We start from the raw sequence: 56,662 nt of genomic DNA on the forward strand, positions 1-56,662 counted from the left end.
AGAAAGCGAAAATCGTCGTCAGCACAATCGCAATTCCGGCTGCGAGGAAGATATAACGCGTCGTATGTTTTGTTGTCTGCTCTACAGCGAGGAGGGATTGAGAAAGAAAGACCATCCCTTTCTTTCCGTTCGCCTCGTAAGGAACACCTACTACAATGCGTTCATCCTTCTGATTGCCTGTATCAGATTCAGCTCGTTTACTGATTTTTTTTCGTTCTGTCAGTGCTCTGTTCAAATCTTTGTCTGCTTCAATTTGTTCTTTTGTGATAGCAGGAAGCTTCCCGCCTTTTTCAGACGAATACCATTCTAGTCCATCCTCTTGAACAATCGCGATACTTGTCAATTTATCAGCTAGTTCTGATGTAATCGACCTTGCAAGCGATTGATCCTCATGGCTTTCTAAAATGACTGCTACTTTGTTGGCCATTTGTGTTAAATCAGACTTTGCTTCTTCCACATGGTAATTCTCAATGAACTCTAAAAGAAGCACAGTTAAAATCGATAAAACAATGAGCACGAGGAAAAGAATGGTTAACCATAGCTTTCCTACGACACTTTTCCACAGCTTCATTCAGCGCCGACCTCAAATTTGTACCCGACACCCCATACTGTCACGATTTTTTTCGCTGCTTCTGGTGACACTTTATTTAGTTTTTCGCGAAGCCTTTTGACGTGGGTATCCACTGTTCTCAGATCCCCAAAGAATTCATACTGCCACACTTCTTTGAGAAGCTTTTCCCTGTCATAGACCTTATCCGGCGTTTTTGCCAAGAAGTACAAAAGTTCGTATTCCTTCGGCGTGAGGCTGACTTCTTTTCCATCTGCTGTGACCCGGTGTGCATCATGATCAATGGATAGATGAGAAAACACAAGAACATCTTTTGTGGTTGTTCCAGTATTGAGATATGACGTTTGAGACGATCTTCTTAACAGTGCTTTCACACGAAGAACCACTTCACGCGGACTGAAAGGTTTGACGATATAATCATCCGTTCCTGCCTCAAAACCTTGCACACGGTTGGCTTCCTCACCTTTTGCTGTCAGCATAATAATTGGTGTGGCTTTTTTATCTCGAATTTGATTACACACTTCGATCCCATCTGTCCCAGGCATCATTAAATCAAGCAAAATGAGGTCATAATCGGTTTGAAGTCCTTTTTGAATGGCCTCATCCCCATTTTCCGCTTCATCAATTTCATAATTTTCCCGTTCTAAATACATTTTTAAAAGGCGGCGAATTCTTGCCTCATCATCGACGACTAATATTTTCGTTTGAGTTGTGTGTTCCATTAGACAATCCTCCTGCTTTCTCCGTTGTTACATACATTTTAACAAAAAGCCGAATCGAATCATAAAAGTTGGCCTTTTTCATGCGATTACGCGTAAGAATGAAGCCCCGCAATCACTAGGTTGACAAAGATGAGGTTAAACATAATGATCGCAAATCCGATCACAGCAAGCCAAGCGGACTTTTCACCATGCCAGCCTCGTGATAACCGAAGGTGGAGATAGGCGGCGTAAAATAAAAATGTAATTAAAGCCCATACTTCCTTCGGGTCCCATCCCCAGAATCTCGTCCATGCAATTTGTGCCCAGATCATCGCAAAAATAAGACCACCTAACGCAAATACAGGGAATCCTATGGAAACAGCCCTGTATCCAATTTCATCGACTAAATCAAGATTCACCTGTCTTACGAGCGGCTGAAGCAGCGCACTTAGTCGTTTGCGAATGATCAATCTTAGCAGTCCATAAATGATCAGCCCAACGCCAAATGACCACAGCACTGTATTCACCTTTCTACCTGAAAAAACAGGCGGCAGATCAACCACAGGCTCTAAACGATCTTTTGTGATAAGTTCTCCTTTATGAGGTCCTACTAAGGCAGGCAGCTCATAGACCATGACGCTCTCTTCTTTATTTTTATCTACCCAATTAAATTCCGCTTCATACCCTGTCATTCTAAAGATGGACGTGACAGCGATAAATGCAAGGGTGACCACAATCATAAACATGACCAGCTCTAAGCCAAAGGTTTTCTTCCCCGGTTTTGTTTGATCGACATGCTTCAAAAGAAAAATCACACCTGCCACAAAACTGATCGCCAAAATGGCTTGACCAAGCGCTGCTGTCGTGACGTGAATATATAGCCAATTACTTTGAAGCGAAGGAATCAGCGGTGAAATATCCGATGGAAACATGCTTGCATAAGCAATGATTAATAAAGCGATTGGAAGTGTGAATAAACCTAGCACAGACACTTGATAGACAAAATATAAAATAATAAATGCGAGCACCAGCATCATGCCAAAGGCTGTGGTGAATTCAAACAGATTACTGACTGGTGCGTGACCAGACGCGATCCACCTTGAAATAAAATAGCCAAATTGACTCAAAAAACCAATGATGGTGAGCGTTATGCCGATAAGTGCCGCCTTATTTTTGCGCGGACCCTCTTCTTTCTTTTTTCCTTTAATGGCCCCTCCAAAAAAAGGAACTGCCGCTAAATAAAATAGAAAAGCTGCAAATAACAGGTTTTCACTGACTGCCGCCATCTAACCCTTCCCCCTTGCTTTTGCTGATACTTGTTGTATCAGGCAGTTCTTTTTGATCCACTGGCTGTTTGATGCCACTGCCGTGCAGCAACACCTTAAGATCAGACTTTAAGCCGAACCAGTTTTTGTTTGTATGTCCTGCCACAAATACTTTTCCATCCTTTGCCGACAGCCAGATTCTTCTATGCTGCCAGTACATCCCTTGTACGACACCAATCATAAAGATGATTCCGCCAATAATAAGTACCCCGAGTGTTAAGTCTTTTCGAACCGTTAAACCTGTCACGTTTTTTGTTTCAACCCGGTCAAATTTCATTTTATAAAGATTGTTATCAGAACCCTCTACTGTCTCTTGAATTGCGACAAAGCTTTTTTCACCTTTTGGTTTTTCAGGAGAGATCATTTCAAATACGAACGCAGGATTATTTGGATTCCTCGTTTTCGTACTAGGTGTGCCATCTTCGTCAAAATAAAAATCAGGCAAATAACTCATCACCTTGACTTTGTAACCGCTACCAAGATCATATTCTGACTTAGGCTCCAGCAGATTAATCTTCACTGTTCCGAAAGATTTCTCAGTATCTTTTCGAATCAGCTGAAAGACCATTTGATCGAGTTCATTTTGTTTAAAATCCACTTGATATAATGAGAAATTGTCAAACTTAAGCGGTTCATTCACTTTAATATCGTGTTCTGTTACCTGCTTTAGCTTTGGCTTTTCACCAAAAACAACTTCCCCTTCACGTTTGTATAAAACGGCATCGGTTTTATAACTTTTGACGACTTGACCATCGCCAGCCTTTTCAATCGCATTTTCAAAGACTTCTTTTTCTTTTTCAGATTCATAGCGGTCAATTGAAAACGCGTTATTCTTTAAGAAGTATTGGCCTCCCGTCCCTGGGATTGGTGCCGTTTCGCCTTCTCTTACCCATAATGTTTCATCCACGTACATTCCCGGAACAAACCGGAGCATGGATCCAATGAGAAATATAATTAATCCAATATGATTGACGTAAGGTCCCCAGCGGGAAAAGCGGCCTTTTTCAGCTAAAATATGTCCATCTTCTTCTCGTACGCGGTAACGCTTTTGTTTCATCTTACTAACGATGCCTTCATATGTATGTTGATCTAATGTTTTGTTTGTTTCGCTGAAAAGACGCTGCCTTCTCATAAAGCCTTCTTTTTTGACAACCCCTTGATTTTTGAGTGCACGATAAAGTGGAATCACTCGATCAAGGCTGCAAATCACAAGGGAAATTCCGATAGATGCGACAAGGGCTAAAAACCACCAAGAATTATAAAGATCATGGAATCCAAGGATGTAATATAACTTGCCAAACGACCCATATTGCTCCTCATAATAAGTGGAAGCTGATGCACCTGGCGGAATAAACCGCTCCTGCGGAAAAATAGTTCCTAGCGAAGAAGCTAACAGTGTGATGACAATGAGCCACACACCCACTTTTACGGAAGAAAAAAAGTTCCATACTTTATCAACAATCGTTTTGTTGTATGTTTGCGAGCGTCTTGCACTGCCGTCATATCTCATATCAAGCAGCTTTGATGAATTTTTCTCTTTTGCTGCAATGGGATTCCCGCATGATTCACATAGAACAGTACCGATTGGATTAATATGTCCACACTCGCACTTTACCTCTTTCATTCTATGACCCCTTTGGTTTAATCAAATTCATATATTCATAGACATTACGTTCTGTCATCGTTCCCTTTATGACTTTGATTACTTTGCCTTCAGGATTAATTAAAAATGTGGTTGGCAGCGGCGTAATATCATATGCCTCTGTCACTTGACGATCTTTGTCCATGGCAACAGGAAAATTCACGCCATAAGCATCCATAAAGTTCTTCACAGCAATATTGGATTCCCCCACATTCACGGCAACAATTTCGACACCGCGATCCTTGAACACTTCATACTGATTTGCCATATAAGGGAATTCCTGCTTACATGGACCGCACCATGTACCCCAAAAATTGAGAAAGACGCCTTTGCCTTTTAAGTCCTTTAATTCAATCCGTTCCCCATCTACCGATTGAAGGACAAAGTTAGGCGCAATAGATCCTTCTTTGACTTGATCCTGTTTGGCAAATACTGAGTTATACATCGTATAACATAGTGCAGCAAGCATCACGAGGAGAATGCCCGTCCGTATGAAAAATCGTCTTTTCTTCATCTGAAGTACCCCTTCCCCATAGACATTCAGGTAAATTATAGCATTCTCCTTCTTTTGATGCTTCTTCATTTTTTGAAGTTTATGTGAAAATTAAAAAGCGCTTTTCCCATGATCCGCAATCGCTCTTAGGCGTTTTACTTCATGCGGCGTCAATTCTCTGCGATCTCCTGGTCTCATGCCTTCAATATGAAGGAAAGCATATTGCTCTCTTTTGAGTTTTAAAACGTCGTGTCCGATTGCTTCAAACATGCGGCGAACCTGTCTGTTTCTGCCTTCATGAATGGTTAATTGCACAATACATGTTTGCTTTCGTTTATCAATCGAAAGCATTTTGGCACGGGCAGGTGCTGTTTTTTTATGGTCTAACATGATTCCTTTTTCTAACTTTCTAAGCAATTCTTTTGAAGGGATGCCTTTTAGTTTCGCTGCATACGTTTTATCAATTTGATATTTCGGATGCATGAGCTTATGGGCAAATTCGCCATCATTTGTAATCAAAATTAAACCGCTCGTATCATAATCCAACCGGCCGATTGGATACAGACGCTGCGGAACATCATCAAAGAAGTCTGTCACGACTTTGCGTCCTTTATCATCCTCGGCAGCTGAAATGACGCCGCGCGGTTTATAAAGCATAAAGTAAACCGGTTCTTCTCTTTCAAGCTTTAAGCCATTGACTTCAATTTTATCTGAAGAGCCCACCTTTACTCCGAGCTCTGTCACTGTTTCACCATTAACGGTAACTCGTCCTTCTTTAATTAATTCTTCAGCCTTTCGTCTAGAAGCGACGCCGGCATGGGCAATTACTTTCTGTAAACGTTCCATTTGTCTTTCACCTCATGTACTATCTTACTTGCTTGGCTTGAAACAAACAAGCATTCGTGGAAAAATAAGCGTTTCATCTGTCTAATTTCAACAAAAAAGCTGTTTTCCATCCACGAAATAAAAAAAGCACCTGATTAGGCGCCGCTAAATAACAAACTGACGATAATAATCGATGCAATGATCCCAATCAGGTCTGCAAGCAGCCCCACTTTCAGTGCATCTCCCATTTTTTTAATACCAACTGCTCCAAAATAGACGGTTAAAATATAAAGGGTCGTATCTGTTGACCCTTGCATAACGGCGGCAAGCTTGCCGATAAAAGAATCTGGACCATAAGTCGCAATTAAGTCTGATGTCATACCAAGCGCCGCTGTTCCTGATATAGGGCGTATCAAAGCTAGCGGCACCACTTCTGTAGGAATACCAATCGCTGTAAACACAGGTTTCAATAATTCCATGACAAAGTCAAGGGCACCTGATGCTCGGAAAATCGTAATGGCGACAAGCATACCGACTAAATACGGAATGATTGAAAAGGCAATTTGAATGCCTTCTTTCCCGCCTTCTACAAATGTTTCGTACGTCGGTACTTTTTTAATCGTCCCTGCAATCAATATTCCTGCGATGATCAGTGGAATCAAAGCAAGTGACAGCCAGTTAATAAATGCCACAAGATCACCCCCGCCTGCTTCTGCGATAGTGGAAATAGCGATCAATCATAATCGCACCGATACCTGAAATAAGTGTCGCCAAAATGGTTGGACCTACAATATCTGTTGGCTGATCTGCGCCATAGGTCATACGAATGGCAATGACAGTCGTTGGCACAAGTGTGATAGAAGATGTATTGACTGCTAAAAAAGTAATCATAGACCGGCTCGCCTCATTTTTTCCGCCATTTAATGCTTTCATCTGCTCCATCGCCTTAATCCCAAGTGGAGTGGCAGCATTGCCAAGGCCAAAGAAATTTGCCATGAGATTGGACAGAATATACCCCATCGCTGGATGATTCGCAGGAATCTCAGGAAATAGTTTTGAGATAAAGGGCCGGCATAATTTACTAAAGAAATGTAACAACCCCGCTTCTTCTGCGATCTTCATCAATCCTAGCCAGAATACAAGAACACTAATCAGCCCTATTGAAATGGTGACCGCTTCTTTTGATCCTTTAAAGACCGCTTCATTCACTTCATGCATCGTTCCGTTAAACATTGCATAGACAAGACCGATGACCGTGAGGAATACCCAGATCAGATTGACCATGAAGATCCGCCTATCGATGTCTGAAAGACAGACTTAAACATTTCTTGAAAGCTTTTTTGAGGCATTCGGTTGCGTTTGTTTTCATAAAAAATGGGGACTTGCTCAATCACCTGACCATCGAGTAAGAACGTCATTTTCCCTACTACATCTGGGATCGCTTCTTTGTTTTTCTCCCATTTCTTTTCAGGCGTCAGCATTTCCGTTTCGATTTCCACTAGTTTTTTCTCATCCTCATTTAGAAAATAGTCCACATCCCGCTTAATAAACGCTTTTTTTTCGTAAAAAGTCCCTTTTAACGAAGCGAGCCTGCCTTTTTCAGCAAGCACATACGTTTTATAGTGATCAAATGCATACTCAAACATTGAGATATGATCCTTCCAATCATCCGGTGCATTAATCGTCACAGCAATGAGCGCAGCATCTCCTTTTGCAGCTGTGGAGACAAGTGTGCGTTTTGCAAGTTTTGTATATCCTGTCTTCCCTCCAGTCGAATATTGATACAAACCAGTGAGCAGCTTGTTTTTGTTTTTCCAATAACCTTCGATTGTTTTTGCTTTATAAAAGGTGGTACCGGCAATTTTTTGATATTGCTGATGCTTCATGGCGTATTTCGTTAAGATTGCCATATCGTAAGCTGATGAATAATGGTTTTTATGATCATCGAGTCCATGCGGATTTTGAAAATTCGTATTCTCCATGCCTAGTTCAGAGGCCTTTTGGTTCATCATAAAAATAAACCCTTCTAAGCTGCCGCCAACATGTTCTGCAATGGCAACAGCTGCATCATTTCCAGAGCGCAGCATGAGCCCGTATGTCAAGTCTTCTAAGCTCACCTTCTGTCCTTCCTTTAAATAAATCGAAGAACCTTCCGCTTGAATCGCACGTTTTGACACTTTGACCATGTCGTTCATTTTTCCTGATTCAATGGCTAATACAGCTGTCATAATTTTTGTGATACTGGCGATTCTTCTTTTTTCGTGCTCGTCCTTTCCAAATAGGACTCTGCCTGACTGTCCATCTATTAAAATGGCGCTTCTCGCACTCACCGATAATGAGACGTCTGCTTGAGCGTGTGAGGAAAAAGGCAGTAAGAGTGTCAATAGAAGAAGGACTGCTGTTCCAATTTTTAAATAGGGCATGTTCATTCACGTCCTTGTCCGTTTTGTACAAGTGTATGCGCGGCTGAAAAAGTTATGATGCCCTCGTCCATAAAAAAAAGCGACTCGATGATTAGAGTCACTTTTCATTCTTCTTTATACCATTTTCATTTGCTGATGAGATGTTGTATATTCCAGCTCTTCTCTCATCGTTAAAAACTCTTTTTCTAATGAAGAAAACAAACGTTTGACTTCAGCCGATACTTCATGATGGAAAACAATGCAGCTTTTTCCTGTGTAGGCTGAACGGCTATCTTCATACCATGTATCCTTTTTTGGTGTAAAAAATTCTTCAATACATTGATGATAAATACGATGAAGCGTCTGCTGTGCGGCTTGCTGCGGGAATGTCTGCTGCTGCCCGATTTTCCTGCAAACCGCCGCGGCATCCTCGCTATAAACTGCAAGCTTCCGCAATGTACTTAATATGTCACAATAATAGGCTTCCGCTTCCGGGTTTAATCGTTTCAAGCTTGATAAGGTAGCTTCGTTCAGAAAATCATTCATTTCAACTGCAACCTTTGATAAAAAAACGCCTGCTTGATCAACTTGAGCCTTTACATTCATATGTGCCATTTGTTTCGTGTTTACCTTCCCCTCATGGCTTTGTCACCATTTTATCTTTCAAACAAAGGTTTTAGACCTAAAATCTTTGTTATATTTTATCATACATTTTTCCTTATTTTGAACTATTTTATCTCTTCAAATGTTTGATTGAAGTTTTCAAAAAAGAGATCAGCCTCTTCTTGCACCCCATCTGCTTCCACATTCTCTGGAAGTGGCGGTAATTCATCTAAGGCTTTTAAACCAAATTGCTCTAAAAAGGTAGGTGTTGTCCCATAAAGGATCGCTCGTCCCGGTCCATCGGCACGTCCTACTTCACAGAGCAGTGCTTTGGCAACTAAACTATGCAACACTCGTTCTGATTTAACGCCTCTGATCTCCTCGACTTCGCTGCGTGTAATCGGTTGTTTATACGAGACAATGGCGAGCACTTCTAGCGCTGCCTGTGACAAACCTTTCGATGGTGTCTCTACTAATTTTTTTAAATATACGCTGTATTCTTTTTTCGTCAGCAGCATATATGAATCTGCATATTCAATAAGCTCAATCCCTCGTTCTTGTTTTTGATATTCTCCCTTTACGGCAGACATAATATCAAGCAACGCTGCCTCATCAACTTCAAGAACAGACATGAGCTGTTTTCTTGTTAAGCCTTCGTCACCTGCTGCATATAGCAGCGCTTCTAAGATGGCTTTCCAATTCACGATATCAAGCGTCATGAATCGTTTCACTCCCTATGATATAAATATCTTCAAAGTTTCCTTCCTGCTCCAGCATGATTTGATGGCTTTTCATCAATTCGAGAACAGCAAGAAACGTCACGACAAGGTGTTCCTTTTGATCATGTTGAAACAAAGTCATGAAATTGGTCCGCTTTTTTGTTTTTCTTAAATGGTTCATAATCTCATTCATTTTGTCTTCAATCGGGATTTCTTGTCTTGTAATCTTTGATGGTGCTGGTTTTGTTATTTTTTTGCGGTTCAATACCTTTTGGAACGCACCTAACATATCATACACCGTGACGTGTAAGTTTGTGTCCTTCGCTTCTGCTTCTTTTGCAAATTCACTTAAATCACTTGGTGGTTTTGTGAAGGCGTTTTGCCGCTCTTCTTCACGTTCCTTCAGTTCTTGCGCTGCATTTTTATACTTGCGGTATTCAATTAATTTGCCAATCAGCTCATCACGAGGGTCCTCTTCTTCTTCCATCAGGTCTTCATCAAACAGCTCTTCCTCTTGTTTTGGGAGAAGCATTCTGCTTTTAATGCTCAGGAGGGTTGCAGCCATCACCAAATACTCACTTGCAACATCAAGTTCAAGCTCCCTCATCGTGTGGACATATAATAAATACTGCTCCGTAATTTTAGCGACGGGAATATCATAAATATCAATTTCCAAACGGTTAATTAAATGTAAAAGCAAGTCCAAAGGACCCTCAAACGAATCTATTTTCACCTGATATTCCAGCATTCTTTTCTCACCATTTCTACTGTCTTCTAAGTACCGTTTTCATCGGCTAACCTTTAGTATAAGACACCATAAAGCTCTCGTCCAATATAATTTCGACCATGAGGCAGCAGGCAAAAAAAGAAAAACAGTGGATTCGCCCATACCAATGAGGGCATTTATACATAGAATACCATTGTAATCAGAACTGATGAAAAAGGAGGCCGTAACATTATGGGAGATGGTTATTACTTCGGCGGAGGATTTGCGCTTATTGTTGTGCTGTTCATCTTGCTGATCATCGTTGGCGCGGCTTGGGTTTATTAAAGAAACAGAGCGTCCTTTCATAAAGGGGCGCTCTTTCTTCTTTTCTTTTCGGTATGTTAGACTGATAGTGGAAAAGGAGATGACTGCTGTGTATCCTAAAGCGTACGTGGCTTTTTTACATGAATTTCATACGACAAGAGATTATTTTGAGTGTCATGAAATTCTTGAAGAATTTTGGAAAGAAGATCCTCCTCATCAGCGTAAAAAGTACTGGGTGGGTCTCATTCAGCTTGCTGTTGCTTTGTATCATCAAAGACGAGGGAATGGAAAAGGAGCAAAACGGCTGATTTCAAACAGCCTTCATATATTAGATTCGGACCGGAACATACTAACAGAATTAGGTCTTGATGAAGAGGCGTTTCTTTTACTGCTGAGAACACTGAAAAAGAAAATCGATGAAGACATGCCCTACGAAAGTGTGATGCTGCCAATCCGAGATGAAACGCTTCTTTCTTTATGCCAAGAGATGGCGGAAAAAGAAGGCTTAACCTTCGGACAGGAGAGCAACTTATCCCATACATTCTTAATTGAAAAACATAGACTGCGTGATCGGACGGACGTATTGCTTGAACGTGAAAAGCAGATGGAACGTAAAAAAAGCAGAGGCATATAACCTCTGCTTCAGCGTGTAGACAAACCCTCGCATTCGGTGTCAGTCCTGCGTGCCGGTGCTCACGAATATCGAATTCGCTCCGCTCCAGTACTCGTCCTTCCTAGACTGCAAAGGTTTTCTATCACGCTGAAAAGAAGACAAATGGCTAAAATCAAGTTCATTTTAGCCATTTGTCAACAATCTAAAGCAGAGGCATATAACCTCTGCTTTTACATGTGTGATATTTAGTTTGTTTCACTGTGACACTTATGAAAGAAGCCTTGCGTTAATTCATTTGGAATGAGTGTTTTCGTTTTGAATACTTCTTCCACGGCTAATACCATTTCCTTGCCGATGCCTTGGTCACGATGGGACGGATTGACACTAATATGTTCGATTTGTACTTGGTCGTCTGTTTTCAGCACACCAATCGCACCGACGATATCCTCGCCATCTTTCCAAAGGAACAGCTGCCGATCTTCATCCATTTCATACGACTTTATCGTCTGCTGAAGCTGTTTGACGTCTTTCTCACCCGGCATAAAAGACAGGAGTCCCATGGCAATTTTTTCAAAAGACCTCTTGTAACGAATTAACATATATACCCCTCAATATTAAAATTATCCTATTTTCCAGCAAATGTCTTATGAATCACTTGCTCATCACACATTATAAACACTTTTAGGTTGTTTTTAAACTCTTTTTCATCAAATTAACGAAACGTTCGATTTAGGTTGGCCATTTCAATAGCAGCTGCAGCCGATTCACTGCCTTTATTTCCAGCCTTTGTACCGGCTCTTTCAATGGCTTGTTCAATAGATTCTGTTGTCAGTACACCAAAGATAATCGGCACCCCTGTTGAGATGGCACTTTGTGCGATTCCTTTAGCCGCTTCATTACAAACATAATCGTAATGGGATGTTGCCCCGCGAATCACGGTTCCAAGTGTAATGACTGCATCATATTTTTTTGTTTCTGCTAGTTTTTTTGCCATATACGGAATTTCAAAAGCCCCTGGCACCCACACGACATCAATATCGTCACCGTTTGCTCCGTGTCTGAGCAATGTATCTTCTGCTCCATCTAGCAATTTACTTGTAATAAAATCATTAAATCTAGCGACGACGATTCCAAACTTTAATCCTTCTGCTACTACATTCCCTTGTATTGTATTCATATGTTCATCATCCTTTTTTGTGATTTTTATTTTGTTTTCATTGTCGTTGTTTGCTTGTTTATATATGCCTGCAATGCTTCAATCGTCAGCATCTTTAAATCGTGTTCTTTTTGAATTTTTTGTAGTTCGGGTACGCGGGCCATGGTTCCATCTGCATTCATAATTTCACATATGACACCCGCTGGCACTGAACCCGCAAGTTTAGCAAGATCAACGGCCGCTTCTGTATGACCTGGTCTTTCTACTACGCCTCCCTCTTTCGCAATAAGAGGGAAAACATGACCTGGGCGGGCAAAATCTTCTGGTTTTGACTCTTTATTTAACATGGCCAAAATGGTCGTTGAGCGCTCAAAAGCACTTATACCAGTTGTCGTTGACGTATGGTCGATGCTCACTGTAAATGCTGTATGATGTGCATCCGTATTTCGCTCGACCATGGGATGCAGATCCAAGTGTTTCGCAATCGAGGCATGAACTGGTGTGCAAATAAGACCTCTTCCATGTAAAGCCATGAAGTTAATGACTTCCGGCGTTGCATGCTCAGCAAGTGCCACAAAGTCTCCTTCATTTTCTCTGTCTTCATCATCTACTACGATAATGATTTCTCCTCGTTTCAGGGCATTTACTGCCTCATCAACTGAATGATACATACAATCGCCTCCTAGAATCCGTGCTCTTTTAAAAATGATGGGGTTAATCGTGATGGCTGCTTTTCGTTTTGCTCTTTTGTTAAAAAGCGATAAATGTATTTACCGATCATGTCACATTCAATATTTACTACATCCCCCATAGATTTAGTCGGAAAAATAGTTCCTTCAAGCGTATGTGGAATGATAGAAACTGTCACATGAGCATCTCGCAAATCGAAAATAGTCAAGCTGACGCCGTCTATTGCGATCGATCCCTTTTTTGTGAGCATATCTGTGAGGGTCTTGTCCATTTTCAAATCATAGTAAATGGCATTACTCTTCTTTTCTACACGGGTAATCACAGCCGTTCCATCAACATGGCCTGAAACAAAATGACCGCCGAATCGTCCATTTGAGGACATCGCTCGCTCTAAATTCACTTGGCTACCTGGTGCAAGCTGATCAAGTGATGTCGCTTTGACCGTCTCAGGCATCACATCTGCCGCAAACTGTTCTTTTGTGAAGCTTGTGACAGTGAGACAAACGCCATTGATGGCGATACTATCGCCTAGGTGAACATCTTCTAGTACACGACTGCACTTGATGATGATTTCCATGGCATCTGCGGATCTTTTGCTCAATGACTGGACTGTACCCACTTCTTCAATAATCCCCGTAAACATGTGATCCTCCCTTTCTCTTTCTTTTGTATTTCTCACTTTATGAAAAAGCGATGTTTGGGACATGTGATCGATTGAACACCTTCGTCGCTTTTTATGGTCCATACAAGGTAAATGAGGGATCACCTAATAAACACTGCATGCGATGACTATATTGACATACAGAAAGCCCCGGAAAAATTCCGGGGCTTTGGTTTTTTTGCATTAGAAATAAAACTATGATCAACACTTATTTTTGTTCATACATAGCTTTCGTTATCCTTCTCCCATCCAGACTTTCACTGTCGGCTTCAGCTTCTCACTGAATCAACCGTTAATAAATTAACGGGTCACGGGCTGTAAAGCATTTGCTTTATTACCGTCGGTCGGGATTTTCACCCTGCCCCGAAGGATACAATCGATATTTAGCTGTCCCTAGGGGCTATTATAGCGATCCTTGTTGTCAAATGCAACAATCAAGATTTATTCACCTGTTCATAAAAAAAGCCTCCTTATGGGAAAGGAGACTTGTTAATTGACGACTTTTACTACTTTTATAAGACCGTCTATTCTTTTTTCATTACTAAAGTATGCTTTAATACGATCGCCTTTTTTCAGATCGGCCACATCATCTTCAAATTTCTTTCCATTAAAAATGATTTTCGTGCCATTTTTGGCTTGACCGTAATACTCATCACCATCAATTTTTGTAATGGTATATTCATAGATTGTGTAATCTTTGTCATTATTTGTTAAGCTTTCGCCAATGGCTGTTGGCACATCTTCAATTTTCATGCCATTCATGTATAAATAACCTGCGCCTAAACAAAGCAGTAAAACAAATAAGATTGCGATTTTTAATTTGATTTTCCCCATATTTAGAACCTCCATCATCTGCACTTCGCCTATTTGTATGTTCTATTCCTTCTTTTGATGAAATAAAACCAAAAAAGCTGATTTTCATTAATGGTTACTTATATAACGATTCAAATGGACTTTTGGTTCCACCTTTTCATCATTACATATGATACGAATATGCGTTCTTTATTAAGGGGGTCTTTTTTCCTCTTTATCTGTTAGCAGGGTAAACAAGAAAGACGAGCTTTTTGATTATATTCTTTTCTCTAATGCGAATAGATCTTCCTCTAACAATTGAGATCTTTGAACAGCGATATTTCGGCTGTCACGAACCCCTTGATTATAATAGTAGCTTCCAAGATGTTTTGTGATAAATTCTAATATATTGATGGCTGCTAATTCACCAATCTCCTCTTCTCGTTCTTCGGCAAAGTAACGTTGAATAGCAATCATCATCTGGTTTTTTTCTTCTTTTGTTAATGGTTTCAAAGTATCTCCTGCTTTCTTTGCATGATCACACGCTTTTTAGATGTGCACTTTCACTTATTTTTAGAGCTACATATGGTGACACTCACGAATACGAATATTTGTTCTCTTATCATATCACAAAAACGTGTCCATCACACCCTAAAAGAAAAAGCGTGTTTTAATCAATTGATCAAAATACGCTTTTTTATATAGACTATTTATTTCAATATGGATAGTATCGTCGCCACAGAATGATCTACAAATGAACGCTCTGGGCGAGATTTCATGAGAACTGTAAGTCCAATAAAAGAAACAACCAACGCCTGTGCTAAGGCTTTGGCATTCAGACTGCTTTCGAGCTCACCCGAGCGAATACCTTGTACAATTTTTTCTTCAAAAATGACCGAAAGATACATTTGATGCTCTCTTGTGAGAATTTCAAATTTCTCTTCGTGGGGGGCAAGCTCGACTATTGTATTGATGCAGAAGCACCCTTTACTCGGCCCATCTCCATATTCCTCTTCTACTAATTCAGCAAATAATGTATGAAATGCTTCCTTTGCAGATAGATTGTTTTGCAGTTTTGATCGAATATGTGCTGCATGCTGAGTTGTATATTTGCGTAATGCTGCTTCAAACAATTCCTCTTTATCACCGAACGCTGAGTATAAGCTTGGCCGCTGTATTCCCATTTTTGCAGTTAAGTCGCTTAATGTAGTGGCTCTGTACCCCTTCTCCCAAAAAAGCAACAAAGCCTCATCTAACGCTTTTTCCTCATCAAATTCCCGTTGTCGAACCATCATCAACCCTCATTTCTATCATAAAAATCTCTTCACTAGATCAATCATCTATTTCTTATAAGGATATTTTTTACTTATCGGTACATTATCATTTTATTTTATTGACGTATCATTGTCAAATTGACTGCCTCTCTCAAGATCTTCACTACATCACCTTGACTTTAAAACGTTTCTATGGTTATCCTTAACAGGAATTATTTTATACCGAACAGTATATTATACTCTTTAGTACAAAAGGAGATGATGACATGCATGAAAAAAGAAAAATGAATGCCGTTGAACATTCTGATCTGGAAACGACTCATTTACAAATAACCACCCGATCAACGATGACTCGCAATATGGCTCTACTGTTTGCGACAGCCTCCGGGATGGCAGTTGCAAACATATACTTTGCACAGCCATTATTAGACTCCCTCGCATCCGAGTTTGGTATCAGCTATTCAGCCATTGGTATGGTCATTACGATTACTCAGCTTTGTTATGCGCTAGGACTGCTACTGATCGTACCACTTGGTGATCTGTTCAACCAACGGCGGCTCATTGTAGCTCAAATGCTAGTATCCGTGTTATCTCTCGTTCTAGTCGGTATCGCCCCTACCGCCACCGTCCTGTTCATAGGACTAGCTGCGGTGGGACTGCTTGCTGTAGTCACTCAGGTACTCGTAGCATTCGCAGCGACATGGGCCGCTCCTGAAGAACGCGGCCGCATAGTAGGCTTGGTTCAAAGTGGAATTGTGATTGGTATTCTTCTCGCACGAACGTTTGCTGGTGTACTAACCGATCTCGCCGGCTGGAGATCAGTCTATCTCGTTTCCGGCGTGATGATGCTGATCATAACTGGGGTGTTGTACCGGTATCTTCCTCGTGCTGACAACAAGAGAATCGCCATATCCTATGTAAACTTGCTCGCTTCAATGTTTACATTGTTCAGACAAGAACGAATTCTACGCATCCGTGGCGTACTGGGTTTTCTGATCTTTGTTGTGTTTGGCACGCTGTGGACTTCACTTGTGCTGCCTCTCAGCACTACGCCATACAATCTGTCACATACGGCGATTGGTGCATTTGGCCTTGCTGGAGTTGCCGGAGCATTAGGTGCCGCTCGAGCTGGAAGCCTTGCTGATCGAGGCTTAGGACAGTTAACAACGTGCATCGCCCTTGTCCTATTACTCTTTTCATGGTGTTTTATTTTTTTCACTGAATATTCCCTCATTTTATTAATCGTTGGTATCGTCATTCTTGACCTATCTGTGCAGGCCGTTCATGTGACCAATCAAAGTATGATTTTCATGGTCCGGCCTGAGGCGAGAAGCCGACTGACTGCTGCTTATATGATTTTTTATTCCCTCGGCAGTGCGCTCGGTTCTATTGTATCAACTAACATATACGCAAACGCTGGCTGGAATGGGGTATGTTTATTTGGAGCCTCTATCAGCGCCTTAGCCCTTTTATATTGGATGATCACCTACCGCTTCACGGCACAGATCACAGGAACATCAGATTTAAAATAAAAAAACACCGCAATTAAGCGGTGTTTTGGATTAAGCATCGATAACTTCGACTTTTTCCATGCCTTGTCCTTGTTCCATATCAAGAACAGCTTCGATACCAGATGTTACTTTGCCAAAAACAGTGTGAACACCGTTTAAGTGCGGCTGTGGGTCATGTACGATAAAGAATTGGCTGCCGCCAGTGTCTTTACCAGCGTGTGCCATTGATAATGAACCTCTCTCGTGCTGATGAGGGTTTCCTTCTGTTTCACATTTAATTGTGTAACCAGGTCCTCCAGTTCCATTACCGTTTGGATCGCCGCCTTGGCTTACGAACCCTGGGATCACGCGGTGGAATTTCAATCCATCGTAGAAGCCTTCATTCGCTAATTTTTCAAAGTTTGCTACTGTACCTGGAGCAGCCTCTGGGTAAAGTTCAAACTCAATTTTCTTTCCATTCGTTAATTGTATGTATCCTTTTTTCGCCATTTTTCACATTCTCCTTTCAGGTTAAACAACGCTCATTATAGCACATTTTCGGTCATGTTAAACATCCCCTGCTTACCTAATGTGATTTACCTCTTTTGCCAACATTGATAAAATAAAAGAGCTTGATCCTTTTCTCCTAAGGAAATGATCACAGACTGAGCAAAACACTTCATCATATTGGAGGTTTCAAACATCTTTAAAAGATAATTGAAACGTCAGACTGATTTGTTACGTCTATATGATGGAGTACGATTCAAATCATGTACTCAAAAGATGAGTTTCTCACCATCGAGAAACGCTTTCGACTTGAAGGAGGTCAACATGTTTAAAAAAACAATGCTTGGTATGATGGCAGCGCTCCTTTTACTGATTGGTGCGCCAAAAGTCAGCTTAGCGGATGCAGCTGTCGGCGATGTCATCGTCACACTCGGGCAAGACTTAACACCGGCTGATCGCCAGAAGGTGCTTGACGAGTTGAATCCACCTGAAAATGCGACAAAAATTGAAGTAACCAATAAAGAAGAGCACGAATATTTAGGAAAGTATATCCCTCGCTCTCAAATCGGGACTCGAGCATTATCATCTTCATCTATCACTATTGAAAAATCAGGTACGGGTCTGACTGTGGATACACATAACATTAAGACCATTACAGATGAGATGTATTTAAATGCTTTAATGACCGCAGGCGTGAAAGATGCAAAGGTTGTCGTGACGGCGCCGTTTGAAGTATCTGGCACAGCAGCACTGACAGGTTTATTAAAAGCCTATGAGGTGTCAAGCGACAAAGCCATTCCCGAAGATGTGAAACAGGTGGCTAACGAAGAGCTTGTAACAACATCTAAATTGGGTGACTCTATTGGAAAAGACAATGCTTCTGCCCTGATTGCAAAAATCAAAGATGACATTGCCAAAAATGGAGTTCCTAAAACAACAAAAGAAGTGGAAGAAAAAGTAGATCAAGCCGCTTCTGATTTGAACTTAAATCTGACGCAGGACCAGAAAGATCAACTTGTCTCTCTCTTCGATAAAATGAAAAATATCAATATCGATTGGAAACAAGTCGGATCTCAAATTGATAAAGCAAAAGACAAGATTACAAAATTCATAGAATCAGATGAAGGGAAAAACCTTCTACAGAAGATTTGGGATTTCTTTGTCTCTATTTGGAACGCGATCGTCTCTGTATTTACTGGTGGAAAATAAATGTCATAGAAAAAGCTGCCTGATGATCAGGCAGCTTTTTTTAAGTCGATGATTTCACTTTTGATTGATAAGGTAAATCCAATTTGACAATGTCCTCATATGTCTCACGCTCAACGACAAGCTGCGCTTCACCATCTTCTACAAATACTACAGCCGGGCGCGGGATGCGGTTATAGTTGTTTGACATGCTGTAGCCATAAGCTCCTGTACAAAAGACAGCTAACAAGTCTCCCTGTGATAACTCTGGCAGATCAATATCCCAAATGAGCATATCTCCACTCTCGCAGCATTTCCCTGCAATGGACACAGTTTGATCATGCGTTTGGCTCATTTTATTGGCGCTCGCTGCTTCATATTTTGCTTGATATAAAGCAGGTCGAATGTTATCACTCATTCCGCCGTCAATGGCTACATAATCGCGAATTCCAGGTACATGTTTGGATGAGCCGATCGTATAAAGAGTGGTTCCCGCATCTCCAACAAGTGAGCGGCCTGGCTCAATCCAAATTTCAGGCATCTCAAATTCATAGCGGGCTACATTTTCTTTCACCGCTTGAATAATTTTCTCCACGTATTCAGTTGCTGGAAGTGGTTCGTCCTCTTCTGTATAACGGATGCCAAAACCTCCGCCTAAGTTCAGCACTGTGGAAATAAAGCCAAATGATTCTCTCCATTCATCTAGCTTCAAGAAAATCTTATCTGCCGCAAGGACAAAACCAGCCGTATCAAAAATTTGTGAGCCGATATGACAATGAACACCTAAGAGCTCGATCACTTCTGATTTAAGCACTTGTTTCACCGCTTCGTCTGCTTGTCCATTATGAAGATCAAAACCGAATTTTGAATCTTCTTGACCTGTTGTAATGTAGTCATGCGTATGTGCTTCGACACCCGGCGTGATGCGGAGTAGTACTTTCACCTGTTTTGACAGCTCTTGACCAAGCTGTTCAATGAGCGTCATTTCATAGAAATTATCAACGACAATACAGCCAATTCCGTGCTCTAGTGCCATCTTTAATTCTTCTCTGCTTTTGTTGTTACCATGGAAATGGATTTTTTCTACTGGAAACCCGGCACAAATGGCTGTGTGCAGCTCCCCACCTGAAACGACATCAAGTGATAAGCCTTCTTCTTTTGCCAGCTGGAACATAGCAATAGAAGAAAACGCCTTACTCGCATATGCCACCTGAGCTTTTAGTTCTTCTTCAATAAATGCTTTCTGAAAGCTTTTTGCACGCTCCCGTATTAAAGCCACATCATATACATAAAGTGGTGTCCCATACGTTTCAGCTAAAGAAACGGCATCAACACCACCAATTTCTAAATGTCCGAGTTCATTTTGTCTGCAAGTGCCGTGTAAATACAATGTCATTCCCTCTTTCTCCGCCTCGGCTGAAAAAAGACAGCTGCACAAGCTGCCTTTTGCCGTTTCTCAAAGTTAAAAATACAATATCACAATCTTCAGCCACTTTCAACGAGCGTTAAGAATTTGGCGGAATTTTTGATCTGTTCTGAGGGTGAACGATGCTCGGCCTTACTTTTGAGCCAGGAACAGACGTCCGAATGAGCACTTGCCACAAAGCCTTTCCATTAAAAGGAATGAACGGCCACATATAAGGTGTCTGTAAGGAACGAATGGATGTTAAATAAATAAGTAACAGCGTAAAACCGATGATCAATCCATTCAGCTTAAAGATCGCTACTAGTGCTAATATGATCAGTCGGATAATTTTATTAGCGACACTCAGTTCATAACTTGGAGTGGTGAATGTGCCGATGGCTGCTAGCGAGACGTATAATATGACCTCTGGTGTAAATAAACCGACATCAATTGCAATTTGTCCAATTAAAACGGCTGCAATCAAACCCATGGCAGTCGACAAGGCGGTCGGCGTATGAATCGCCGCCATTCGTAAAAATTCCACCCCAAAATCAGCAAGGAATACTTGGAGAATGACAGGGATATGGGAGGGTTTGTTAAATCCAATATAGCTTAGGTTGTCTGGCAGAAGATTCGGTTCTAGAATAAAAAGAAACCAGATCGGCAAAAGAAAAGTAGAACATAAAATGCCTAAAAAACGCACCCATCTTAAAAAAGTCCCAACTGCTGGCGCCTGGCGGTATTCTTCAGCATGTTGAACGTGATGAAAAATAGTGGTTGGCGTAATGATGACACTAGGTGATGTATCTGTAATGATGATGACATGCCCTTCTAATATATGGTTAGCGGCTACATCTGGGCGCTCGGTGTATCGTACAAGCGGGAAGGGATTATATCCTTGCTTAATGATAAATTCTTCAATTGTTTTATCAGACATCGTCAGTCCGTCAACTTTGATCCCAGACACTTCTTTTTCGATAATATCAACAAGATCAGGGTCAGCAATGTCTTCAATATAACAAACACAGACGTCTGCTTTAGAACGCTCGCCTACTTTAAGCATTTTGTATCGCAGCTTTTCATCCCGCACTCTTCTGCGAATGAGTGCTGTGTTCACAATGATGTTTTCAACAAAGCCGTCTCTTGCACCTCTGACAACCTTTTCTGTATCCGGTTCCTCCGGCATTCTGCCAGGGTAGCTCCTGACATCAATAATAAATGCGTAATTTTCACCTTCGACAACGACTGCCACAAGTCCAGACAGCACTTGATCCACTGCCTCATCAAGCGTTTCAACTTTTGAGACTTGCTGATTGACAAGACGGTTTTCTACCACACGTGCAAGATCATCTGATTCAGGTTCGTTGTCATTGATTTCAATCAGTTCTTTTAATAAATAGATCACATATTGTGTATCACATAATCCATTTACATAGTAAAGCTGGATTTCCTGATCATGGACATAAATTTTCCGAACGCCAAGGTCAAAGCTGAGACCCATCCCGACATTGTCTTTGAAAAAATCTTCATTTTTCTTTGGATCTCGGTACACATGCACCTTGTCTTTCTTCATGGAAACCGCTCCTTTCTAAAATTAATTCGACTGCCTTCATTGTAATGGGGGACCCTTTGCTTAGATCATCTTTCCGTCCCATCTTGCCAATATCTCCAATGCCGACAACAATCGGAAGCTGTAGTGAATCGAGACAATACACTGTATCTCCACTCATTTTGTGTGGTTCCATTTCTGGAAGTCCATGTTTGTCAACGCCGTATTCTGTCAGTTCACCTTCCCGGTCAATGGAGACATGTACCTTTGTCCATTCCGCTTGATGGGTTTTAGATGCGACTGCAATGGCGCCAATCACTTCAATTTCAGGGTGACGTGCTACGTGCTTCATGGCCGTTTCCCCTGTTCCTTCACCTGTTAGACCAGAATCATCAAACATGACAAACACTGGGTCATATGGCGTTTTCAAAATCATCTGGACCAGTTCTGGTCCTGTTCGTTTGCTCGGATTCCCTTTTGAGCTGGAAATACATCTTCCGCCGACTTTCTTTGCGACAAGCTCAATCGTTTTGGCAGCATATATATCTCCGTCTGTCACTAAAATGACTTTGCGTCTTTGCCCCATATTAGGTTATCCTTTCGGTTTAAAGATAAGTGCAATGATAAATGAAAATAAAATCGCAGCTGATATTCCAGCAGAGGTTAACTCAAAAATCCCAATTCCGATTCCAATAAATCCGTGGACATCAGCCTGATGCATCGCCCCATGAAGCAAGCTATGACCAAAGCTTACGATAGGCACGGTAGCACCCGCTCCTGCAAATTCAATAAATTTATCATAAATACCAAACCCGTCTAAAATCGTCCCCGCCACAACAAAGGTGGTCATGACATGTGCCGGTGTGAGTTTCAGTACATCAAGTAAAAGCTGGCCGATCACGCAAATCAGTCCGCCTGCAACAAAAGCAATCAAATAATCCATTAGCTTTCTCCTCCTGCACGCTCAAATACAACTCCGTGCGCAATGGTTGGAATGGTCTCTTTTTGCTGAACCATCATTGGGCTGAGAAGCGCCCCGGTTGCCACAACCAATACTCTTTGCAAATTCCCTGCTTTCATTTCTTGAAAGATGTGACTGAATGTCACGACAGCTGAGCAGGCACAGCCGCTGCCTCCAGCGAATACATTTTGATCAGGTGTGTATATGATTAATCCGCAATCATCATGCTTCCGTCCAAGCTGAATGCCATCTTCTTTGAGAAGATCCTTTAAAATAGGCGATCCAATTCCAGATAGATCTCCTGTTAAGATGAGATCATAATCATCTACTGTTCTTCCTAAGTCTTCTAAATGTTGTTTGATTGTGTCTGCCGCTGCAGGCGCCATAGCCGAACCCATATCGAATGGATCTGTAATCCCAAGATCCATCACCCGTCCAACGGTGGCACTTGTAATTTGAATTTTGGAAGGTTCTTGGCTGATGACGACAGCACCGCTCCCTGTCACTGTACTTGTTGCTGTATCGGGTTTTTGCCCGCCATATTCTGTTGGATTACGAAATTGCCGCTCTGCTGTCGCATTGTGACTGCTTGTCGCAGCAAGTGCTCTATTGGCAAAGCCACCATCTACTAGCGCTGAGGCAATGGCGACTGATTCCATAGATGTGGAGCAGGCACCAAATAAACAAAGAAACGGGATTTTGAGTTCTCTTGCCACATAGTTGGCTGTCACGTTTTGGTTCAGTAAATCTCCTGCCAGCAAAAGGTCAATATCACTTTTTTGCAAATTCGCTTTTGATAAGGCCATTGATATGGCATCATCCATGAGCTGCCTTTCAGCCATTTCCCAGTTCTTTTGATAACAGTGCATTTCATCATAAGTTTTATCAATGAGATGACCGATTGGGCCTTCTTTTTCTTTCGGTCCTGCAGCTGTTCCTTCCGCATTCACATAAAGCTTGTGTTCAAATACCCAAGATTGCTTACCTGTTAGTTTCACGTTTTATTCCTCCTACGAAAACATTTTTTCCAAGACGTATCGAATAATCCCTACGACATATGCCGAGACGACACCAAACACAATGACGTTCCCAGCCAGTTTAAACATGTTGGTCGCTACACCTAACACAAGCCCTTCACTTTTATGCTCAAGAGCCGCACTTGTCATACTGTTTGCAAATCCTGTCACCGGTACAGCTGATCCCGCTCCAGCAAACTGGCCGATTCTATCGTAAATACCAATACCAGTTAAAATAGAAGAAATTAAAATAAGGGTTGCCACCGTTGGATTCCCTGCTGTCTTTTCATTAAAATCGAAAAAGGTAATATAGAAATTTTGCAATCCCTCGCCTATCGCACAAATCAAACCGCCGACAAGAAAAGCCTTGATGCAGTTTAGTACATAAGGAGGTTTCGGCTGATACGTTTTCACTTTAGATGGATAGTTCTCTTTTAAACTTGACACTTGTTGTTCCCTCCACATTTTTAAATATAAATAAGCCAATGAAATAACGAGCCAAACACCTTCCCTAAGACGATGGCCATGAGCAGCAGCACAATTTTCCCGTCCATTCCAATTCTTTTCGTTAAGATAGGAAGTACATTTAACACTTCAGTGAGTGCGGCTGCAAGCATGCCGACAAAAATGCCAGATAAAAGACCGATCGGAAGCGCTAGCCATTTGGATAAATGCAAATGGACTTGACTTAAAGTAGCCCAGCCGCCAACGACCGCTCCACTTATCACGGCAGCCTCATATCCTTGAATGAAACGCTGCGTTTTCGTTAATTGCATTAATCGAGGGATAATACCAAGCACTGTGAGAAACGCCACAAATCCTGCCCCTACCGTTAAACCGCCGCCGAGCCCAACAAGCACCACAAAAAGCCATTTACCGATCATGAATATCTTTCAATGTTTCTTTGTTTTCATTGAGTGCGACATAATGATCAAGATCGAGCTGATATTTAAACATTTCCACTTCAAGCGGACTTGGCTCTTCGTTTAAACGCTTTTTAAACACATGATTGAAAAATAAAATCATGCCAAAACCGAGTCCAAAGCTATATGGAATTTGTAATAAATAAGGATGCTCAACCGTGTTTCCAGTAATCATCTCGTAAAGGCGGATATGAACAAGCCGCATACTAACATCCTCATGGAAATTCATGATGGCAAGGGCCGCTCCGACAAATAAGAGGAGCCATACAAACACGAATAATACGGGGGACAGCTGGCGTTTGCCTGTGTCTATTTCAACAATGGCTTCTGAGCCTCCGACCGTTTGAATGTCGATGTCAGGCCACGCTTTTTTGATCGTTTTGACCACATGCATGATATCTAACACAACGATGTGACGATCCTTTTTGCTGACATGGTATATCGGCATTTTGCTCAACTTTTGCACAGCACTGTCATCTCCAGTGATTTGGGCAATATCCTCTAAATAAATAAGCTGATCATTACCAGTCTTAATCCGATGGCGCAGCCGAATAAAGATTTGTCCGTCCATCCAAGTCACTTCCTATACGATGGGTTAAAAATAGTATGTGGTGAAAAATGGTTCTCATACTGAAAGAACTTGATTTACCGGTAATTACCACACAAAAAAAGCCAGCCGAATTGGCTAGCTGTCTTTTTGATCCATTTGCATTTGGATTTGTTTTAAAATCTTCTTTTCAAGCCGTGAGACTTGCACTTGGGAAATTCCGAGTCTTTCTGCTACTTCTGATTGTGTTTGGTCTTTATAATACCTTAAATAGACAATCAGTTTCTCGCGCTCTTCTAATTCTTTAATCGCCTCTTTCAGCGCAATTTTATCAAACCATCTTTCTTCTGAATGATCGGCAATTTGATCGAGCAACGTAATCGGATCGCCGTCATTTTCATACACGGTTTCATGAATAGATGATGGTGAGCGGACCGCTTCTTGAGCGAGGACGACATCCTCAGGTGTGATGTCCAGATATTCAGCGATTTCCTGAACAGTCGGCATTCGTCCATGAGATTTAGACAATTCGTCCCTTGCCCGCCTAATTTTATTTCCAAGTTCCTTTAAGGACCTGCTGACTTTGACGGTTCCATCATCACGAATGAAACGCTGAATTTCACCAATGATCATTGGAACGGCATAGGTCGAAAACTTCACATCATAAGACAAATCAAATTTATCAACAGATTTCAGCAGGCCAATACAGCCTATTTGGAACAGATCATCTGGTTCATATCCTCTATTTAAAAAGCGCTGAACAACGGACCAAACAAGACGCATGTTTTTTTCTACGAGGAGGTCTCTTGCTTGTTGATCTCCGTCTTGGCTTTTTTTGATGAGCTGTTTCACTTCATCATTAGACAGCTGTGCTTTTTTTGCTTGCTTTTTTACCTCCACATCCATATGAGCAGCTCCTTAATTACAAAGCGCTTTGCTTTTTGATAGATGCTTTGTTAAGCGGATCGTTGTGCCCATTTCTGGAGATGAGTCCACCATGACATCATCCATAAAGTTCTCCATGATCGTAAAACCCATCCCGGAACGCTCTAAGTCTGGTTTCGTCGTAAAAAGCGGCTGCCTTGCTTCCTCAAGATCTGAAATGCCCATGCCTTCGTCTCGAATCGTCAGATACACAATATGGTCATCCAGTGTGACGCTAATGTGCACCTTGCCGTCTGGATTCCCGTCATACCCGTGAATGATCGAGTTCGTGACCGCCTCTGATACAACGGTTTTGATTTCTGTTAGCTCATCTAATGTTGGATCGAGCTGAGCGATGAATGCTGCCACCGTTACTCTCGCAAAGGATTCGTTTTGACTTAAAGCAGAAAAAGTCAGATTCATTTCATTTGTCATGATGCCACCCCCAATGTTTGCAGCGCAGTTTGCTCTGAAGGCTCCATACGAATAATTTTAAACAAGCCGGACATATCAAATAAACGGTTCACTGCTGGCGAGATCGCACAGACGACCATTTCACCGCCAAGCTGTTTAATTTCTTTGTATCTTCCTAAAATTACTCCGAGCCCAGAGCTGTCCATAAACGATAAATCAGCTAAATTCAGCACGATGTGGCGAATGTCCTCTGTTTCCAAATAATTCGTCACCTTTTTTCTCAATGTCTCTGCGGAGTGATGATCAAGCTCCCCTGTCAACCGAATGCAAAGTACGCTCTCTTTTATTTGAAAATCAATACCAAGGCTCATCTTTTCTTCCTCCTTGCTCTATTTTCGGATAAAGAATGTTTCTCTTTCTTCACATGCAAATCCTTCACCATGACAAAACTAGTGATCATTCGTCACATTTAGATGTTCTTTTCGTTCATAGCAAAAAAGACTGCCAGTTGCAGCAGTCTTTCACCTTTTACTTCCATTTAACAAATTCGGCCATAGCCCGTTTGAAGAACGTCCAAACACCGGCTTTTTCCATATCTTCTTTCGCTTCAACAGGACTTTCATGAAGCACTTTTCCATCTTTTTTCAAGATGATGGTGCCAAGCTTCGTTCCTTTTGAAAATGGGGCTGTGACATCTTGAGATAATTTAATTTCTTTTTTGATCTGATCGACATTTTCACCTTTTTTCGTTAGAAGAGAAATCGGTTCAGACGTGACAAGCTGAATTTTTTTCTTTTTCCCTTTGCTCACTTTGATCTCTGCTACGTCTTGACCACGCTTGTACAGAGGATGCGTTGTATATTGACTAAAAGCGTAATCCAGCATTTTGACGACTTGGGCATTTCTGTCTTTTGGTGTACTTGCGCCGAATACAACAGCAATCACGCGCATGTTCCCTTTTTTAGCGGATGCAGTTAGACAGTATTTCGCCTCGCCTGTAAACCCTGTTTTCACCCCATCCACACCTGGATAAAATTTAATGAGACGGTTTGTATTCACAAGCCAGAATTTTTTATCCGTGTTCTGACGAAGATAGTCTTCGTATACACCTGTGAACTTGGTGATCTCTTCATATTTCAACAGCTCTTTTGCCATTTTTGCCATATCATGAGCCGTGCTGTAATGATCTTTTTCAGGAAGTCCTGTTGGATTTTGAAAGACCGTTGAGGTGAGCCCTAGCTCTTTTGCCTTTTTGTTCATTTGCTCAACAAACTGTTCTTCAGATCCAGCAATATGTTCTGCCATGGCAACTGAAGCATCGTTTCCTGACGCAATCGCAATGCCTTTTAGCATGTCTTTAACCGTCATTTCTTCTCCCGGTTCAAGGAAAATTTGTGAGCCCCCCATAGATGCTGCATGATCGCTCGTTCTTACTTTATCAGTCATTTTTAATTTTCCTTGATCCATCGCTTCCATGATGAGAAGCATCGTCATGATTTTGGTCATACTTGCAGGGGCAAGCTTTTCATCACTGTTTTTGTTGTAAAGCACTTTTCCCGTGTCACGTTCCATTAAAATCGCTGATTTGGCTTCATGCGCCAATTCTGATGTTTGTTTTTCTCCTGGCTTTTCAATCTTTTCTTTTGCCATCGCTGATGGTGAAACCATTGAGATAAGGATCATTAAAGTAAACAATGCACATATATGACGTTTCAAGTGGCAGACCTCCATTATCGTAATCCTTTCTATTTTTTCCTCATAAAGGCTGTTTTATTCAGAGATCGTTTGATTGCCATAAAAAAAAGCCCTCTGTTTCATGAACAGAAGGCTTTTTCACACGATCTATGAGAGTTGTTTGACAACATCTTTCACTAAATCAAGGAAACTTGCTTTCACTTTTTCCGTCACTTCGATCACTTCATCATGAGAAAGCGGCTGATCTAAAATACCTGAAGCCGCATTAGAGATGCATGAAATACCAAGTACTTTTATGCCTGCATGACGTGCTACAATCACTTCTGGCACAGTCGACATACCGACTGCATCAGCGCCAAGCGTTCTGAGGAAACGAACCTCTGCCGGTGTTTCATATGAAGGGCCAGTCATTCCTGCGTAAACCCCTTGCTGCACAGATATGCCTAAATGTTTAGCCGTTTTCTCTGCAAGTGCCAGCAAATCTTTATCATACGGTGCAGACATATCAGGGAAACGAACCCCTTGACTGTCGTTTGGTCCAATTAACGGATTGGTCCCCATCATATTGATATGATCTGTAATCAACATAAGATCGCCAGGATGGAAGGACGTATTCACACCGCCCGCTGCATTTGTCACAATACATGTTTCAATGCCGATTTCTTTCATTACACGGACAGGAAATGTCACCTGCTTCATATCATACCCTTCATAGTAATGGAAACGTCCTTGCATGGCACAAACGACCGTGCCTTTCAGCGTTCCAATGACGAGCTGGCCTGCATGCCCTTCTACTGTTGAAACAGGGAATCCAGGAATATCTTCATATTTCAATTTGATTGGATTTTCAATCTCATCGGCTAAAATGCCAAGACCTGAACCTAAAATCAATCCAACTGTTGGTACATATGTCGATGCTTGTTTAATATATGCCGCCGCTTCTGAAAACTGTGCTCCCACGTGATTTCCCCCTATTTGAGTTTAGATAAAAAGCTTGTTCCGTATTTTGGCAGCGTTGATTTAAAATTATCTGCTACCGTTGCCCCAAGATCAGCAAATGTTTTCGCTGTTGGTAGCTCATTCGCTTCTTGATGCTTTTTGCTGTAAGCAATAAGCGGAACGTATTCTCTTGTATGATCTGTTCCGTGATGAACCGGGTCATTTCCGTGATCTGCTGTGATCACAAGCAGATCATCCTCTTTTAATAGATCAAACACTTCAGGTAGACGTGCGTCAAATTCCTCTAGTGCCTTACCGTAGCCTTCTGGATCTCTTCTATGTCCATAAAGCGCGTCAAAATCGACCAGATTTAAGAAGCTTAGCCCAGTAAAGTCTGTTTTCAGCGTCTCCACTAGCTTGTCCATTCCATCCATATTGGATTTCGTTCTGAGTGAAGAGGTGATTCCTTCACCATCATAAATATCAGAGATTTTTCCGATCGCAATGACATCAAGTCCATCATCTTTCAATTCATTCATGACGGTACGGTCGAATGGTTTTAATGCATAGTCATGACGATTTGGTGTTCTGACAAATGCACCCGGCTCCCCGACAAATGGACGAGCGATGATGCGCCCTACCATATATTTTTCATCTAAAGTCAGTTCACGTGCGATTTCGCAAATGCGGTAAAGTTCGTCTAATGGCACAACTTCTTCGTGTGCAGCAATTTGCAGCACAGAATCTGCTGAAGTATAAACGATTAAATCGCCTGTTTTCATATGCTCTTCGCCAAGCTCATCAAGAATTTCTGTACCAGACGCTGGTTTATTCCCAATGATGCCGCGCCCTGTTTTTTCTTTTAATTCATTTAACAGTTCATCTGGAAAGCCGTCTGGAAAGACTTTAAATGGTGTGTCGATGTAAAGACCCATGATTTCCCAATGCCCTGTCATTGTGTCTTTCCCGTTGGATGCTTCTTGCATTTTCCCATAATACGCAAGCGGTTTTTCGTCCGCTGGAATTCCTTTAATTTCTTTAATATGACTTAGCCCAAGCTTCGCCATATTCGGCATATGAAGCCCGTTCATTTTTTCAGCAATATGTCCAAGTGTATCTGCACCTACATCATTAAAATCAGCAGCATCAGGTGCTTCCCCGATTCCTACTGAATCCATCACAATGAGGAAAATACGTTTATACTGATAATCAGGCATAAAAAAGCGCCTCCTTCAATATTCTTGTCCTTTCACCTTTCACAACTGGAGAGGTCAGACATCTCAAGTATAAACCGTTTTCAAGTCAATTGACAACCATAAACGGTCCAAACATAAAAAAGCATGATACACGTTCACCGTGCCATGCTTTACTTATGCCCTTGGATGGAATTTGTGATACACGTCTTTTAATCTTGTTTTTGTGACATGTGTGTAAATTTGTGTAGTAGAAATATCGGCATGTCCGAGCATTTCCTGTACGGCTCTAAGATCCGCACCGTTTTCAAGCAAATGTGTCGCAAATGAATGTCTGAGCGTATGAGGCGTCAATTCTTTTTGAATACCTGCTTCTATGGCTCGTTTCTTTAAGTTCTTCCAAAAGCCCTGCCGCGACATTTTTTTTCCGTGATGATTCAGAAATAAGGCATCGGCCGGCTGTTTTTTGAGCAGCTTGTTTCTTCCTTTTTCTATATACACTTCAATCGCACTTGCAGCAGCTTCACCAATAGGCACGATCCGCTCTTTTCTTCCTTTTCCAAAACAGCGGATAAACCCCATGGTCAGATGCACATCTGCAAGAGTCAGATCAAGCATTTCACTTACGCGAATACCTGTTGCATATAAAAGTTCGAGCATGGCTTTGTCACGGTAGTCAAATGGTGTTTGCTGCTTAGGTGTATCGAGCAGCTTTTCTACCTCATCTAATGATAGAACTTTCGGTAATTTCCGCTCTGTTTTTTGTGATTCAATGTTCCATGACGGGTCATCTGTTGTCACTTTTTCACGGAGCAAAAATTGATGAAAGGAGCGTATCGATGATAGATGACGGACGGACGTTTTACTCGATTTCCCCTCGTCTTTTAACTGTTTTAAATAATGAATAATATGAAGGCGTGTGACGTCTTTTACATCTGTCAATTGTTCATGCGTCATTAAAAAAGACAAATAGTTCTGTAAATCTCTTTTATAAGAGACAATGGTATTTTCAGAGAGTCCTCTCTCTACTGTCATAAAATGAATAAAGTCGGATAATTGATCCTTCAATGGTTTCTACTCCCCGTTTTGATAAAAATAAATCAATCGATCCTGCCAGCTGTCTTGTTTCGGCTGATCCATTTCCATCACTTTTATCGCTGCACCTTCTGGTTTATCATAACGATGATAGCTTTCATATTCTGAATTTATCCATATCATAGCATAATAGAACAGGACGGTAAAACCAGTGAACAAGATAAATACTTTCATTACTTCACCTGTTGTTTTGAGCCATTTTCGCATGTTCTTCATGTCCTTTCTCGTGTTCTCATTACTTCAGCATATGCCAGGTGGGACAAGGAATATACAGCGAACATGCAAAAAACCTTTTCATTTTGAATGAAAAGGTTCCAATTCGGATTATTTGCCGGATTCATCATCATGACACCGGTGGCAAATACCATGGAATGTCAATCTATGATCCTTAATTTTAAATTTCCAGTCGCGTTCAATAATCTCTTCAACATCTTCTAATAAATCATCTTCTATCTCATCGACTGTTCCGCATTCCATGCAGACAAGATGGTGATGGAAGTGAGCGGCTCCTTCTTTGCGAAGATCATATCGCGAAACGCCGTCTCCAAAGTTAATTTTATCAACAACTTTCAGTTCAGTAAGCAATTCTAACGTCCGATAAACAGTAGCAAGACCAATTTCAGGAGACTTCTCTTTTACGAGGAGGTATACATCTTCTGCACTTAAATGGTCTTCTTCATTCTCAAGCAGTACTCTTACTGTTGCTTCACGCTGTGGCGTGAGCTTATAGCTGGAAGAATGAAGCTGTTTCTTAATTCGATCAATCCGATTTTCCATTGACTTTCCCTCCTACGCCACATTACTTGATCATTATATCAAATGATGTGCAGAGAGCCAACTATAATCATTTTAAATTGATAAATAAATTGATTATTATTTAATAACGATTATAAAATCATCAAAACAGAACACCTGCCAGCTTTTTCATCAGCATGAATGATAAGTATGATTCAAAAAAGGACGAAAGAGCAGCGAGGGTTAAAATCATCAGTAGAACAGAAGCATACCGGCCAAACCAATGGATTGGCGCTTGACTGATGGTTTTTTTCATAAAAAGCTGACCAATTAAACGAATGGAGAACGCAATCGCACAAGTTCCGATCACTAAATACGCTGGAATGAGCAAGATATTTTGAGGAAGCACCGAGACAAAAGATAGAAAAAAACCGCTAAGCCCCATTTGATTGACCAAAAAACCGACAGTAAATCCAACTACAATCCCTTTTAGAAAGATCATAAGAAAAATAAGCGGCAGGCCAATGATGGAAATTCCGAGTATCCACATGAGGCCTAAATATTTCATATGATGTAAAAAGCTTTGCAAAAACATTTCTTTTGATTCTGCTGCTTTCTCATTCGTCAGTTGACCAAAAAATTGATTTAAATAATAGAATAAATCCTCTTTCTGACTCATTGTCATACTATTGACGATAATGGCTCCAAAAATGACGCCCATTAAAAATAGTACAGAAACAAACAAATAAATTGATAAATGATCTTTCACGTGCTGAAGAAGATGTTCTTTCCAAGACTTTTTCCGCATGCGCCTTCCTCCCAAATAGTAAAGGTTACTAGATTCTATGAGAGAGCAGACGAAACATGACAGTTTTATGAAAAGAAAAACGAGAAAGCAGCTGTACACTGCTTTCTCGTTTCCTTTATCGTGCAGCTTTTTGTACGTTCACAAGCCCAGCGCCATAATAAAAAGGTTCGCCAAGTTTTGTTGCCGTTTTTGTCAGCCTTTCACGCACTTCATCATTTGTCAGATTCGGATGTTTTGATAGAATGACTGCCGCAGCACCAGCTACATGAGGTGATGCCATAGACGTTCCACTCTTATATCCATATTCGTTATGAGGAATGGTACTTAATGTTGAAACGCCTGGTGCTGATACTTCCACTTCTTCCCCAACAGAGGAATCAAAGGCTCTTTGCTTTCGTTGATCCACAGATGCGACTGCCATGACAGAGCTGTATTTGGCCGGGTAATCTATCGTATTAAGTGACCCGTAGCTCCCAGCATTTCCTGCAGATGCGACAATGAGAATCCCGTTGTCATATGCTCGATCTACCGCTTCTTTCAGCGCCTCCGATTCACTTGCTCCCCCCATACTAATATTGATGACATCCATCTCATTCTCAATCGCCCATTCAATGCCTTTAATGATCCAGCTATAGTAGCCGTCACCATTTTCATCTGCCACTTTCACCGCATAGATCGAAGCTTTTGGTGCCACACCCACGACGCCTACCTTATTATCTAGTGCTGCGATCGTGCCCGCAACATGGGTTCCGTGTTCATGCGGGTCAACAAGCGGATCGGACTCTGTTGGAACAAAGCTGACACCACCAGTTACATGTAAATCTTCATGCTTGCCGTCGATTCCACTGTCAAGAACAGCTACTTTGACATTCTGTCCGGTATATCCTCGTTTATGTACCTTTTGTGCTTTGATGCTTTTAATGCCATAAGGGACGCTTTGACCGCTTGTTTTCGCTTTTTGGTCTTCCTCAATAAAAGTAACTTCTTTTGCTTGATGTAGTTTTTCTTTTGATGCTTCGTTCAACGAAACTTTCATCATATCTATTTTCTCTATTGATTCTTTCACATGACCGCCAGCTTTTTCAACAAGCTGTTTTTGTGTTTTATCTTGAACGGAAGAAGAAAAACCAATCATATACTCTTTTTTTGCTTGATCCTTTGCAGATACATCTGATGCGCCGAATGTCATCGATGCCAGTAGCATACTTGCCATACAAAGCCCTGCTCCAAATGATTTGACCTTCACGATACCCACTCTCCCTTTCATTTCTTTTTGTCATTTAACTACATTTTTAGACAAAAAGAAACGACCGTTTGTCCTATTTTTTAAAATTTTTCCAATTATTTGATCTACTTGTCACAAAAAAGCAAAATAAAAATGCTTATGATCCTGTTCATAGCGATCATAAGCATTCCTGCCTTTATGTTTTTTCATCATATGCTGCAAGGCTTCTTGTTTTGTTTTTGTCTTTCTTTCGTGTGTACTAAAATGCGGCATATTTCCTCTCGATTGTTCTGGATTTCGGCTGTGCTGCCTTTGAAGGTGTTCTCTCTTTTTCTTTGCTTTGCTTTTTCCCATTTCGCAAAACCCCTTTCGTTGTCGTTATGATACATGAACGCACCTAAAAAAGATAGACGTATTCACGCCTATCTTTCTTTTCTTACCATATCAAGATGCGGAATTCCATCCTCATCATAACAATCTGAGACAGCTACGAAGCCAAACGATTCGTAGAACGATTTCAAATAAGCCTGTGCTTGGATTTTAATCTTTGTTTCGCCTAATTCACTGAGCTTTTTTATCGCCTGATCGAGCAGGATCTTCCCGTAACCTTTTTTCCGGCCGGCCTTCGTCACAAGGACACGACCAATGGACGCCTCTTTGTACATGATCCCGCTTTGGAAAATGCGGCAATAAGCGACAATCGTGCCGTTCTCTTTGGCGATGACATGCAGCGCCTCTTGATCACGATGATCAATTTCAGGATAAGGACATGTTTGTTCTACAACAAACACATTCACTCTTTCCATTAAAATCAGGTAAAGGTCCTCTTTAGACAGTTGTTCAAATGTGTGACATGTCCATTTAAGTTGATTCATGATTGATATCCACCTTACCGTAGACTCCGCCTCCGCCAGCGATCAGTCCAACTTCACCTCTTCTTGCTTTGATGATGTAATCGGCTGTTTTCTCAGGCAGGACCGCTTTTAATTCTTGTTCTGTTGCTTGATGAAGAATATTCATCTCTGTATGAAAGACAGCTTTTAACTTTTCTAACGTTTTGGCTCCAACACCCGGAATAAAATGAAGGGGAAGCTGGTGAACATAAGGAGGCCTTATTCCTTTGTCACTTTCTTGGTCAGCAAGCTCCTTTAACCGCTCACTCACCCCTTTTGTCATTCGGGTATGGCCGCATGCTTGGCACTTTTCTTGATCCTGACTGTCAGGTCTTACCCCGCATTTCTCACAGGTCGTATGATAATACTTTCCGAGCCGCGGAGCGAGCCCATAATTTCCAGTGATATTTCTGCCATCTTTTCCTTGAAGCGCTAGCTCAAATTCAGCAAAGGAGGCATGATCCATTCGGATCTTAGTATATTCCCGCGCAATTTTCCCTAAAGAATGGGCATCTGAATTTGTTAAAAAAGGATAACGGTTTAGCTCCCTTAGCTGGGAGGCCATAGACGTATCACAGCTAAGGCCAAGCTCAACAGCATCAATGAGTTCTGGATCGAATACTTCGGTTAAAGAAGTATTAACCCCTTTGCCGTATAAACTTTTATGCGGCGTAAAAATATGGGCAGGAATAAATAATCCCCCTAGTTCCTTCACCTTATGCTGAAGCGTTCTTCCATCCACATATAAACGCTGTGAACTCAAATGCACATTTTTCATATGAAGAGAAAGCCATGCGGAAAACTCAGACATTTTACGAAGCGTGGGCATAAAGGCAAGCACATGAATCGGACCTTTTGATTGGTCATCATTGATTTCTAGCTCACTGCCTAAAAGCAAAACGGTCTTTCCAAATGATAAACCGCCATCGCTTAGTTCAGTGTACGTTCCTTCCTCTACACCTTCTATCAATTCTTCTAGGACTTCAGGAGATTGCGCATCAATCACACCAATCATCCCCATCCCTTTACTTTGAGACGCTTCAATGAGAATTTGGTCAATGGTCAGTGACCTTGCACCTGTAATTTTGACAGCCCTGCCTGTTCTTGTTCGACCAATATGAATATGGATATCTGCAAAGAATTCCCTCATTTTGTAGACTTAAGTACCTCTTGCAATTGTAAGTATTGAATGGCATAGGCTGTTTTTGCATCATAAATATGTTGTTTTTCGATGAGTTGCAGTGCTTCTTCTAGTGAGACTTCCATCACTTCGACAAATTCATCCTCATCCAGCTCTCGTTTTTCTTTAAGCGGGACGAGTTGATCAGCAAGGTAGATGTGAACAATTTCATCCGCAAACCCTGGTGATGTATAAAAGGCTGTCAGCTTTTGGAGCGCCTGAGTTGTATAACCTGTTTCTTCTTCTAATTCTCTCAGTGCTGTATGTGCCGGCTCTTCTCCTTTTTCTAATTTTCCAGCCGGAATCTCAACGATGGCTCTCTCCAGTGCTTTACGGTATTGCTTGACCAAAATGATTTTATTTTCGTCTGTACGTGCAATGACTGCTACTGCACCTGGATGTTTAATGATTTCGCGTTTGCCTGGTTTTCCGTTCGGCAATTCTACATCTTCAAGAACCAAGTCAATGATTTTTCCGTTATATAATGTTTTTGACGATAATGTTTTTTCTTCAAAGTCCTTCAATTTTGTCAGCTCCTCGTTCTACTTTCACTTTTTACTTCATTCATTTTAACATAGATGTTTTAGGAGAAGCCAAAATGCGGATGCCTGCTTCAATGCGCCTTTTGAAATCACCTAGCTTGAATTCCAGAATTGTTTCACTTAATGTGAAAGGATAGGAGTGTGATTGAATTGAAAAAAAGACGAATTGGCACCTCTGATCTCTTGGTTAGTGAGGCGGCACTAGGATGTATGTCTCTCGGGACTGAAAAAGAAAAAGCGCTCTCTTTATTAGATGAAGCCATTGATCTTGGGATTAACTATTTGGATACAGCTGATTTATATGATTTTGGAACAAATGAGGAAATCGTCGGGGAAGCCATTAAAAACAGACGCCAAGATTTGATTTTGGCCACAAAAGGCGGCAACCGCTTTGAAAAAGGCAAACCTGGCTGGGACTGGGATCCTTCAAAAGCATATATAAAAGAGGCAGTGAAACAAAGTCTGAAACGACTTCAAACAGATTATATTGATTTATATCAATTGCATGGCGGCACAATTGACGATCCAATTGACGAAACCATCGAAGCATTTGAAGAATTGGTTGAAGAAGGTGTCATTCGCTATTACGGCATATCGTCGATTCGCCCAAATGTCATTAAAGAATACGCCAAAAAATCAAACATCGTGAGTGTGATGATGCAATATAGTTTACTCGATCGCCGCCCAGAAGAATGGTTTTCTCTTCTTGAAGAACAAAGCATTAGTGTCGTGGCAAGAGGTCCTTTAGCAAAAGGATTATTAACTGAAAAACCCCTTTCGCAAGCAAGTGCTGCGATTCAAAAGAATGGGTATCTTGACTATTCATTTGAAGAGCTCCAGCAGGTCATTCCTTCGTTAAAGAAAGTCGCTTATGACCTATCACTGACAGAGCTGTCCATTCAATACTTGCTCAAGCATTCTGCAGTCAGCTCTGTTGTTTTTGGCGCAAGCTCGGTGAAACAGTTAAAAGAAAATGTGGCAGCGGCAAATGCACGTTCATTAAGCGATCAAGAAGTAAAAGCTTTGTCATATTTCACAAAACAGTCTGTGTATGAGACGCATCGTTTGAATCAATAGAAAGCAAAAAGAGATCACATGCATGCATGTGATCTTTTTTTAGCGTATGTATATATGGATGTACGTTTTCATGTTCTACATGCAAATGGGAGAACAACTTGCCACTTACGTTTTGTTTCCCGTTCATCCAGCAGCAGCGAGCTAATTAAGATTTCCTCTAAGACTGAGGGGCTAAAAGCCCCCGTTGACTGATTAACTTTTGCTGCTACTTTCATAATATCCATAATTTCCAGCTTTGCCTTTAAAGTAAAATGTAGTACCAAAATTATTGAAACTATTTGCAAAAACACCATTATCTGAGTACATACATAATCTATTCGCTTCTTTTTTAAAAGGAGTTTCGGAACAATCTACAATTTTAGTAGCCTTCGTACGCAGATCTGCATCTGTTGAATGATTTGTAGCAAGAGCTTGTCCAGAAATAGGTAAAAGCAAGCCTAAAGATAAAGCAACTCCAGTCATTGTTCTTCTCAATTTCATGTGAATCATCTCCATTCCCAAATTTTGTAATACATCTTAATTATAAGAGGAATGACTCTTTCCTAAAAGGGTCTTAACTACTATTTTTGGGATAAAAAGGAATTTAAATAAATCAATACTCCTCGTTTTGATTTATCGTTTATAAAATACGTTTTGTTTTGGTTTGAACGTAAAATCCTATTGGTGCGATTCTGAAATGAAGTGATACGAGGGAGTCAGTCGTGTTTTCTCTCAGGCTCATGTAGTATGATTCATCTCAATGATATAACATAAAAAAGGGAGCATCTCAGCTCCCTTTTTTAACTTTTATACTTTCTCCAGTCTAAATGACTTTCATCTAGCAGCTCTGAGAAGCTTTTATTTTTTTCTTTTTCTTTCTGTTGCCGAAGGAGGTCTTGTCGTTTTTGTTCTTCTCTTTTTTCTGTTTCGGCGGCCAGATTCTGCTTCATTTGAAGGAGCTGCTGTTTCACATCATCCTTTATGCCGTCCTTTAGCTTTGCTTGATCTTGATTGGTCTTTTTCACTTTGCCTCTCTCCTTTTGCTTTAGTGTATCATCCGTTTTATTTGCTCAGCAAGAGTCACGCCAAACTCCCAATTTGTGGTATGATCATCATAGAAACCCTTCGGAAAGGAAGAATTAGCTTGAAGAAGAAATGGCTCGCTATACTTGCCTTGGTATTATTTCCACTAGCTGCAATCGGCATTTTTTTTACCAATAAAATGATGTATATACGAAAATTAACGGATGAAGAGCTCATGAAACGAGAATCAGATGAAGGGCACTATCATCACGAGGAGTTTCAACAGCTTCAAAAAGAGAAAGTTTGTATTCCTTCAGCATTTGGTTATGATCTTCATGGCTATTTTGTACCGCTCCCTCATACAACACGCACCATCGTTCTTTGTCACGGGGTTACAGTCAGTTTGATTAATTCCGTGAAGTATATGAAATTATTCCAAAAGCTTGGATGGAATGTGCTGCTTTATGATCATAGAAGACATGGGATGAGCGGCGGAAAAACAACGAGCTATGGATATTATGAAAAAGAAGATTTGGCTCAAGTCGTCAAGTGGCTGAGAAAAAAACTTGGGGAAAAAGCAATCATTGGTATACACGGAGAATCGATGGGCGCAGTCACAACTTTATTATATGCTGCAAAACCGGATGCAAGCGCCAATTTTTACATCGCTGATTGTCCTTTTGCTTCTTTTGAGGATCAGCTTCTGTATCGATTAAAAACGGATTTTCGTCTTTCAGGACAGTGGATTCTTCCACTAAGTGATCAAGTGTTGAAATGGCGGGACGGATACAGCATTCGACAAGTTTCTCCACTTGATGTAATCGACAAGGTGAAAGAACCTATCCTTTTTATTCATAGCCTCCATGATGACTATATCCCTTGTGAGCAAAGCGAGCAGTTATACGCACGCAAAAAGGGTGATAAACGGCTATTTATTGCGCCACATGGTGCGCATGCGATGTCTTATAGTGACAATAAGGAAGTCTATGAACAAGAGGTCGAAGCATTTCTGGAAGCATTTCAATTCAATCAAAATGAAAGAGGAGAATGAACAGCCGTTCGTCTCCTCTTTTTGCTAACTTATACGATAGTCACCACTGTTGTATGGTGTCTGCCCGCCAGCTCCATATGGCTCTCTTCCGATTGCTGCTGACTCATGACCGATAATCCTGCAGTTGCTGCCAATAAAAGAACTATCAAACTCATTTTCATATAAATGACCTCCATTTTGAATTTTTGATATGGCTTGAATTTTCCTTTCGTAATACCGGGTAGAAACTTCAAATAATCCAAGCTCATTATAATAATGTGCCGCATCAAGTGCCAGTTCCTCAATATCTGGGTATAAGCGCTTGTCCTCCAACAAATCTAATGTATCGTCTATGATTTTTATTTCTGCATCAACGTATAATGCTTTTAAAAACTGAAACTTGCAGATGTAAATTTCATCTTCTAAATCACAGGCTTTCATAATACCTTGTTGATAGAGGGTTAACGACTCTTCTATTTGTTTTTGTTTAAACAGGATTTGGGTCAGCATAAATAGTGGGTCTAGAGAGCGATTCAGATGGGTTAAATTCTCCTTTTCAAACACTTCAAGAGAGTCTTTGAGATAGCGACTTGCTGCAGCAAGATCGTTCATTTGGTAATAGCAGTTACCTAAGTTGAAAAGGGCCGAACCTATGACTCGAGGGTTTCCAATTGAGCGTGCTCGCTTTAGAGCATTTTTAAAGTAGGGCAATGCATGTTCATAGCATTTCAAATCATCATAGTTTGCACCGATGACAAATTCACAGTGGATGATTCTCAGCGTGTACGTTCTGTAGGCAGAGTACGTATCTAACGCTTGCAAAGCATAGTGCATCGAAAAGTGGGTTTGTTTCATGTGGTAGTATATTTCTGCTAATTTAAAATAAAATTCTGCTCTTTCTATATCATCTGATATGAGATTGAGCTTTTTTTCTGCGGAACGGTAATAAGCAATGGCACTCAAATAGTTTCTCTGTTCAAATTCAAACATTCCTGTAAAAAAATGAACATAGTATTCAAGCATATCCGTTAATTTGGTCTGCGAATGTTCAATTGTTTCTAGAAGCTTCTTAATCTCCTCATCATTCGAGGCTTTTTTTGCCGGTTCAAAATATTCAAGCATGACCTTATGTCGAAAATCCATTAGCTGGTAAAAAAGCAGCAAGTTCTGATCTTGCTCCATCTCAAGGATTTCCTGCTCGATCTCGGCCTTTAGCTTCTCTGCTTTCATGACATGAAATCCGCAAATCTGCCTATACCATTCGTTTATTTTGATTCCAACCTGAGGCGATGACAGCTTGAGCTTCAATTCACCTTAGCACCTCCCTCCTCATGTACGATACATGTTGTATTCTATCATATTTCCTCGAATGGAAGAAATATGAAATGTCGTTTTTCGTAAAGTTTTCGGTATCCCGCAATAACCGCTTCCATTGCCGATTTTTCGGCATTTACAGCCTCTCCTTTTCTCTTTCTATTTTTCTCATTTTGTCGAAATGTTTGTTAAAAATGACTTTTTATCGTTGAAAAATCTCATTTTTCAAATTAGACAGTTCTCCTGTTTGATGAGATGATGAGGCCACAAAAAAAGCCCTCTTTAGCAAAGGGCTTATAACACGTCTGTTACGTGTTCCATATTCTCTTTTATCCAACTGACTGCTAATTCAAGCGTTGGAAATTCTTCCGTTTCAAATGTGACTTCATCTTGGAGAAGCCAGACGTCCTTTTTTACTGAATCCATTCCACCGATTGACCAGTGCAAAAGGCTATATGGATGATTATTATTTAAAAACGACACCCACGTTTTATTTTGTGCCGTGTTTTGTATCACTTTCAGCTTTTGATCCACTACGTTTCCACCTTACTTTACAAGTATACCCATTCTAGGGCTGAGTATTTGTTGAGGACTTTTCAACATAAGTGTATTGGCTTTTTCATTAAAATCAATCGTCATTTCCTCGTCAAAAAACACCTTTTGTGCTGTGTGTATATATAGTTTTAAATGTTGGCTATTATTAAGTGGTTCCCATTCACCTGTTCTTTCACTTGTTAACCAAAGCATTGGTACGCCACTCACTGCACAGCCACAACCTTCTGAATCGTAGCGAAGCAGTAACTCCTTCGTTTCGTTTCCTGTTTGCTGTTTCTCTATATACGTTTTAGCCAGTTCTGTGATGTGAATATACATGGCGAACATCCTTTTTAAATTGATGCTTACATTGTAACACATAAAACACCATAAAACATGACACACGACTAAATCCGAAAGTCACACTCTTTGAAATACACCCTCTTCTCACTAGGATTATATCTATCTATTGGCTCTTTCTGCATCCTGTTTTTTAGAATTATACTGATGACGCTATCCATTTTAAAATAAGAAACAGGAGGTTTTAGATCGTGAAAAAAAGATTATCTCTCTGCTTCATCGGGGCGCTGATATTGATGTTGAGTTTCACTATGCCAAACATGAAAGCGGCATCTATCCTTGATGAAGTACGAGAAAGCTATGCGACTTATACGGGATCTGGTTACTCAGGGGGCACCGCTTTATTAGATCCTATTCCATCTGACATGAAAATTACGGCTTTAAATCCCCATGACTATAACTATAAAGGGGTAAATGCGGCACTTGCAGGGGCTTACCTTGAAGTAACGGGACCAAAAGGAAAAACCGTTGTGTATGTAACCGATAAATATCCAGAAGGAGCAAAAGGAGCTCTTGATCTTTCACCTAATGCCTTTGCCAAAATCGGAAATATGGCAGATGGGAAAATCCCAATTAGTTGGAAAATTATAAAAGCACCGATTAGCGGAAATGTAGCTTACAGAATAAAAGAAGGTAGCAGTGAGTGGTGGGCTGCGATTCAAGTACGCAATCATAAATATCCGATTATGAAAATGGAATATTACAAAGATGGAAAATGGGTGAACATGGAAAAGACAGACTACAACCATTTCCTTGGCTTTCATATGGGGTCTACATCTCTTCCTGTTCGAATCACAGATATCCGCGGGGTCATAGTAAAGGATCAATTACCCGCTCTTCCGTCTACTGCTGCTTCACAGGCCTATATTGTAAAAGGCAATGTTCAGCTTCCTAATTAACGAGGAGAAGAGGCAGCTTATTTAAGAGCTTCCTCTCTTCCTTCTCTATCCCAGCGATATGCCTCATTTTCTATTTCTTTTATGATTTCATTCTTTCCTGCCATATAGCTTTGTATATCTTCCGGATACTGATTTGCTAATTGTTCCTTGACAGACGCATACGCTACAGCTCGTTCTGGGTGGACTCTTAAGTAATCTCGAAACAATAAATGTCTTTTCACATCAGGATGATTTCTTTCATAAACATGGACATGATGCGTACGATTCAAGCCACCCTTTTGAAAAAAACGTCTCCCTTTTATACCATTTTCACCGAGCGCTTCGTATCCAAGGTGTTCAAATCTCTCTTTTTTTCTATCAATCTCTTCTATATCGCTTACTTCTATTAATATATCTATAATTGGTTTGGCAACAAGTCCTGTAACTGACGTGCTGCCAATATGGTATCCTTCTATCCAGCTCTTTTGAATGATTTGCTTGAGTCGCTGCTTTTCTTGACGGAATTCTTCATGCCATTCTTTTTTGAATTCGACAACCTCAACCTTGCGTCGCGGTGTCCATTTCATTTTTGATAGGGTGAGCTCTTTTGCCACATGAATCACATTTGTTTCAAAAAACCCCAATTTTTCATATAGCCTTTTTGCAGGGGTGTTTTCTTGCCCTGTGGTCAGTTCTATCGGGACATTCTTCTCTATGATTGTGGACATAAGTCTTGTTCCAATACCCTGCTTTAGCGCTTTTGGATGCACAGCCAATCGACTAATGATCAAACAATCTTCCAGCTCTTCATAAGAGGCTACACCTAATAAGATATCATCTTGCTGAAAACCAATAAATTGCTCTTTTGCTCTCATGACATCTTGAACGGTCTCTTTTAATGGCGGAAGATCAGCATAGCCAATTTGTTCAGCTTCTTGTTGGTATGCAGCTAGTTGAATATGTAAGATCTGCTTTGCTACATCACTTATTGTGTGATCTAAATGAACAATCATTTCATCGCCTCCAGCTTCTTCACAAATAACACACGGTCTTCATGAATGCCATCGTAATCTGAAAAGACTGAGATGCCATCTACTGTTTTATCTCCCTTTTCTATCTGAAACCCGAGTTTTGTATGATAAGCAATGGAGACTTTATTGATAGGAGCTGTGACAGCTTTAATTGTTGTTCTTCCTTCCTTTTCAGCCGCTTCATAAAAAGCTTGATAGAGAATTTTACCTATCTTTAATTTACGGTGATCTGGGTGGACGCCAACAAAGTGAATATAGGCTTCATCCGAATGAGATTGTGATAAAAAACCAACCAAAAAGCCGATCAGCTCTCCCTTTTCAACGATAACAAAACTTGTTTGCTGGAAATGTTCAAAAAAGAGCTTTGGCAATTTTGCACGCAAATCTCTGCCTCCCCACCAGCTTTGAATGACGGATGTGACTGCGTAAAAATCTGACGGTTTCACTTGACGTATCATGATGGCCTCGCCCCTTTTTCATTTTGGCTTTCCTTGCTTGAATTAATTTTTTCTCAAAAATACGATTGTTTCAATAGTCTACCTGTCTGATCAAATGATTGTAAAGACAGTATGCCAGTCTTTTTTCATGTTCACTTGTTGGTTCTTCGTCTTTCAGCCGCCATCTCCTTTTAAATCTTCACACTTATTTCAAAAAGTTCACTTTTTGTGCGAAAGTTTCATTCATTTGTTATGTTAAGATGGTTCATATAGGAAATGGTACAAATGTTTATTGGAGATGATGAGATTGGTTTGGGTTGTTATTTCACTTGTTGTGTTTAGTCTTTTAAAGCTGCTTGTCACCTCTTTGCCTTCTGGTGTTGTTGAGCGCCTTTTTAGCCGCTACGCCGTACATGCTAAAGTAACAAGTGAGCAAACAAATATTACTTTTCAAGGTCGTTCGCTTGATAAGCAGCGAGCAGCTGAAGTCATTCAACATTTTAATGATGCGATCTTTATTGAACGCTATTATATTTACCCAGGTGATGAAGAACGTTTTCTTCATCCGAATGAAGGGCCAACGCCGCTTACTATGCAAACAAAGCATGGGAAACATGATGTCACCCTTTATCTGTTCCATTATGATGACCATGTGGATGTGGTTCGGCAGTTTACACATAAGCCAAAGAAAAAGCTGATGGCTTATCGTCTGCGTTCTGAACCGCTCCAAACATTCCACAACATGGCACATGCCTAACAATCGTTGCAGCAGACGAGACGAAGTGTTCACCACTTCGTCTTTTTTGTATGGACAGCTTTTGAATGATTTACCAGTATGAATTTCACCTCATGTTGTTTACAATAGGTATAGAACATATGTTCTAAGAGGTGAAGTACAATGAATGAACGAGCCATTCTGCTTGTGGATATGCAGTCATTTTATGCATCAGTTGAGAAGGTGGAGGCGCCTCATTTGGAGAATGTGCCGCTCATTGTCTCTGGAGATCCAGAACGAAGAAGCGGAGTCGTTCTTGCAGCCTGCCCTCTCGCTAAAAAACGTGGCGTACAAAATGCATCAAGGTTATGGGAAGCACAGGAGAAATGTCCTGAAGCAGTGGTCGTACGTCCACGTATGCAGCGCTATCTCGATGTCTCTGTCATGATTACAGAACTGCTTGAACAATACACAGACCTTGTCGAGCCATATTCCATTGATGAACAGTTTCTTGATATTACAGGCAGTCTTACACTATTCGGCTCTCCACATGAGATCGCTCAACATATACAAACAACGATTATGAACCAGACTGGCATTTACGCACGTGTGGGCATCGGCCCTAATAAAGTGCTCGCTAAAATGGCCTGTGACCATTTTGCCAAAAAAAACAGATCCGGCATCTATGAACTGAGTGCCGACCGGGTTGCTGCTGATTTATGGCCGCTTCCAATTGGAAAATTATTTGGCGTCGGCAAACGAATGGAGCATCATTTGAAACGAATGGGCATCAGTACCATTGGCACACTTGCTGCTTATCCGTTAGACCAATTAAAAAAACGCTGGGGAATCAATGGGGAGCTTCTGCAGCGAACAGCTTTAGGACACGATCCCTCCCCAGTCACTATTCACACACATGATCAGCAAAAAGCCGTTGGGCATCATATGACCCTTCCCCGTGATTATGCATCTTTTGAGGAGATCAAAGTCGCTCTTCTTGAATTGAGTGAGGAAGTCGCTAGGCGGGCACGTTTTAAGCATTATCTCGGTCAAACGGTGTCTGTTGGTGTAAGAGGGGCTGATTTTTCACATCCAACAGGCTTTCATCGACAAATGAAGCTTCATTCACCGACACAATATGGCTCAGATATTGCAGAGGCAGCGATTCAGCTATGCCAGCAGCACTGGGATGGCCAGCCCATTCGCAGTGTAGGCATTACCCTCTCACAGCTGCAGCCTGACAGCCACTATCAGCTGACTTTATTTGATCATCATTTGAAGAAAGATCAACTCAGCAAAGTATTTGATGAAATCCATCTGAAATATGGACCTGCGGCATTATTGCATGCTTCGTCACTGACAAGCGCAGGGCAGGCATATCACCGCGCCGAAAAAATTGGCGGGCATTACAAATAACGGAGGCGAACAAGCATGAATCCCAATAAATTAACACCTGGATACAACATCATGTGGGAATCAAGCCGAATGATGCTACCAGAGCACCGAGAGCAACTACTTGCTCAAAAACGAAAGAAAAAAGAATATACACCTCTTCCGCTCAGCTCCGATCAGCTAGAGGAAATGAATGTTTTGATCACACAATCGATTACCGAGGATCAAGCGATTTGCGTGACATATATCGCATCCGGTATGAAAGCACAATTTTGGGGCTGGGTGAAAGCCATTCATTATGAAACACGCCGAATGAAAATCGTGAATGACGAAGATGTTCTAAACCTTTCCTTACATCAAATTATTGCCATCGATCTCAATTGATTTTCGCAAAACGAAAACATGATCATTGAAAAACCCGCTTCGTTTTTCTGAAAAAATCATGACCCATCAAGGCTTAAAACCTTGAAAACGAGGTATATGCTCTTCGAATGAACGGGACGGTTCAAGCTTCTCTGTCATTTGACGGATGACTCCTCCATCAAATTGTGTATTTAATTTGCACAATTTTTCATGTATGATTGGAACATCTTACAAACTCAGGGGAGACACAGCATGAAAAATAACTTACGCACTTTACATCCACTTAGTTGGACGATCATCATCGGCACGATATTTGGCCGAATGGCGACATCCATGAGCATTCCCTTTTTAGCCGTTTATTTGACACAAGTCAAAGGCGCCTCAGCCTCTTCAGCTGGATTGATCATTGCCGTCAGCTCTCTTATTGGGATTGTTGCGAGTTTTTACGGCGGCTATGTTTCCGACCGAATCGGCAGAAAAAAGGTCATGCTTTTATCCATCTTTGGCTGGACACTTGTTTTTGTTGGCTTCGCGTTTGCAGATGCCATTTGGGTCTTCTTTTTTATGAATGCTTTAAATGGACTGTGCCGGGCGCTGTTTGAACCAACGTCTAAAGCACTCTTATCCGATGTCACCCCATCGAGCATTCGGTTGTTTGTCTTTAACTTACGGTATACGGCCATTAACATTGGTGTCATTTTCGGCCCGCTGCTTGGCTTATATCTCGGGTCATCAAAAACGACTTTTCCATTTCTCGTCGCTGCCCTCATTTACTTGTTGTACGGGTTAACGCTGGCATGGCAATTTCAAAAGCATCCAGTGGCTGCTCCAGAAAGCACCAAACAAATCGGTGTCAAAAAAGCTCTTTCCATTATTCGGAAAGATACGGTCTTTAGCATCATCCTCATTGGCGTTACTTTATGTTCATTTGGCTATTCACACCTAAGCTCAACACTGCCTCAATATTTATCGGCATCCCCTATGATTGAGGATGGCCCTAAACTGTTTGGGTATCTTTTATCCTTAAACGCAGTGGTTGTCATTGTCGTTCAGTACCCGCTGATTATGATCGCTAAGCGCTATTCAACGATTTTGTCGTTAACGACTGGAAATGTGCTTCTAGCAGGCAGTTTGTTTGCCATTGCTTTTTCACAAAGTCTCGGTACGCTTGCTTTTATCATTGTCGTGTTTACGATTGGTGAAGTGCTGCTCTTTGCAATGATGGATCTGTTTGTAGACAATATTGCAAAACCTGAAGTGAAAGGATCATACTTCGGCGCAATGGGGTTTTCTCAGCTCGGCAGCGTCGTCGGACCGTTTGTCGGAGGATTGTGTATTGACTTATTTGGCGCAGCCCATCCCCTTTCTATTTTTTCAGTCTTGGCAATTGTCACCGCTGCAGGCGTTCCGTTTTTACTCATCGGATACTACCGCCTAAAAAAACGAACGGCGGCTGCCGTGGCTGTGAAAGTAAGTGGAGGTCATTAAAAAAACCGCTCTCAATTGAGCGGTTTTCTTTATACCCTGCGGATGGCGATCTCTTCCACCTTATGCTGATCGCCTTTTTTTAAAATCAAATCGGCTCTATATTTTGTCGGCAAAATATTTTCATATAAATTTGGCCGGTTCACTGTATTCCAAATCGTGCTTGCCATCTGATCTGCTTCTTCATCCGTCAAATCTTTGTATTGATGAAAGAAAGATTCAGGGTCTTGGAAGGCTGTTTCCCGCAGCAAACGGAACCGTTCTTTATACCAGCATTGAATTTGCGTCTCAGCGGCATCTACATAAATCGAAAAATCGAAGTAATCTGATACAAACACGCGCGGCTCATCCTTCAGATCATCCAGTGCCGGTGATTGCAACACGTTGATCCCTTCAATGATCACAATATCTGCATCTTCTACTGTCTCATACACCCCTTCAAGCCGGTCATAGGTCAGATGTGAATATACAGGTGCATGCACAGTTTGTTTCCCTGATTTCAATTCATTTAAAAACGAAAGAAGCGCTTTAACATCATAGCTTTCCGGGAAGCCTTTCTTTTCCATCAGCCCTCGATCTTTTAATTCTTTTTGTGGATACAAAAAGCCGTCCGTTGTTACGAGACTCACCTTCAGTCCATCTCCAAGCCTTGATAAAAGTGTTTCAATGATACGTGCTGTCGTGCTTTTTCCGACGGCCACACTTCCTGCAATCCCGATTAAAAAGGGGATTTTCGCATGATGCGGGTAGTTTAAAAAAGCATTTACATGCTGATTTTTTTGTTTTTCTGCAAAGACGTGCAATGTCAGAAAACGAATAAGCGGTATGTAAATATCTCGAACTTCTTCTAGCGATAAGTAGTCGTTTAATCCTTGAAGTGCTCTCACTTCTTCTTCTGAAACAGATACCGGCATATATTCTCCAAGAGCCGCCCATGCCTCTCTCGTATGGCGTGTATATAGTGTATTAAAATCTAGTCGTTCGTCACCCAAAGTCTTTCCCACCAATCTAAACTAAACTCATAACCAAAAAGACGATAATCCGATTGTAGCTTAAAATGAAGGCGCTGTCTTTATTTTTCAACGAAAGTTTGCTTCTTTTGCGAAAAAAAAAAGCATTAAATAAAGGAAAATGAGGGTAAATAAGAGTATTCAGTTTGATAGATAGAAGGGAGCATACCAAATGAAATATGTGATGATTGGCGGAGATGCAGCAGGAATGAGCTGCGCTATGCAAATATATAGAGAGGATCCAGACGCACATATTGTAGCTTTTGAAAAAGGAGAGATTTTCTCATATGGACAGTGCGGACTCCCCTACTTGATCGGCGGTCTCATTGACCATCACAGGAAACTCATCGCACGCAGCGCTGAAACTTTTCGTGACAAATACGGAATTGATGCCAGATGCTTACACGAAGTGACCTCAATCGACCCGGAGCAAAAAACAGTATCGGGTATTCATTCTAAAACAAAAGAGCCCTTTACAGAAACGTATGACCGCCTGTTAATTGCGACAGGAGCAAGCCCCGTCACACTTGATCTAGACAGCCATTCATTAGAAGGTGTCCACGTATTAAAAACAATCCCGCATGCGCTGTCTATTTTAGACAATCTAAAAAAAGACGTCACACATATCACGATCATCGGCGGAGGATATATCGGCTTAGAAATGGCAGAAAATTTAAAAGCGCTAGGAAAAGACGTTCATATCATTCAGCGGGGTACAGCACTTGGCCCAGGCTTTGATCCCGATATAGCAAAATATCTGAAAGAAGAAGCGGACAATCAAGGCATTCAAGTAGTACTTGGTGAAACAGTGCAAAAGTTAAAGGGCAAGACACATGTAACAGCTGTTCAAACAGACAAGCAGACCATTGAAACAGATATGGTCATCATTGCCGTTGGTGTCACTCCGCAAACATCCTTTTTAGACAGCACAGGAATTCAGCGACTTCAAAATGGTGCAGTTGTTGTGAATGAATACATGCAGACCAATGTACAAGATATCTATGCGGCGGGTGACTGCGCAGCAACCTATCACCGTATCAAAAAGGAACTGGACTATATTCCGCTCGGCACGACAGCAAATAAACAAGGAAGAATCGCAGGCTTTCATATGACAGGAACAAACCGCGCGTTTCAAGGCGTAACCGGCACAGCGGTGATGAAATTTATGGACGTGACAGCGGGACGAACGGGTTTATCAGAGAAAGAAGCAAAAGACGCGGGCCTTCCTTTCTCCACCATCACCATCGACAGCACTGACCACGCTGGATATTACCCAGATGCAGAGAAAATGAAAGTGAAACTGATTTACAGAAGCGATGATCACACCTTGCTTGGCGCACAAATCATCGGTAAAGAAGGTGTTGATAAACGAATTGATGTCATGGCAACGGCTCTTTATCAAGGGCTGACTGTGACAGACCTTGAAGATTTAGATATTAGCTATGCCCCTCCTTTTAACAGTGTATGGGACCCACTTCAGCAAGCGGCAAGACGAATATAGAAAAAGGAGTGAAGCCATTGACCATTCAACAAATTGCTACTATTGAAATTCCTGTGACTGATATCCCCCGGGCTGTCTCTTGGTATGAACAGATTTTAGAGATGATCGTTCTACATCAATCAGAAGAAGCCGCCATGCTCACTTTTACTCATGGCGAGGGACCTTCTTTTTATCTCGTCAAAACAAAACACGAGAAACGAATCTACTTTATGAACTCTTTTACAGGAGTTCGGCATAGTATGATTGATTTATTTGTGAAGGATTTAAAAAACTTTCACCATTATTTAAGCGAGCATAACGTCACCGTATCGGATATTCAAATATTAGCTGACCCAGACTTAGGCGGTTTTAGCTTCGAAGATGTTGATGGCAATGTCTTTGGCGTCACCAATATTAAGCCCCATCAAACAAAAAAAGAAACCAGCCTGTGACCGGTTTCTTTTTTTGTTATTTTTTCATCATCGCTTTCCGTGCTGCTTTTTCAAATAAAAACGGGAATAATTGATACAATTTACTGCCAGCATTCATCCATCCTGGTAAATTAATCTCTCTTTTTTTCGTCATCATGGCGGATACGACCTTCCCTGCTACCTTGTCAGCACTGAGCATCATAAAATCAACATTTTTCACATATTCACCACTGCGGTCTGCAATGGTAAAGAAGTCTGTGGCAATCGGTCCTGGATTGACGGTTGTGACATGAATTCCGCTGTCTGCCAGCTCCATTCTGAGGCTGTTTGAAAATCCGAGAACCGCATGCTTTGATGCGGAATAGATGGCGGATTTAGGGGTGGCAATTTTGCCTGCCTGTGACGCAATATTGATAATATGTCCCTTCCCTCTTTGTTTCATCTCAGGAAGGACCTTTTTTGTGCAGGCAATTAAACCAAAGACATTGACCTCAAACATCGACACCATTTCCTCAATGGATGCGTCCTCGACGAGATCGAACACACCAAAACCGGCATTGTTCACCAAAATATCAACAGCACCCACTTGTTGATAGGCTTGATCAATGTCCTCAAGCTGACTGACATCAAGCTGAACGATGTGACATACGCCGCCAGCACTTATAATCTTTTCTTTTACACCTGTGAGCTTTTCAATTCGTCTTGCTGACACAATGATTTCTGCTCCTTCGGCTGCTGCCAAGTACGCCATCTTTTCACCAATACCGCCTGAAGCACCTGTAATCCATATTCTCTTTCCTGTTAGTCGCCCCATTTATTTCACTCCTTCATTTGCTCGATAATAGAGGGTTCCGTCTTTTTGTACTTCTTCAATTTGTCCAGCCGCTAAAAGCACATCAAGCTGCCCGACTGTCTCAGACATTGTCAGAAATAATGCTTCTTCATACAGGCCCGGAAATAAGGTGCGGCAAAGATGAAAGGCGGTCATTTCCTTTCGTTGAAGCAGCTGATACATCGTATTTGCCCGTTTTTCCTGTTTTTTAAATCTTTCTTCGATCAATTCGTGATGAGAGGTAATGAGCTGGCCATGCCCTGGATAAATCGCCTGAATGGGCAAATGCAATAAACGCTTGAGTGATGCTTTATATTGAAGCAGCGATTTTTGACGTTCTGTTCCTTTCACCGGCGCTTCCATTAACGGATTGGAAGAAATGGTCGTAAGCAGCAGATCACCGCCGATGAAATTCCCTGTTGTTTCATCTAAAAAAGAAAGATGAGATTGTGCATGTCCTGGGGTCTCCAGCACTTGGAAATGCTCATGTCCCTTCAAACGATCGCCTTCTTTTATGACGTCATCAACATGTGCCGTACATGAATATGTATAGGACTGCCTCACAATTCTTTCACACTCACCTTGACGAAGCGGCACACCTAACTGCTGAAAAAAATCATTCATAAAATGGATTTGACGCTGTTTAAACGCTGCATCCTGACTAATATAGGGCTCATTCAACTCGTGTCCGATGACACGGACATGGGGTTTCATCAGATCTAAAAGACCGACATGATCTGCATGATGATGTGTCAAAACCACTTGATCAATATCATCTATTGATAAATGATGTTCCTTTAATTGCGTGACAAAGGCATGCTGCGCCTCTTGTGTCATCGGTCCGCAATCGACTAAGGTCACGGCATCGCCTTTTAATACATATGCATGGACATCCCCAACCGCAAACGGTGTGGGAATGGATAATTGAATCATTTCTTCTTTCACTTTTATACGTCATCTCCTGCTTTTTGACTCATAGATCATCTGAACTTCCTCTTCTTTATTCATTGTATCTTGCAAAGGGCAGACTGTCATGCGGTTTAGATGGTCATTTTTTTATCTTTCCCTATTGACACAAACTTGTCCATCGTTGCATAATGAACAACAAATATAAGATGCGCGATGACAAGGATTAGTAAGCAAAATAATGATGCAAGAGAGTGAGGTCCGCCGGCTGTAAGGCTTCACCATCCTCTTATTTGCTGAACCTGCCCTTTGAGCTGTTAGGCAAACCTAAACGTTTCCCGCGTTAAGGGACTAGAGCTGAGTATGCATGATTGCATGCTAATTGAGGGTGGTACCGCGAAAAACCTTTCGTCCTTTGCAGACGAGAGGTTTTTTTATTTTCTACAAGGAGGAGCAGCTTATGAGTAAAATTGGATTTATTGGTGCAGGCTCAATGGCCGAGTCTATGATTAAAGGTCTTTTAAAGAGCGGCATTATGTCAAATGAAGATATAATTGTCACAAATAAAACAAATGAAAAACGATTAGAAGAATTACATGCACGTTATGGAGTCAAAACAGATTTCGCTCGTTCCTTTATTTATGAAGAAGCCGATATGCTGGTGTTTGCTTTAAAACCAAAAGATGCGGAAAGTGGCATTTCTGAAGTAAGGCCCCATTTAAATGGACAGCTGATTATTTCTATTTTAGCGGGCATTTCTATTGAAACCATTCAGCATTATGCTGGCGCAAAAACGGCGGTGGTTCGTGCCATGCCAAATACATCAGCGGCCATACAACAATCAGCTACTGGCATTGCTGTCAGTGATGAAGTCACAGAGGCGCAAAAGGAAAAAGCAGTTCAGCTGTTTGAAACGATCGGTCATGTGACGGTTTTAGATGAATCACAGCTGAATGCGGTCACAGCGATTGCAGGCAGCGGTCCTGCCTTTATTTATCATTTGATTGAAGGAATGGAGCGAGGTGCATCGGAACTTGGGATGAACCAAGAGACAGCGAAATTGCTCATTTGTCAAATGATTGCAGGCGCTGCAAATATGCTTCAGGATAGCGGTAAGGAACCTGCTGAATTGCGCAAAGAAATTACGAGCGAAGGTGGAACGACAGAAGCAGGACTTAATACCCTTGCTTCCTATCAATTTGAAGAAGCGATTGTCGATTGTGTGAAAACAGCGACAAAACGCGCAGCAGAATTAAACGACATGTTTTCAGCGAGTACGTATAAGTAAGTGAGAAAAGCACCTGCCTTGATGACAGGTGCTTTTCATCTATCACTCGATGCTCTCATGGACATGATGGCTTTGATTTGATCGAGGTGATGAATTTCATGTAAAGCAATGGTTTCAGCTAAAATTTGGACTGTCATCATCCCTTCTTCAGGATGGAGGCCTGAAAAATCCCATGTATCCTTTTCTAATAGCTGCAGTGTTTTGTTTCTGCTTTCTTTTAGGCGTTCAATCAATGCACTGACCTCTTGTGCGGTATACATTTCATAAGCTCTTCCCTTCACATATATCTCTGGATCATATGATGCGAAAAGCGTGTGCTCATTTGATATTGCCTGCTCTATCCGCTCTGACCAGACTTCTTCTGTATCATACAAATGTCCAACAATTTGTTTAATCGACCACTTGCCTTCCCCAAAAGATTCATCTAATGTAGCCTCATCACATGTCCATACTAACTCCTCAAGCTTACGCAAACTCTCATGAAGTGATCTCATGATCTCTGTTTTTGTTAGTACTCCTGTTTTCACTCTCACAATCCCCCTTCAAATATATGTAAGTATTATTCTATATCATACTCTATTTCTTTAGACAGAAGGTGATTGATATCAAGAAAAGCCCTATCATGACGATAGAGCTTTCACTTAATTCTTTTCTAATAAAGCATGAATTGTTGATTCTAAGAGCGACGGCAAAACGCCAAAAGAGAATGGGACATGCAGCCGTTCTGTCCATTTGTGCGCATCCTTTCCTAATGGACCAACGTTGATGACAGGAACGTTAAGAGCTTCTTTTTCTCCTTGTGGTAACGAGTAACCTTTTTGGTATAGCGGCATGTTGGCTGTATAATCCTCTATATCTTGATTTTCAAGCTGTAAGTAGCTTAAATCAGATAAACCAGGAAAATATTTGACTTCTTCTACTTCGATTCCATAGATCTCTTTTGCTTCTCTTTGAATCTTCTTTAAGGTCGTTTGAATATGCAGATCATCTGTTGAAGAAACAGATGGGTAAAATGGCGGACTATAAAACAACACAATCAGTGCTCCATCTTCCTTACAAAGGCTCGTCAGTTCTGATACAATTTTGGTTGAAAAATCACGATCCCCTAGCTCACCCCGGTTGGCAAAGGCGTAGTTGACAATTCGCTCGACCTCCTGCTTGCCGGATCGTTCAGCAGCTTTTTCGTACAGCTCATGATACGTTAACACCGTGATGTTTGTATCGATGGGTGTAAAATGTTTAAAGCGTTGAAATGCAGCGGTTTTCTGTTTGAGATTGGCTTCGATTTGGGCTGCTGCTTGTTTCGCAGTTTCATAGAGGAGCCCGTGAAGCTCTTCACTAGAGCGGTTCATCATCAGCACATTAAATAAAGAAACAGCCGTGTGAGGCGTTTGAACAGAGTAAGCTTCTTTCAAATCCTTTTGCATCAAATTGGTCGGAGGTGGTGTCACTTCACCATCTACTTCCTCACAATAATCACTATTCAGTTCTAACAGCCTGTTTAATTCAGATACCATAAAATTTGCATTTAATCCTGAGAAGGGCTCACCTACATGTGTTTCAATTCCTTTGCAGAAAAATCCCGCAAGTACCTTCCCTATACTACCTGTATAGATGTATTGGTGCGCATCCCCGGGATACTTTTCAAACATCGGCTCACTGTTTAAACACGCGGTATAATCAAGGTCATACTTCTGCTTGAGCTCCTTTAGTTTCGGAACAGCCTCCAGCATCCCCTGTGAATTCACTTCTTCATCTGGCACTGTGACGAGCAGAATATTTCCTTCAAACCTCCCCGCCATGGCTCTTTCTAGCATGGAAAGCTGGACAGTCAGGCCTGCTTTCATATCCATGGACCCTCGTCCAAACAGCCAGTCACCTGAAGCTAAATCCTCTCTTGCCCTTTTTGGAAGAAGTGCACTTTTTTGAGAAAAGGACGCCATTAACTCTTCGGGCTTACACGCCATATTTTGAAATTCTCCGTAATCCTCTGTATCCACGACATCAAAATGGCTGAGGAGTAAAACAGTACGTGGCAGCGTACTTCGTTTGACAAGTGCCGTTAAAAAATACCGGCCATCTTTCATTGGATGCAAAGCCAAGTGATCAGGATGCTGTTCAAAATACGGCCGCTCCCTCAGCAAGTAATATAAATATTCCGCTAATGCGACTTCTCCCGTTGTACCAGATATGCTTTCATACTGCATAAGAGCTGTGAGTAGCTCCTTTAGTTCACTTTCCGTTTGCCATTTCATCCGTTTATCCCCCTTTGATGTCCATATCTTTCATTATACAAAATCATGTACAAAAGCTATATGGTTTGAGCACCTTTTATGACGAATGTTTGAATGGCTGTTATAATCGGCTATACCATTCT

69 protein-coding genes, 1 riboswitch and 1 other annotated feature (1 of these 71 only partly in view) are annotated in these 56,662 nt (G+C 41.3%); of the genes, 14 read left to right on the top strand and 55 right to left on the bottom strand.

Annotation, left to right across the window (positions count from 1 at the left end):
* From MHI41_RS10605 to MHI41_RS10660, 12 genes are all read right to left on the bottom strand, one after another.
* Window positions 1-571 carry the beginning of an ATP-binding protein gene (locus tag MHI41_RS10605; RefSeq protein WP_024718919.1) on the bottom strand. The gene continues 1,211 nt to the left of window position 1, outside the view, so the window shows 571 of its 1,782 coding nt (coding positions 1-571); the start codon lies at window positions 569-571; its stop codon lies beyond the left edge, outside the window.
* The gene (locus MHI41_RS10610; RefSeq protein WP_003215596.1) at window positions 568-1,290 is read right to left on the bottom strand and encodes a response regulator transcription factor; all 723 of its coding nucleotides are present in this window, start codon (window positions 1,288-1,290) and stop codon (window positions 568-570) included. The genes MHI41_RS10605 and MHI41_RS10610 overlap by 4 nt, the downstream gene beginning before the upstream one ends.
* Window positions 1,291-1,376: 86 nt before the next feature.
* Entirely contained in the window at window positions 1,377-2,555 is a 1,179-nt protein-coding gene (gene ccsB / locus MHI41_RS10615; protein ID WP_048003377.1) for a c-type cytochrome biogenesis protein CcsB, read from the bottom strand.
* Complete coding sequence (locus MHI41_RS10620) at window positions 2,539-4,218, bottom strand: cytochrome c biogenesis protein ResB (RefSeq protein ID WP_146271176.1); 1,680 nt, start codon at window positions 4,216-4,218, stop codon at window positions 2,539-2,541. The genes ccsB and MHI41_RS10620 overlap by 17 nt, the downstream gene beginning before the upstream one ends.
* Window position 4,219: 1 nt before the next feature.
* Entirely contained in the window at window positions 4,220-4,750 is a 531-nt protein-coding gene (locus MHI41_RS10625) for a thiol-disulfide oxidoreductase ResA (protein ID WP_008344474.1), read from the bottom strand.
* 90 nt (window positions 4,751-4,840) lie between these two features.
* On the bottom strand, window positions 4,841-5,575 hold the full coding sequence (rluB, locus tag MHI41_RS10630) for a 23S rRNA pseudouridine(2605) synthase RluB (RefSeq protein ID WP_008344472.1): 735 nt from the start codon (window positions 5,573-5,575) through the stop codon (window positions 4,841-4,843).
* Window positions 5,576-5,709: 134 nt separating this feature from the next.
* Window positions 5,710-6,246 (bottom strand): spore maturation protein, encoded by a 537-nt coding sequence (locus tag MHI41_RS10635; RefSeq protein ID WP_019743084.1) that lies wholly within the window; start codon window positions 6,244-6,246, stop codon window positions 5,710-5,712.
* A 4-nt stretch (window positions 6,247-6,250) separates the two neighbouring features.
* The gene (locus MHI41_RS10640; RefSeq protein WP_007501015.1) at window positions 6,251-6,838 is read right to left on the bottom strand and encodes a nucleoside recognition domain-containing protein; all 588 of its coding nucleotides are present in this window, start codon (window positions 6,836-6,838) and stop codon (window positions 6,251-6,253) included.
* Window positions 6,826-7,977 (bottom strand): D-alanyl-D-alanine carboxypeptidase family protein, encoded by a 1,152-nt coding sequence (locus MHI41_RS10645; protein WP_035702877.1) that lies wholly within the window; start codon window positions 7,975-7,977, stop codon window positions 6,826-6,828. Before MHI41_RS10645 ends, MHI41_RS10640 begins: the two co-directional genes overlap by 13 nt.
* 114 nt (window positions 7,978-8,091) lie before the next feature.
* Window positions 8,092-8,571 carry a YpuI family protein gene (locus tag MHI41_RS10650; protein ID WP_007501019.1) on the bottom strand — a complete coding sequence of 160 codons (480 nt, stop codon included), beginning with the start codon at window positions 8,569-8,571 and terminating at the stop codon, window positions 8,092-8,094.
* A gap of 113 nt (window positions 8,572-8,684) precedes the next feature.
* Window positions 8,685-9,278: an SMC-Scp complex subunit ScpB gene (gene scpB, locus MHI41_RS10655; RefSeq protein ID WP_007501020.1), complete on the bottom strand. Its 594-nt coding sequence runs from the start codon at window positions 9,276-9,278 to the stop codon at window positions 8,685-8,687.
* Entirely contained in the window at window positions 9,268-10,026 is a 759-nt protein-coding gene (locus MHI41_RS10660) for a segregation/condensation protein A (RefSeq protein ID WP_007501021.1), read from the bottom strand. Before MHI41_RS10660 ends, scpB begins: the two co-directional genes overlap by 11 nt.
* Before the next feature lie 210 nt (window positions 10,027-10,236).
* Between MHI41_RS10660 and MHI41_RS10665 the strand changes: the two genes are divergently transcribed.
* Both MHI41_RS10665 and MHI41_RS10670 read left to right on the top strand, forming a co-directional pair.
* Entirely contained in the window at window positions 10,237-10,329 is a 93-nt protein-coding gene (locus tag MHI41_RS10665; RefSeq protein ID WP_008359694.1) for a YjcZ family sporulation protein, read from the top strand.
* Between the two features lie 88 nt (window positions 10,330-10,417).
* The gene (locus MHI41_RS10670; protein WP_019743088.1) at window positions 10,418-10,942 is read left to right on the top strand and encodes a DUF309 domain-containing protein; all 525 of its coding nucleotides are present in this window, start codon (window positions 10,418-10,420) and stop codon (window positions 10,940-10,942) included.
* A 224-nt stretch (window positions 10,943-11,166) separates the two neighbouring features.
* Here MHI41_RS10670 and MHI41_RS10675 read toward each other — a convergent pair whose 3' ends face one another.
* The 7 genes from MHI41_RS10675 to MHI41_RS10705 form a co-directional block, all read right to left on the bottom strand.
* Entirely contained in the window at window positions 11,167-11,520 is a 354-nt protein-coding gene (locus MHI41_RS10675) for a GNAT family N-acetyltransferase (protein ID WP_008344455.1), read from the bottom strand.
* Between the two features lie 113 nt (window positions 11,521-11,633).
* On the bottom strand, window positions 11,634-12,098 hold the full coding sequence (ribE, locus tag MHI41_RS10680; protein ID WP_007501031.1) for a 6,7-dimethyl-8-ribityllumazine synthase: 465 nt from the start codon (window positions 12,096-12,098) through the stop codon (window positions 11,634-11,636).
* Between the two features lie 26 nt (window positions 12,099-12,124).
* Complete coding sequence (ribB, locus tag MHI41_RS10685; RefSeq protein WP_017359786.1) at window positions 12,125-12,748, bottom strand: 3,4-dihydroxy-2-butanone-4-phosphate synthase; 624 nt, start codon at window positions 12,746-12,748, stop codon at window positions 12,125-12,127.
* Window positions 12,749-12,759: 11 nt separating this feature from the next.
* Entirely contained in the window at window positions 12,760-13,410 is a 651-nt protein-coding gene (gene ribE, locus MHI41_RS10690; RefSeq protein ID WP_026050106.1) for a riboflavin synthase, read from the bottom strand.
* 251 nt (window positions 13,411-13,661) lie between these two features.
* Window positions 13,662-13,803: riboswitch (FMN riboswitch) on the bottom strand.
* Between the two features lie 114 nt (window positions 13,804-13,917).
* A complete protein-coding gene (locus MHI41_RS10695) occupies window positions 13,918-14,262 on the bottom strand; it encodes a hypothetical protein (RefSeq protein WP_008344451.1) in 345 nt (114 codons plus the stop codon).
* A 234-nt stretch (window positions 14,263-14,496) separates the two neighbouring features.
* A complete protein-coding gene (locus MHI41_RS10700) occupies window positions 14,497-14,733 on the bottom strand; it encodes a DUF2164 domain-containing protein (RefSeq protein WP_017359788.1) in 237 nt (78 codons plus the stop codon).
* A 197-nt stretch (window positions 14,734-14,930) separates the two neighbouring features.
* Window positions 14,931-15,512, bottom strand: a complete 582-nt coding sequence (locus MHI41_RS10705) for a TetR/AcrR family transcriptional regulator (protein WP_046343886.1) — start codon at window positions 15,510-15,512, stop codon at window positions 14,931-14,933.
* 248 nt (window positions 15,513-15,760) lie between these two features.
* Here MHI41_RS10705 and MHI41_RS10710 point away from each other — a divergent pair, with 248 nt between their 5' ends.
* Window positions 15,761-17,026 carry an MFS transporter gene (locus MHI41_RS10710; protein ID WP_249668898.1) on the top strand — a complete coding sequence of 422 codons (1,266 nt, stop codon included), beginning with the start codon at window positions 15,761-15,763 and terminating at the stop codon, window positions 17,024-17,026.
* A gap of 30 nt (window positions 17,027-17,056) precedes the next feature.
* Here MHI41_RS10710 and MHI41_RS10715 read toward each other — a convergent pair whose 3' ends face one another.
* On the bottom strand, window positions 17,057-17,494 hold the full coding sequence (locus tag MHI41_RS10715; protein ID WP_007501040.1) for a peptidylprolyl isomerase: 438 nt from the start codon (window positions 17,492-17,494) through the stop codon (window positions 17,057-17,059).
* A 321-nt stretch (window positions 17,495-17,815) separates the two neighbouring features.
* Here MHI41_RS10715 and MHI41_RS10720 point away from each other — a divergent pair, with 321 nt between their 5' ends.
* The gene (locus MHI41_RS10720) at window positions 17,816-18,700 is read left to right on the top strand and encodes a DUF1002 domain-containing protein (RefSeq protein WP_017359791.1); all 885 of its coding nucleotides are present in this window, start codon (window positions 17,816-17,818) and stop codon (window positions 18,698-18,700) included.
* A 40-nt stretch (window positions 18,701-18,740) separates the two neighbouring features.
* Here MHI41_RS10720 and lysA read toward each other — a convergent pair whose 3' ends face one another.
* From lysA to MHI41_RS10835, 23 genes are all read right to left on the bottom strand, one after another.
* The gene (gene lysA, locus MHI41_RS10725; RefSeq protein ID WP_008344445.1) at window positions 18,741-20,066 is read right to left on the bottom strand and encodes a diaminopimelate decarboxylase; all 1,326 of its coding nucleotides are present in this window, start codon (window positions 20,064-20,066) and stop codon (window positions 18,741-18,743) included.
* Between the two features lie 115 nt (window positions 20,067-20,181).
* Window positions 20,182-21,654, bottom strand: coding sequence for a spore germination protein (locus tag MHI41_RS10730; protein ID WP_007501043.1), 1,473 nt, complete (start codon window positions 21,652-21,654; stop codon window positions 20,182-20,184).
* Window positions 21,608-22,216 (bottom strand): stage V sporulation protein AE, encoded by a 609-nt coding sequence (locus tag MHI41_RS10735; RefSeq protein ID WP_017367529.1) that lies wholly within the window; start codon window positions 22,214-22,216, stop codon window positions 21,608-21,610. Before MHI41_RS10735 ends, MHI41_RS10730 begins: the two co-directional genes overlap by 47 nt.
* Window positions 22,217-22,222: 6 nt before the next feature.
* The gene (gene spoVAE / locus MHI41_RS10740; protein WP_007501045.1) at window positions 22,223-22,573 is read right to left on the bottom strand and encodes a stage V sporulation protein AE; all 351 of its coding nucleotides are present in this window, start codon (window positions 22,571-22,573) and stop codon (window positions 22,223-22,225) included.
* The gene (spoVAD, locus tag MHI41_RS10745; RefSeq protein ID WP_035390725.1) at window positions 22,573-23,589 is read right to left on the bottom strand and encodes a stage V sporulation protein AD; all 1,017 of its coding nucleotides are present in this window, start codon (window positions 23,587-23,589) and stop codon (window positions 22,573-22,575) included. Before spoVAD ends, spoVAE begins: the two co-directional genes overlap by 1 nt.
* Window positions 23,590-23,601: 12 nt before the next feature.
* Window positions 23,602-24,054, bottom strand: coding sequence for a stage V sporulation protein AC (gene spoVAC, locus MHI41_RS10750; RefSeq protein WP_008344436.1), 453 nt, complete (start codon window positions 24,052-24,054; stop codon window positions 23,602-23,604).
* A gap of 20 nt (window positions 24,055-24,074) precedes the next feature.
* Window positions 24,075-24,491, bottom strand: coding sequence for a stage V sporulation protein AB (locus MHI41_RS10755; RefSeq protein ID WP_007501049.1), 417 nt, complete (start codon window positions 24,489-24,491; stop codon window positions 24,075-24,077).
* Complete coding sequence (locus MHI41_RS10760) at window positions 24,481-25,101, bottom strand: stage V sporulation protein AA (RefSeq protein ID WP_008344433.1); 621 nt, start codon at window positions 25,099-25,101, stop codon at window positions 24,481-24,483. Before MHI41_RS10760 ends, MHI41_RS10755 begins: the two co-directional genes overlap by 11 nt.
* Before the next feature lie 114 nt (window positions 25,102-25,215).
* A complete protein-coding gene (gene sigF / locus MHI41_RS10765) occupies window positions 25,216-25,983 on the bottom strand; it encodes an RNA polymerase sporulation sigma factor SigF (protein ID WP_007501051.1) in 768 nt (255 codons plus the stop codon).
* 12 nt (window positions 25,984-25,995) lie between these two features.
* Window positions 25,996-26,436 carry an anti-sigma F factor gene (spoIIAB, locus tag MHI41_RS10770; protein ID WP_007501052.1) on the bottom strand — a complete coding sequence of 147 codons (441 nt, stop codon included), beginning with the start codon at window positions 26,434-26,436 and terminating at the stop codon, window positions 25,996-25,998.
* A complete protein-coding gene (gene spoIIAA / locus MHI41_RS10775; RefSeq protein WP_342494185.1) occupies window positions 26,433-26,786 on the bottom strand; it encodes an anti-sigma F factor antagonist in 354 nt (117 codons plus the stop codon). Before spoIIAA ends, spoIIAB begins: the two co-directional genes overlap by 4 nt.
* A 157-nt stretch (window positions 26,787-26,943) precedes the next feature.
* Complete coding sequence (locus MHI41_RS10780; RefSeq protein ID WP_089374163.1) at window positions 26,944-28,146, bottom strand: D-alanyl-D-alanine carboxypeptidase family protein; 1,203 nt, start codon at window positions 28,144-28,146, stop codon at window positions 26,944-26,946.
* Window positions 28,147-28,257: 111 nt separating this feature from the next.
* Window positions 28,258-29,070 (bottom strand): purine-nucleoside phosphorylase, encoded by an 813-nt coding sequence (locus MHI41_RS10785; RefSeq protein WP_008344425.1) that lies wholly within the window; start codon window positions 29,068-29,070, stop codon window positions 28,258-28,260.
* Window positions 29,071-29,081: 11 nt separating this feature from the next.
* Window positions 29,082-30,266, bottom strand: a complete 1,185-nt coding sequence (gene deoB, locus MHI41_RS10790; RefSeq protein ID WP_025207568.1) for a phosphopentomutase — start codon at window positions 30,264-30,266, stop codon at window positions 29,082-29,084.
* Window positions 30,267-30,419: 153 nt separating this feature from the next.
* Window positions 30,420-31,310: a site-specific tyrosine recombinase XerD gene (gene xerD, locus MHI41_RS10795; RefSeq protein ID WP_007501057.1), complete on the bottom strand. Its 891-nt coding sequence runs from the start codon at window positions 31,308-31,310 to the stop codon at window positions 30,420-30,422.
* Window positions 31,311-31,316: 6 nt separating this feature from the next.
* A complete protein-coding gene (locus tag MHI41_RS10800; protein WP_008344420.1) occupies window positions 31,317-31,544 on the bottom strand; it encodes a YqzK family protein in 228 nt (75 codons plus the stop codon).
* A gap of 117 nt (window positions 31,545-31,661) precedes the next feature.
* Window positions 31,662-32,114 (bottom strand): ferric iron uptake transcriptional regulator, encoded by a 453-nt coding sequence (gene fur, locus MHI41_RS10805; RefSeq protein WP_003215577.1) that lies wholly within the window; start codon window positions 32,112-32,114, stop codon window positions 31,662-31,664.
* 121 nt (window positions 32,115-32,235) lie between these two features.
* On the bottom strand, window positions 32,236-32,880 hold the full coding sequence (gene spoIIM / locus MHI41_RS10810) for a stage II sporulation protein M (protein ID WP_017367532.1): 645 nt from the start codon (window positions 32,878-32,880) through the stop codon (window positions 32,236-32,238).
* Between the two features lie 115 nt (window positions 32,881-32,995).
* Window positions 32,996-34,126 (bottom strand): S8 family peptidase, encoded by a 1,131-nt coding sequence (locus tag MHI41_RS10815; protein ID WP_017367533.1) that lies wholly within the window; start codon window positions 34,124-34,126, stop codon window positions 32,996-32,998.
* A 111-nt stretch (window positions 34,127-34,237) separates the two neighbouring features.
* Window positions 34,238-34,459, bottom strand: coding sequence for a hypothetical protein (locus MHI41_RS10820; RefSeq protein WP_008344413.1), 222 nt, complete (start codon window positions 34,457-34,459; stop codon window positions 34,238-34,240).
* 68 nt (window positions 34,460-34,527) lie between these two features.
* Window positions 34,528-34,980, bottom strand: a complete 453-nt coding sequence (locus tag MHI41_RS10825) for a GNAT family N-acetyltransferase (protein WP_272511678.1) — start codon at window positions 34,978-34,980, stop codon at window positions 34,528-34,530.
* Complete coding sequence (locus MHI41_RS10830; RefSeq protein ID WP_272511679.1) at window positions 34,967-36,148, bottom strand: TIGR00375 family protein; 1,182 nt, start codon at window positions 36,146-36,148, stop codon at window positions 34,967-34,969. Before MHI41_RS10830 ends, MHI41_RS10825 begins: the two co-directional genes overlap by 14 nt.
* A complete protein-coding gene (locus tag MHI41_RS10835) occupies window positions 36,145-36,702 on the bottom strand; it encodes an NUDIX hydrolase (protein ID WP_342494186.1) in 558 nt (185 codons plus the stop codon). Before MHI41_RS10835 ends, MHI41_RS10830 begins: the two co-directional genes overlap by 4 nt.
* A 168-nt stretch (window positions 36,703-36,870) precedes the next feature.
* Between MHI41_RS10835 and MHI41_RS10840 the strand changes: the two genes are divergently transcribed.
* Window positions 36,871-37,797, top strand: coding sequence for an aldo/keto reductase (locus MHI41_RS10840; protein ID WP_342494187.1), 927 nt, complete (start codon window positions 36,871-36,873; stop codon window positions 37,795-37,797).
* 192 nt (window positions 37,798-37,989) lie between these two features.
* Here MHI41_RS10840 and MHI41_RS10845 read toward each other — a convergent pair whose 3' ends face one another.
* Window positions 37,990-38,277, bottom strand: coding sequence for an LCI fold-containing protein (locus MHI41_RS10845; RefSeq protein ID WP_171465553.1), 288 nt, complete (start codon window positions 38,275-38,277; stop codon window positions 37,990-37,992).
* A 299-nt stretch (window positions 38,278-38,576) separates the two neighbouring features.
* On the bottom strand, window positions 38,577-38,801 hold the full coding sequence (locus MHI41_RS10850; RefSeq protein ID WP_008343840.1) for a YqkE family protein: 225 nt from the start codon (window positions 38,799-38,801) through the stop codon (window positions 38,577-38,579).
* 119 nt (window positions 38,802-38,920) lie between these two features.
* On the opposite strand from MHI41_RS10850, the gene MHI41_RS10855 reads away from it, so the two are divergent.
* Window positions 38,921-39,850, top strand: a complete 930-nt coding sequence (locus MHI41_RS10855) for an alpha/beta fold hydrolase (protein ID WP_342494188.1) — start codon at window positions 38,921-38,923, stop codon at window positions 39,848-39,850.
* A 24-nt stretch (window positions 39,851-39,874) separates the two neighbouring features.
* Here the strand turns inward: MHI41_RS10855 and MHI41_RS10860 are convergent, their stop codons facing one another.
* The 3 genes from MHI41_RS10860 to MHI41_RS10870 form a co-directional block, all read right to left on the bottom strand.
* Window positions 39,875-41,137 (bottom strand): tetratricopeptide repeat protein, encoded by a 1,263-nt coding sequence (locus MHI41_RS10860; protein WP_008343838.1) that lies wholly within the window; start codon window positions 41,135-41,137, stop codon window positions 39,875-39,877.
* A 300-nt stretch (window positions 41,138-41,437) separates the two neighbouring features.
* Window positions 41,438-41,677 (bottom strand): YqkC family protein, encoded by a 240-nt coding sequence (locus tag MHI41_RS10865; RefSeq protein WP_008343836.1) that lies wholly within the window; start codon window positions 41,675-41,677, stop codon window positions 41,438-41,440.
* 12 nt (window positions 41,678-41,689) lie between these two features.
* Window positions 41,690-42,016, bottom strand: coding sequence for an iron-sulfur cluster biosynthesis family protein (locus tag MHI41_RS10870; protein ID WP_008343835.1), 327 nt, complete (start codon window positions 42,014-42,016; stop codon window positions 41,690-41,692).
* 212 nt (window positions 42,017-42,228) lie between these two features.
* Here MHI41_RS10870 and MHI41_RS10875 point away from each other — a divergent pair, with 212 nt between their 5' ends.
* Entirely contained in the window at window positions 42,229-42,936 is a 708-nt protein-coding gene (locus MHI41_RS10875) for an expansin EXLX1 family cellulose-binding protein (RefSeq protein ID WP_342494189.1), read from the top strand.
* A gap of 17 nt (window positions 42,937-42,953) precedes the next feature.
* On the opposite strand, the gene MHI41_RS10880 is transcribed toward MHI41_RS10875, so the two are convergent.
* Entirely contained in the window at window positions 42,954-43,928 is a 975-nt protein-coding gene (locus MHI41_RS10880) for a GNAT family N-acetyltransferase (protein ID WP_342494190.1), read from the bottom strand.
* Window positions 43,925-44,404 carry a GNAT family N-acetyltransferase gene (locus MHI41_RS10885; RefSeq protein ID WP_017357931.1) on the bottom strand — a complete coding sequence of 160 codons (480 nt, stop codon included), beginning with the start codon at window positions 44,402-44,404 and terminating at the stop codon, window positions 43,925-43,927. Before MHI41_RS10885 ends, MHI41_RS10880 begins: the two co-directional genes overlap by 4 nt.
* Window positions 44,405-44,690: 286 nt before the next feature.
* Between MHI41_RS10885 and MHI41_RS10890 the strand changes: the two genes are divergently transcribed.
* From MHI41_RS10890 to MHI41_RS10905, 4 genes are all read left to right on the top strand, one after another.
* The gene (locus MHI41_RS10890) at window positions 44,691-45,140 is read left to right on the top strand and encodes a YfmQ family protein (protein WP_008343832.1); all 450 of its coding nucleotides are present in this window, start codon (window positions 44,691-44,693) and stop codon (window positions 45,138-45,140) included.
* A gap of 141 nt (window positions 45,141-45,281) precedes the next feature.
* Window positions 45,282-46,514: a DNA polymerase IV gene (locus tag MHI41_RS10895; protein ID WP_017357932.1), complete on the top strand. Its 1,233-nt coding sequence runs from the start codon at window positions 45,282-45,284 to the stop codon at window positions 46,512-46,514.
* A 15-nt stretch (window positions 46,515-46,529) separates the two neighbouring features.
* Window positions 46,530-46,874 carry a YolD-like family protein gene (locus MHI41_RS10900; protein WP_007501076.1) on the top strand — a complete coding sequence of 115 codons (345 nt, stop codon included), beginning with the start codon at window positions 46,530-46,532 and terminating at the stop codon, window positions 46,872-46,874.
* Between the two features lie 231 nt (window positions 46,875-47,105).
* Window positions 47,106-48,341, top strand: coding sequence for an MFS transporter (locus MHI41_RS10905; RefSeq protein ID WP_048003045.1), 1,236 nt, complete (start codon window positions 47,106-47,108; stop codon window positions 48,339-48,341).
* A 29-nt stretch (window positions 48,342-48,370) separates the two neighbouring features.
* Here MHI41_RS10905 and coaA read toward each other — a convergent pair whose 3' ends face one another.
* Window positions 48,371-49,330, bottom strand: a complete 960-nt coding sequence (coaA, locus tag MHI41_RS10910) for a type I pantothenate kinase (RefSeq protein WP_008342294.1) — start codon at window positions 49,328-49,330, stop codon at window positions 48,371-48,373.
* Window positions 49,331-49,520: 190 nt separating this feature from the next.
* Between coaA and MHI41_RS10915 the strand changes: the two genes are divergently transcribed.
* Both MHI41_RS10915 and MHI41_RS10920 read left to right on the top strand, forming a co-directional pair.
* Window positions 49,521-50,849 carry a CoA-disulfide reductase gene (locus tag MHI41_RS10915; protein ID WP_342494191.1) on the top strand — a complete coding sequence of 443 codons (1,329 nt, stop codon included), beginning with the start codon at window positions 49,521-49,523 and terminating at the stop codon, window positions 50,847-50,849.
* A gap of 8 nt (window positions 50,850-50,857) precedes the next feature.
* Entirely contained in the window at window positions 50,858-51,280 is a 423-nt protein-coding gene (locus MHI41_RS10920; RefSeq protein WP_234823407.1) for a VOC family protein, read from the top strand.
* Window positions 51,281-51,296: 16 nt separating this feature from the next.
* Here MHI41_RS10920 and MHI41_RS10925 read toward each other — a convergent pair whose 3' ends face one another.
* Together MHI41_RS10925 and MHI41_RS10930 are read right to left on the bottom strand one after the other, a co-directional pair.
* Window positions 51,297-52,073, bottom strand: a complete 777-nt coding sequence (locus MHI41_RS10925; protein ID WP_007501086.1) for an SDR family oxidoreductase — start codon at window positions 52,071-52,073, stop codon at window positions 51,297-51,299.
* The gene (locus MHI41_RS10930) at window positions 52,074-53,036 is read right to left on the bottom strand and encodes an MBL fold metallo-hydrolase (RefSeq protein WP_251185240.1); all 963 of its coding nucleotides are present in this window, start codon (window positions 53,034-53,036) and stop codon (window positions 52,074-52,076) included.
* A gap of 168 nt (window positions 53,037-53,204) precedes the next feature.
* Window positions 53,205-53,416 (top strand) — a binding site (T-box leader).
* Between the two features lie 41 nt (window positions 53,417-53,457).
* On the opposite strand from MHI41_RS10930, the gene proC reads away from it, so the two are divergent.
* Window positions 53,458-54,285: a pyrroline-5-carboxylate reductase gene (gene proC / locus MHI41_RS10935; RefSeq protein ID WP_025207584.1), complete on the top strand. Its 828-nt coding sequence runs from the start codon at window positions 53,458-53,460 to the stop codon at window positions 54,283-54,285.
* A gap of 35 nt (window positions 54,286-54,320) precedes the next feature.
* Here proC and MHI41_RS10940 read toward each other — a convergent pair whose 3' ends face one another.
* Together MHI41_RS10940 and MHI41_RS10945 are read right to left on the bottom strand one after the other, a co-directional pair.
* Entirely contained in the window at window positions 54,321-54,812 is a 492-nt protein-coding gene (locus tag MHI41_RS10940; RefSeq protein WP_035390754.1) for a DinB family protein, read from the bottom strand.
* A 114-nt stretch (window positions 54,813-54,926) separates the two neighbouring features.
* The gene (locus MHI41_RS10945) at window positions 54,927-56,540 is read right to left on the bottom strand and encodes a M20/M25/M40 family metallo-hydrolase (RefSeq protein ID WP_272511687.1); all 1,614 of its coding nucleotides are present in this window, start codon (window positions 56,538-56,540) and stop codon (window positions 54,927-54,929) included.
* Between the last annotated feature and the right edge of the window lie 122 nt (window positions 56,541-56,662).

Origin of the sequence: Bacillus sp. FSL M7-0307 (assembly GCF_038627835.1) — a bacterium.
Lineage (GTDB): Bacteria > Bacillota > Bacilli > Bacillales > Bacillaceae > Bacillus > Bacillus altitudinis.

Coding starts and splice junctions, on each gene's coding strand:
- MHI41_RS10895 (WP_017357932.1), top strand. CDS start 45,282: ATGAATGAACGAGCCATTCTGCTTGTGGATATGCAGTCATTTTATGCA.
- spoVAE (WP_007501045.1), bottom strand. CDS start 22,573: ATGGATTATTTGATTGCTTTTGTTGCAGGCGGACTGATTTGCGTGATC.
- MHI41_RS10695 (WP_008344451.1), bottom strand. CDS start 14,262: ATGGGGAAAATCAAATTAAAAATCGCAATCTTATTTGTTTTACTGCTT.
- MHI41_RS10735 (WP_017367529.1), bottom strand. CDS start 22,216: ATGGGGCAAAGACGCAAAGTCATTTTAGTGACAGACGGAGATATATAT.
- fur (WP_003215577.1), bottom strand. CDS start 32,114: ATGGAAAATCGGATTGATCGAATTAAGAAACAGCTTCATTCTTCCAGC.
- spoIIAA (WP_342494185.1), bottom strand. CDS start 26,786: ATGAGCCTTGGTATTGATTTTCAAATAAAAGAGAGCGTACTTTGCATT.
- ribE (WP_026050106.1), bottom strand. CDS start 13,410: ATGTTTACGGGGATTATTGAAGAAGTGGGTACAGTCCAGTCATTGAGC.
- MHI41_RS10660 (WP_007501021.1), bottom strand. CDS start 10,026: ATGCTGGAATATCAGGTGAAAATAGATTCGTTTGAGGGTCCTTTGGAC.
- MHI41_RS10820 (WP_008344413.1), bottom strand. CDS start 34,459: ATGGGAAAAAGCAAAGCAAAGAAAAAGAGAGAACACCTTCAAAGGCAG.
- MHI41_RS10925 (WP_007501086.1), bottom strand. CDS start 52,073: ATGGGGCGACTAACAGGAAAGAGAATATGGATTACAGGTGCTTCAGGC.
- spoIIAB (WP_007501052.1), bottom strand. CDS start 26,436: ATGACAAATGAAATGAATCTGACTTTTTCTGCTTTAAGTCAAAACGAA.
- deoB (WP_025207568.1), bottom strand. CDS start 30,266: ATGCCTGATTATCAGTATAAACGTATTTTCCTCATTGTGATGGATTCA.
- MHI41_RS10885 (WP_017357931.1), bottom strand. CDS start 44,404: ATGATACGTCAAGTGAAACCGTCAGATTTTTACGCAGTCACATCCGTC.
- MHI41_RS10760 (WP_008344433.1), bottom strand. CDS start 25,101: ATGGACGGACAAATCTTTATTCGGCTGCGCCATCGGATTAAGACTGGT.
- MHI41_RS10800 (WP_008344420.1), bottom strand. CDS start 31,544: ATGCGAAAATGGCTCAAAACAACAGGTGAAGTAATGAAAGTATTTATC.
- MHI41_RS10730 (WP_007501043.1), bottom strand. CDS start 21,654: ATGAAGAAAGACAAGGTGCATGTGTACCGAGATCCAAAGAAAAATGAA.
- ccsB (WP_048003377.1), bottom strand. CDS start 2,555: ATGGCGGCAGTCAGTGAAAACCTGTTATTTGCAGCTTTTCTATTTTAT.
- MHI41_RS10650 (WP_007501019.1), bottom strand. CDS start 8,571: ATGGCACATATGAATGTAAAGGCTCAAGTTGATCAAGCAGGCGTTTTT.
- proC (WP_025207584.1), top strand. CDS start 53,458: ATGAGTAAAATTGGATTTATTGGTGCAGGCTCAATGGCCGAGTCTATG.
- spoIIM (WP_017367532.1), bottom strand. CDS start 32,880: ATGCGGAAAAAGTCTTGGAAAGAACATCTTCTTCAGCACGTGAAAGAT.
- rluB (WP_008344472.1), bottom strand. CDS start 5,575: ATGGAACGTTTACAGAAAGTAATTGCCCATGCCGGCGTCGCTTCTAGA.
- MHI41_RS10945 (WP_272511687.1), bottom strand. CDS start 56,540: ATGAAATGGCAAACGGAAAGTGAACTAAAGGAGCTACTCACAGCTCTT.
- MHI41_RS10640 (WP_007501015.1), bottom strand. CDS start 6,838: ATGGTCAATCTGATCTGGGTATTCCTCACGGTCATCGGTCTTGTCTAT.
- MHI41_RS10620 (WP_146271176.1), bottom strand. CDS start 4,218: ATGAAAGAGGTAAAGTGCGAGTGTGGACATATTAATCCAATCGGTACT.
- MHI41_RS10880 (WP_342494190.1), bottom strand. CDS start 43,928: ATGATTGTTCATTTAGATCACACAATAAGTGATGTAGCAAAGCAGATC.
- MHI41_RS10625 (WP_008344474.1), bottom strand. CDS start 4,750: ATGAAGAAAAGACGATTTTTCATACGGACGGGCATTCTCCTCGTGATG.
- MHI41_RS10720 (WP_017359791.1), top strand. CDS start 17,816: ATGTTTAAAAAAACAATGCTTGGTATGATGGCAGCGCTCCTTTTACTG.
- MHI41_RS10675 (WP_008344455.1), bottom strand. CDS start 11,520: ATGTTAATTCGTTACAAGAGGTCTTTTGAAAAAATTGCCATGGGACTC.
- MHI41_RS10705 (WP_046343886.1), bottom strand. CDS start 15,512: ATGGTTCGACAACGGGAATTTGATGAGGAAAAAGCGTTAGATGAGGCT.
- MHI41_RS10610 (WP_003215596.1), bottom strand. CDS start 1,290: ATGGAACACACAACTCAAACGAAAATATTAGTCGTCGATGATGAGGCA.
- ribE (WP_007501031.1), bottom strand. CDS start 12,098: ATGAATACAATACAAGGGAATGTAGTAGCAGAAGGATTAAAGTTTGGA.
- ribB (WP_017359786.1), bottom strand. CDS start 12,748: ATGTATCATTCAGTTGATGAGGCAGTAAATGCCCTGAAACGAGGAGAA.
- MHI41_RS10665 (WP_008359694.1), top strand. CDS start 10,237: ATGGGAGATGGTTATTACTTCGGCGGAGGATTTGCGCTTATTGTTGTG.
- MHI41_RS10905 (WP_048003045.1), top strand. CDS start 47,106: ATGAAAAATAACTTACGCACTTTACATCCACTTAGTTGGACGATCATC.
- MHI41_RS10870 (WP_008343835.1), bottom strand. CDS start 42,016: ATGTATATTCACATCACAGAACTGGCTAAAACGTATATAGAGAAACAG.
- MHI41_RS10900 (WP_007501076.1), top strand. CDS start 46,530: ATGAATCCCAATAAATTAACACCTGGATACAACATCATGTGGGAATCA.
- MHI41_RS10915 (WP_342494191.1), top strand. CDS start 49,521: ATGAAATATGTGATGATTGGCGGAGATGCAGCAGGAATGAGCTGCGCT.
- MHI41_RS10845 (WP_171465553.1), bottom strand. CDS start 38,277: ATGAAATTGAGAAGAACAATGACTGGAGTTGCTTTATCTTTAGGCTTG.
- MHI41_RS10710 (WP_249668898.1), top strand. CDS start 15,761: ATGCATGAAAAAAGAAAAATGAATGCCGTTGAACATTCTGATCTGGAA.
- MHI41_RS10780 (WP_089374163.1), bottom strand. CDS start 28,146: ATGGAGGTCTGCCACTTGAAACGTCATATATGTGCATTGTTTACTTTA.
- MHI41_RS10830 (WP_272511679.1), bottom strand. CDS start 36,148: ATGAGGGAATTCTTTGCAGATATCCATATTCATATTGGTCGAACAAGA.
- sigF (WP_007501051.1), bottom strand. CDS start 25,983: ATGGATGTGGAGGTAAAAAAGCAAGCAAAAAAAGCACAGCTGTCTAAT.
- MHI41_RS10715 (WP_007501040.1), bottom strand. CDS start 17,494: ATGGCGAAAAAAGGATACATACAATTAACGAATGGAAAGAAAATTGAG.
- scpB (WP_007501020.1), bottom strand. CDS start 9,278: ATGACGCTTGATATCGTGAATTGGAAAGCCATCTTAGAAGCGCTGCTA.
- MHI41_RS10825 (WP_272511678.1), bottom strand. CDS start 34,980: ATGAATCAACTTAAATGGACATGTCACACATTTGAACAACTGTCTAAA.
- MHI41_RS10755 (WP_007501049.1), bottom strand. CDS start 24,491: ATGATCGGTAAATGGCTTTTTGTGGTGCTTGTTGGGCTCGGCGGCGGT.
- MHI41_RS10645 (WP_035702877.1), bottom strand. CDS start 7,977: ATGCCCTATTTAAAAATTGGAACAGCAGTCCTTCTTCTATTGACACTC.